Raw genomic sequence first — 57,376 nt, 5'->3', positions numbered from 1 at the left:
GCTCGCCTCCTGATTGTGCCACGCATGACGCCAGAACCAGTTATTCAGCGCCTCCCGACCGCAATCGAAGGTCGTTCGATCATCTTCGGCAGTAAGCGGCCGGGGCGGAGTTAGTCTTGCCATGCAGGGCGGGTTGCCGAAAGTTTGCGTAGTGCCGGAATGTCTTTGGCGGGCGCCTCAACCCAAGCCTCGACTTTTTCCCATTCCTCAGCGGGAATGGTTACGATCCTGCGCTCCAGCAAATCCGCTTCGGCGGCCTCGATCGCCTTGCGCCGGATGAAGTCGCTCAGATTGGTGCGGGCATGTTGGGCCGCTGCCTCCAGCAAGACGCGCTCGTTGGGGCTGACGCGCACGCTCAGCACGGCGGGGGTAGCATTGGCCATTTCAACAATCCTTTCTCGGTATGACAATAGCATACAAAGCATTGATGGAGAACCCGCCTTCCAGAGTAGTTTCGGCGATTCCCGCGTTCAGTGCGGCCCGTCCGGCGACTCGAGGGGCTCAATATCTATGACGCGACGACGGATTTTCCGCTGAACACGCGCGAGAAGTCCCTTCAGCCGTAAAAATCGTCCTCCATTCCCAGACCACAGGGACGATTGAGGACATCGCGGGACAACTGGGGGTATCACGCCCGAACACTGACGTGAGCCAGCCTTGGCTTCGTTCGCGCCGCCTGTCGCGGCCCGCGAGTCGGAGCCAGCATCATGACCCCCACCAAACTGCTCGTTGGGCAAATATTCGTCGTTTTCGCCATCGTTGTGTTCGGTGTCTGGGCCGCCACGCAATGGGCGGCGCACATGCTCGACTATCAGGCGCAGCTTGGGCAGCCCTGGGCCATTGCGTTTGGGGTGCCGGTCTATAGGCCGTGGCAGCTCTTCGGCTGGTGGTATCATTACGATGCCTATGCGCCGGAGGTGTTCGACGAGGCCGGGATGCTGGCAGGCGCGAGCGGCTTTCTCGGCTGCGCGTCGGCGATCATCGGTTCGCTTTGGCGGGCGCGGCAGAACCGCAACGTCACCACCTACGGTTCCTCGCGCTGGGCAACGCGCGGCGAGATCGCCAAGGCCGGGCTGTTCGATCCGGCGGGTTTGTTCCTCGGCCGGATGGGCGGCGACTATCTGCGCCATGACGGGCCGGAGCATGTCATGGCCTTCGCGCCCACCCGTTCGGGCAAGGGCGTCGGGCTTGTCGTGCCCTCGCTGCTGTCGTGGACCGGCAGCGTCGTCGTCCACGACATCAAGGGCGAGAACTGGACGCTGACCGCAGGCTGGCGCTCGCGCTTTTCGCATTGCCTGCTGTTCAACCCCACCGATCCGCGTTCGGCGCGCTACAATCCGCTGCTCGAAGTCCGCAAGGGACCGGACGAAGTCCGCGATGTGCAGAACATCGCGGACATATTGGTGGACCCGGAAGGCGCACTCGAACGGCGTTCGCACTGGGAGAAAACCTCCCATTCGCTTCTGGTCGGCGCGATCCTGCATGTCCTCTACGCGGAGGAAGAAAAGACCCTCGCGCGGGTAGCGACGTTCCTCTCCGATCCCCAGCGGTCGTTCGCGCACACGCTGCGCCGGATGATGGCGACCAACCATCTCGGCACCAGGGAGCATCCGCAAGTCCATCCCGTTGTCGCCAGCGCAGCGCGTGAGGTGCTGAATAAATCGGAGAACGAGCGCAGCGGCGTCCTCTCCACGGCCATGTCGTTTCTCGGTCTCTACCGTGACCTGACCGTGGCGCAGACCACGGCGGCCTGCGACTGGCGCATTGCCGATCTTGTCGATGCCAAGGCCCCGGTATCGCTCTATCTGGTCATTCCGCCTTCGGACATTTCGCGCACCAAGCCGCTGGTCCGCCTGATCCTCAACCAGATCGGCCGCCGTCTCACCGAACGGCTCGAAGGCGATCCGAAGAAAAGCCGCAAGCATCAATTGCTGATGATGCTGGACGAGTTCCCGGCATTGGGGCGGCTGGATTTCTTCGAGACGGCGCTGGCCTTCATGGCGGGCTACGGCATCCGCGCCTATCTGATCGCCCAATCGCTCAACCAGATCAGCAAAGCCTATGGCGAGAACAACGCCATATTGGACAACTGCCATGTCCGCATCGCGTTTTCGTCCAACGACGAACGCACGGCCAAGCGGATCAGCGATGCTCTGGGCACCGCCACCGAATTGCGCGCGCAGCGCAACTATGCGGGCCATCGTCTCGCGCCCTGGCTCAGCCATGTCATGGTGTCGCGTCAGGAGACGGCCCGCCCGCTGCTGACGCCCGGCGAGGTGATGCAGTTGCCGCCCGCCGACGAGTTGGTGCTTGTCTCCGGCCTTGCCCCGATCCGGGCGAAGAAGCTGCGCTACTATCAGGACCGCAACTTCATAGCGCGGATATTGCCGGCGCCCGATCTTGGCGGCGGCCACAGCGGCGGCGGTGTCGCCGGTGGTGACGATGGCGGGAACGGCGGCGCTGGCGGTGCGGCCTATGCCGATCGTCCCGACCCGCGCCCCGACGACTGGGGCGGCGAGGTGCGCGGCCCTCATGAAAAGCTGGCCTTCGCCGCCGAAGCCGAAGGCGCGGATTTTGATGAAGCCGAAGGCGGCTTGCAACAGCAACGCCATCCCGGCCTGCCCGAAGAACAGGCGGCCAGGCCCATTGAGCGCGAGCAGGACGCGACGCCCGGCGACGATGACGACAGCGACCCCGCCGCCGACCGGCGCGCGATGACCAGCCTCAGCAATGTCGCCCGCGCCGTCGCCATGAATGAGGGCAAGCAGCGCGGCGACGATCTCCTGCCCAGCTTCGGAGGGGATGACTGATGCGGAACCGCGACAAGGTGCGCTATCAGCTTTTCCTCGAACCGCGGCTGGCCGAGCGGCTGGAGGAAATCGCCGCCAAGCCCGGCGTCGCGCGCTCCGATATATTGGTGGCCGCGCTTGACGCCTGGCTGACCCGGCAGGGCAGTCACGAACTGGACGACCGTTTCGGCGGGCGGCTCGACCGGATGAGCCTCCAGCTTGGCCGCCTCAGCCGTGACGTGCAGGTGCTTCTGGAAAGCCTCTCGCATTTCGTCCACCAGCAATATTGCCTCACCGCCCAGCTTCCCGAACCCGACGCCGCAGCCCGCGCGATCGGCCGCGACCGCTTCGACAGGTTCATTGAGCAGATCGGCCGCCAGATGGCCGCAGGCCCGAAGCCGCTTTCGCAGCGGAGCGAGGCGGTCCAATGAGCGGCCCCACGACCAGCGGCGTCAGCATGACCGCGCAGGGCCGCCGCCGTGCGATGCTCAGGACCGCGATGGGGCCGCAGATCGCCGCCGCGCTGGCCGATCCTCTTGTCATAGAGATCATGGTGAACCCGGACGGGGCGCTACGGCTCGACCGGCTGGGGCAAGGCCGCGTCGATACCGGCGAGCGGCTGGAACCGGCCGAAGCCGAGCGCATCATCCGGCTTGTCGCCTCGCACGTCCGCGCCGAAGTCCATGCCGCCGCGCCGATCGTCAGCGCCGAACTTCCCGAAGGCGGCGAACGGTTCGAGGGGCTATTGCCGCCCGTATCGGCCGCACCCTGCTTCTCCATCCGCAAGCCCGCCGCCCGCATCCACCGCCTCATTGATTACGTCTCGGACGGGATCATGCGCGCGGAGGTCGCGCTGGTGCTGTCGATGGCCGTTGTCGAGCGCCGCAACATCCTTGTCGCGGGCGGCACGTCGTCGGGCAAAACGACACTCGCCAATGCGCTGCTGGCCGAGATGGCAAGTCTGGATGAGCGGGTCATCATCATCGAGGACACGCGCGAGTTGCAATGCGCCGCGCCCGATACCGTGGCGCTGCGCACCCGGCCCGGCATCGTCAGCATGGCCGACCTCGTGCGCTCCACGCTGCGCCTTCGCCCGGACCGCATCATCGTGGGCGAGGTCCGGGGCGGCGAGGCGCTGGACATGCTCAAGGCATGGAACACCGGCCACCCCGGCGGCATCGCCACCGTCCACGCCAACAGCGCGCGTTCGGCGCTCTACCGGATCGAGCAGCTTGTCGCCGAAAGCGTCATCACCGTCCCGCGCCGCCTGATCGCCGAAGCGATCGACATGGTGGTGTTCATCTCCGGCCGGGGCACCGGCCGCAGGATCGAGGTCGTTTCGGAGGTCAGCGGTCTCGATGCCGACGGCGATTACGCCGTCACCGATCTCACCATCCCCCACAACCCGACTTCTTCAGGAGAATGACCATGCACGTCACGCACCCCGCCATCCTCAACGCACGGGCGCGCGTCCCCCAGCTTCGCAAGCTGGCGGCCGCAAGCCTCGGTCTTGGCCTCGTTTTCGGCCTCGCCGCCACGGCCCACGCATCCGGTTCCGGTATGCCGTGGGAGGAACCCTTGCAGCAAATCCTGGAGTCCGTTCAGGGGCCGGTCGCCAAGATCGTCGCCGTCATCATCATTATCACCACCGGCCTCGCGCTGGCCTTCGGCGAGACGAGCGGAGGCTTTCGCAAGCTGATCCAGATCGTGTTCGGCCTGTCGATCGCGTTCGCGGCATCGAGCTTCTTCCTGTCCTTCTTCTCCTTCGGCGGCGGGGCGCTGGTCTGATGGCGCTAGCAGGCTCCATCGCGGCAAGCGGGCATATCGCCAATGGTCATATTGATGGCTTCGAGGTGCCGCTGCACCGCGCGCTTACGGAGCCGATCCTGCTCGGCGGTGCGCCGCGCGGGATCGCCATCCTCAACGGCACACTCGCCGCCGCGATGGGGCTTGGCCTCCAGCAATGGATCGCCGGGCTGCTGCTCTGGCTCGCGGGTCACAGCCTCGCCGTGTTCGCGGCCAAGCGCGACCCGGATTTCGCGGGCGTGGTCGCCCGTCACCTTCGCCAGCGGGGATACCTCACATGCTGAACCTTCGCGAATATCGCAATGCCGCCGACCGGCTGGCCGATCATCTGCCCTGGGCCGCATTGGTAGCCCCCGGCGTGGTGCTGAACAAGGACGGGAGCTTTCAGCGCACGTTCCGCTTTCGCGGCCCCGACCTTGAATCCGCGACGGAGGCGGAACTGATTTCCGTCTGCGCCCGCGCCAACAATGCGCTGCGCCGGTTGGGATCGGGCTGGGCACTGTTCTTCGACGCCAAGCGCATCGAGGCGCTGGGCTATCCCGACAGCGCGTTCCCCGATCCCGCGTCGTGGCTGGTGGACGAGGAACGCCGCGCGCATTTCGATGGGCGCAGGGGCCAGCATTTCGAGAGCCGCTATCATCTCACCCTCTGCTATCTGCCACCCGCCGATCAGGTATCACGCGCCGAGCGGGCGCTGTTGGAGCGCGACACGCCGCAGCAGGATCGCGACTGGCGGCAGGAACTGCGCGTCTTTGTGGCCGAAACGGAACGGCTATCGGATCTTCTGACCGGCATCATGTCCGAAGTGCGCGCGCTGGACGATGCCGAGACACTGACCTTCCTCCACGGCTGCATATCGCCCAAACGCCATCCCGTCGCCGCGCCCGACACGCCGATGTATCTCGACGGGCTGCTGGTCGATACGCCGCTGTCGGGCGGCATCGAGCCGATGTTGGGCGACAATCACCTTCGCACCGTGACGGTGATGGGGTTCCCCAACGCCACACGCCCCGGAATCCTCGACGCGCTCAATCATCAGGACTTCGCTTATCGCTGGGCGACCCGCTTCATCGCGCTCGACAAGACCGCCGCCAACAAGGCGCTGACCCGCATCCGCCGCCAGTGGTTCAACAAGCGCAAGTCAATCGCGCAGCTCATGCGCGAGGTGATGATTAACGAGCCGGTGCCGCTGACCGACAGCGACGCCGACAACAAGGTAGCCGATAGCGATCTCGCCTTGCAGGCCCTTGGCGGCGATCATGTGGCGTTCGGTTACTACACGGCGACGATCACCGTGTCCGACGAGGACCGGGCGGCGGCCGAAGAGAAGGTCCGCATTGTCGAGCGGATCGTCAACGGTCTCGGCTTCACCTGCATCCGCGAGAGCGTCAACGCGGTCGAAGCCTGGCTGGGTTCGCTCCCCGGCCATGTCTATGCCAACGTCCGGCAACCGCTGGTCCACACCCTGAACCTTGCCCACCTGATGCCGCTGTCATCGGTATGGGCGGGACCGGCACGCAACGATCATTTGGACGGTCCGCCGCTGCTCTATGCCGAGACGAGCGGATCGACGCCGTTCCGCCTCAGCACGCATGTCGGCGATGTAGGGCACAAGCTGATTGTCGGCCCGACCGGCGCGGGCAAGTCGGTCCTGCTGGCGCTGCTGGCCTTGCAGTTCCGCCGCTATCCTGGCGCACAGGTCTATATCTTCGACAAGGGGCTGTCCGCCCGCGCCGCCGTCCTCGCGATGGGCGGCGAGCATCATGCGCTGGGCGAAAGCGATGCGCTCGCCTTCCAGCCCTTGCGGAACATCGACGACGACAGCGAGCGGGCATGGGCGGCGGAATGGATCGCTTCATTGCTCGCCCATGAGCGGGTCGATGTAACCCCGGAGGTCAAGGAGGCGCTATGGTCCGCGCTCACCAGCCTTGCGAGCGCGCCGCCAGAGGAACGCACGCTGACCGGGCTGTCCGTGCTGCTCCAGTCCAACGCGCTCAAGGCCGCGCTGATGCCCTATACGCTCGACGGGCCGTTCGGGCGGCTGCTCGACGCGGCAGAAAACCGCCTCGCGCTCAGCGACGTGCAATGCTTCGAGACCGAGACACTGATGCACTCGGCCGGCGTCGTGCTGCCCGTGCTGACCTATCTGTTCCATCGGCTCGAAGAGCGGTTCGACGGACGGCCCAGCTTGCTCATTCTCGATGAGGCATGGGTGTTCCTCGACAATCCGCTGTTCGCCCAGCGCATCCGCGAATGGCTGAAAGTCCTGCGCAAGAAGAATGTCGCGGTCATCTTCGCCACGCAGAGCTTGGCCGACATTGCCGACAGCAGCATTGCGCCCGCGATCCTCGAATCCTGCCCGCAACGCATTTTCCTCGCCAATGACCGGGCGATCGAGCCGCAGGCGCGCGGGACGTATGAACGCTTCGGCCTCAACTACGCCCAAATCGAACTGATCGCCCGCGCCACGCCGAAACGGCATTATTATCTGCAATCGCGGCGCGGCAATCGCCTGTTCGAGCTGGCGCTTGGCCCGGTCGCGCTGGCGCTATGCGGCGCGTCCGATCCCGACACGCAAGGGCTGATCGACGGCCTGCTCTCCGAACAGGGCGAAGCCGCGTTCGCCGCCGCCTTTCTCGAAGCGCGCGGCCTCGATTGGGCCACCGATCTTCTCCGAGACTTCCCCGGCGTGAGCAGCGCCGGGGAAGACCGTCCCAATCCCCAGCAGAAGGAGTTGCCTTTATGAAATCGCGTATCCTTGCCGCCTGCCTCGCGGCCACCGCCCTAGCCGGAACGGCCATGCTGCCCATCGCCCCGGCCCATGCGATCGTGGTGTTCGATCCCAGCAACTATGCCCAGAACGTGCTGACCGCCGCCCGGACGTTGCAACAGATCAACAACCAGATTCAGGCGCTCCAGAACCAGGCGACGATGCTCACCAACATGGCGAAGCATCTCCAGCGGCTCGACTTCTCTTCGCTCTCGCAGATCACCCGTTCGATGCAGCGCATCGGCACGCTGATGAATCAGGCCGATGGCATCGCCTTCGACCTTGCCTCCACCGACGATGCGCTGCGCCGCCAGTTCCCGGCGGTCTTCGACAGCGCGCTCAGCAATGACGAGATGATCGCGCAGGCACGCGCCCGGTTGCAGGCGTCGATGCAGGGCTATCGCCAGACCATGCGCGTGCAGGCGCAGGTGGTCGAGAATGTGCAGGCCGATTCCAACCTGCTTGCCGAACTGGTCAGCCAGAGCCAGAGCGCGACCGGCAGCTTGCAGGCACAACAGGCCACCAACCAGCTTATCGCGCTCTCCACCCGGCAGCAGCTTCAAATCCAGCAGATGATGGCGGCGCAATATCGCGCCGAAGCCATCGAGCGCGCGCGCCAGCAACAGGCGCTCGAAGCCGCCCGCGAGCGCACGAGCCGGTTCATCGGAACCGCCGACATCTACACCCGCAACTAGGGGAGCAAGGCGATGGCCGCCGACAGCACGCTCGATCTCAATATCATCGATAAGTTCCTCAACACCTTTGTCACCTATATCGACAGCGGGTTCGGGCTGCTCTCCGGTGATGTGGCGTTCCTCACCACGGCGCTGATCGGGATCGACGTCACGCTGGCGGCGCTCTGGTGGGCGATGGACGCCGATCAGGACTTGCTTGGCCGGCTTATCAAGAAGGTGCTGTATGTCGGGGCCTTCGCCTTCATCCTCGGCAATTTCTCGCATCTCGCCGACATCATCTATCGCAGTTTTTCCAATCTCGGCATTACGGCGGGCGGGGGTGGACTGTCCGCCGACGACCTGATGCACCCCGGCAAGATCGCGGGAACCGGCTTCAAGGCGGCATGGCCGCTGCTGTCGGCGGTTGGCGACATGCTGGGGTTCCCGGAGTTCTTCGGGCATTTCCTCGACATCGCCGTGCTGCTCATCTGCTGGCTGCTGGTGGTGCTGGCCTTCTTCATCCTCGCCATCCAGCTTTTCGTCACCATCATCGAGTTCAAGCTGACCGCGCTCGCAGGCTTCGTCCTGGTGCCCTTCGCGCTCTGGAACAAGACCAGCTTCCTGGCCGAACGCGTGCTGGGCAACGTCGTGTCGTCAGGCATCAAGGTCATGGTGCTGGCGGTCATCATCGCCATCGGCACCAATCTCTTCGACCAGATGACCGGCATTGTCGGGACCAACCCCGGCATCAGCCAGGCGCTGACCCTGCTCATGGGCGCGCTGACCCTGTTCGGTCTCGGCATATTCAGTCCCGGCATCGCGGCAGGCCTTGTCTCCGGCGCGCCCCAGCTTGGTGCGGGTGCGGCCGTGGGCACGGTCGCGGGCGCGGCCATCGCGTCGGGCGGCGCAGCCATGCTCGGCGCGAAGGCGGCGATGGGCGGCATGGGCGCGATCCGTGCCGGGACCGCGATGGGATCGGCTGCACAGACCGCCTATCAGATCGGGCAGGCCGGAGGCGGGGGCGTCAAGGCTGGGCTTGGCGGCGTCGCCAAGGCGGCGGGCAATGCAGCCGGTCAGAAGATGCAGGCCGCTTCCGCTGGCATCACGTCAGGACTTCGCGCCGATGCGGCGCGCGGCCGCAATGCCGCATGGTCCGCGATGAACATGGACACGCTGATGCCGGGCGCACGGCCGCACGGCTCAGGTGCAGGCGGCACGGGCGCAACCGGGCAGGCCGCGTCACAGGCTGCATCGTCCGCCGCCGCTCCGGCATGGGCGCAGAAACTCCGCTCCGAACAGACCGGGCGTCATCATCGGCACATGGCGATGCAGGCGATCAAGGACGGCGACCGTCCGGGCGGCGCGGCCAATCCCGATCTCAGTCAGAAGGAGTGATAGCCGATGCTCTTCAAACGATCCATCCAGCGTTACGGGCGGACCCCGCAGCCCGAAACACCTTACCAGCGAGCCGGCCAGCTATGGGATGAGCGCATCGGCGGCGCTCGTGTTCAGGCGAAGAACTGGCGGCTTGCCGCCTTCGGATGCCTCGGCCTGACCAGCGTGCTGGTCTGCTCGAACGTCTGGCAGTCGATGCAGAGCCGCGTCGCGCCCTATGTGGTCGAGGTGGACAGGCTGGGCGAAGCCCGCGGCGTCGCCCCCGCGATCCAGAACTACCAGCCCACGGACGGCCAGATCGCATGGCATCTCGGCCGGTTCATATCGAACGTGCGGTCCGTTTCCACGGACCCGGTGCTTGTGAAGCGCAACTGGCTCGACGCCTACGACTTCGCCACCGAGCGAGCCACGCTGTTCCTCAACGAATATGCCCGCGCCAACGACCCGTTCGCAGCCATTGGCCAGCGCAGTGTATCGGTGCAGGTGACGAGCGTGGTCCGCGCATCGGACAGCAGCTTTCAGGTCAAATGGTCCGAAAGCATCTACGAGCGCGGCAGTCTGGCGAAAACCGAGCGCTGGACCGCCATGCTGACCGTGGTGATGAATCCGCCTAAAACGGCCGACGCGCTTCGCAAGAATCCGCTTGGCCTCTACGTCAACGCGATCGACTGGGCGCGCGAACTGGACGGCCAGCCCGCACAATCCGGGCCGCAAGGCCAACGGTCGCAGTCCGAACCACCGCAGACTCCGGCCGCGCCCGTCGCGCCCGTCGCGCCCGTGTCTGTCCCGGCTGCACCCACCGACACGCAGGCTCCGGCAACGCCCGCCGATCCCGCCAATGAAGGAGAACCCGGACAATGACCCGGCCAAAAACCGATAGCGCTATCGTGTGTGCGTCCGCGCTGGCGCTCGCCGCCTGCGCGGGCAAGACCCCGCCGCCCGCCATCGCGCTCGACGCCGCCGACTTCCGGCCCGCCATGCAGGAAGCCGAGCCGCCCCGGCCCGTCGAGATCGTGGAGCGGCCGGTGCCGCTGCCGCTCCCCGGCCAGCTCCTGCCGCTGCCATCGGTCAGGAAGGACAGCGAGCCGCCCACTAGCCGGATCGAGGCGGCGAACCGCGCCGCGACGCGCGAGCCGTCGAGCGCGGGCTATCTCAATGCGGTTCAGGTCTATCCCTGGAGCGACGGGGCGCTTTACCGGCTTTATACCGCCCCCGAGCGCGTCAGCGACATCGCCTTGCAGCCCGGCGAGAAGCTGGTCGCCGTCTCGGCCGGCGACACGGTGCGCTGGATCATAGGCGACACGACCAGCGGCGCGGGCGAGGCATCGCAGGTGCATGTCCTGGTGAAGCCCTTCGCGCCGGGGCTGGCAACGAACATGCTCATCACGACCGACCGGCGCGCCTATCGGCTGGCGCTCGAAAGCACCGACCGCACGGCGATGGCGGCAATCTCATGGACCTATCCGCAAGACCGGCTTGTCGCCTTGCAGCGCCAGAATGTCCGCGCGGAAGCGGCAAGGCCGGTCGCGGAGAATGTCGCGCTGACCAATCTGCGCTTCCGCTACGAGATTACCGGCGACAGCCCGCCGTGGCGGCCCGTCCGCGCATGGGATGACGGCAGCAAGGTCTATATCGAATTTCCCGCGCGTCTGGATCAGGGCGAGGCCCCGCCGCTGTTCGTCGTCGGGCCGCTGGGCGACAGCCAGCTTGTGAACTACCGGGTCAGCGGCAATCATTATATTGTCGATCGCCTGTTCGCGGCGGCCGAACTGCGCCTTGGCGAGAAGCCGCAGCAGGTCGTGCGGATCAGCCGCACCGATGGCCGCAGCGGAAGGGCGCGCAAATGACCGCGCCGCTCGATCCGATCCCGCCCGCCGATCCCGACGCACCGGAGACGCCGCCCGATGCCGGGGAGGCCGCGCCCGCAGCGCCCCGCAAACTCGCGCCGGACACTCTCACTCTTCGCGCCGCGCCCCGCCGCGTGGTCCGCTTCAAGCGCGGCGTCATCGTCGGCGGCGCGGCGGCCGGATCGCTCGCCATCGCTGGCGTCGCATGGATGGCCTTGGGACCGAAGGCGCTGCATATCGTCGCGAGCGAGGACAAGGCGATCACCGGCAGGAACACGCCCGCCGATGGCGTGACGAACCTGCCCAGCACCTATGGCGAGGTTAAACCCGGAACTCCGATCCTGGGTCAACCGCTGCCCGGCGACCTGGGGCGGCCGATCCTCGAACGCCAGCGCCAGTTGGAAGCGGGCGGCGGCATCATGACGGGCGACAGCAACGCCATGACCCCCGAAGAGCAGGCCGCCGAAGCCGAGCGCCAGCGCATCGCCGAGCAGGCCGCGCAAGCGCGCGAGGCGGGCGTCATGGTGCAGTCGTCGGGACGCGCGGCCGCCGCGACCGTCGCGGGCGGCGAGAACGCGGGGGCCGGCGGCGCCACACCGGCGCCCGACACCGCAAGGGCGGACCGCCTCGCGCTCGATCCCGACCGCGACCAGAACAACCAGCAGCGCAAGCTGGATTTTGTCGGCGGGCAGGCATCGGGCGGGATCTACAACCCGCATAGCCTCGAAATCCCGGCGTCGCCCTGGCAGGTGATGGCGGGCAGCGTGATCGCGGCGAGCCTGATTACCGGCCTCAATTCCGACCTTCCCGGCATGGTCGTCGCGCAGGTGACGGAACCCGTGTTCGATACGGTGACGGGCCGGACCATGCTCATTCCCCAAGGCTCCCGGCTTATCGGTAGCTATGACAGCGTGGTGGCCTTCGGGCAACGCCGCGCGCTTCTCGTATGGCAACGGATCATCCTGCCCGATGGATCGTCCATCCAGATCGACAATCTCCCCGCCACCGACGCGGCAGGCTATGCCGGGCTTGCCGACAAGGTGGACTTCCACACCTGGCAGCTTTTGAAAGGCGTGGCGCTCTCGACCTTGCTGGGCGTCGGCACCGAGCTATCGCTTGGCGACGACGAAAGCGATCTTGTCCGCGCGCTGCGCCAGTCAACGCAGCAGTCCGCCAGTCAGGCGGGCCAGCAGATCGTCACCAAGAATCTCAACATCCAGCCCACCATCACCGTCCGCCCCGGACGGCCGCTCAGGATCATTGTCCATAAGGACATACTATTGCGGCCGTGGGCGGGCGCTCGCTGACAGGAGACGCCCTATGCTCAAACTCGCGAAACTGCCCGACCGCACGCCGGTCAAGATCGGGATCAGCGTCACCCCGGACCTCGACGCCGACCTGCGCGCCTATCTGGACCTTTACCGCACCACCTATGAGGACAAGGGCGCGACGGTCGCGGACCTGATACCCGCCATGCTGGAAACCTTCCTCGCCAGCGACCGGGCGTTCGTCAGGGCACGCAGGAGCGCGGGGGCGGGAACATGAGGCGGCGCATCATCGGCCGGTTCACGCGCTCGAAGCAGGGTGGTTGGGAAGGCGAGATCAATACGCTCACCATCAACAAGCGCCGGATCAGGCTGGTGCCCAACGACAATCGGATTAGCGACAATTCGCCCGCGTTCCGCGTCATGCTCGGTTGGGAGGACATTGGCGAGGCATGGGAGAGGCAGTCCCGTGGCGAGCCGCCGCGCGACTATCTGCGCGTGCGAATGGACGACCCGTTTTGTCCGAACAGCCCGATCAATGCGGTTCTCTGGCCCGCTGACGAGGGACTGTCCGCAAAGATGGTTGTGAATGCCGGTGCGGATAGTCGGACGGATAGGGTGCGAGGGGATTACCAAGCGGAACAGCCCGGCGATGGAGGACGATAGACTCTGGACGCCACGAGAGCTGTCAAAGTTCCTTGGCTACTCTGAAAGCACCATCTGCCGGATGGTATCGCAATGTCCCGAAAAGTTGCCGCCGCGCGTTGCTGCGCTAGCACGACCGCGATGGCTGCCGGAGGTTGCCCGCGAATGGGCGCGTGTCAGCAGCGATCCTCCCGGCCCACGGGGCGGGCGTCCCCGCCACATCCGGTAGCGATCGACAGAGCCGACCGCCTCCATTCATCGCAATTACGGCACGGCTCAAAGGGCTTGGCAGGGGTGCCAGTGTGCCAATTTGCGCCAAACCCCCGAAAAAATCCTTGTTTTTCAAGGGGATATGGTGCCCAGAAGAGGACTCGAACCTCCACGACCTTGCGATCGCCAGCACCTGAAGCTGGTGCGTCTACCAATTCCGCCATCTGGGCACGGGGTAGGGCCGCGCCTTTAGGGTAGCTTTCGAATCCTTGTCAACGACTTTTTTGCAGGGCAAAGGGGCGCGACACGATTTTTCTCGGGAATAGGGACGGTCATGACGAACAAGCTGGTGACGCTGATCGGCGGCGGGGGCTTTCTGGGCCGCTATGTCGCACGTGAGTTGATGCGGATGGGCGCGCGGGTGCGGGTGGCGCAGCGCGATCCCCGTCAGGCCTATTTCCTGCGCACCCAGGGCGGGCTGGGCCAGACCCAGTTCGTCGCCGCCGATATCGCCCGCCCCGACACGGTGGCGCGCGCGGTCGAAGGTGCGGATGCGGTCGTCAATCTGGTCGGCGTGATGGGCGGCGACATGCGGCGCATCCATGTCGACGGCGCGCGCGCCGTGGCGGAGGCCGCGCAGGCGGCCGGTGTCGGTGCGCTGGTGCATGTCTCCGCGATCGGTGCCGATGTCGCTGGCCAGGCCAGCTATGCCCGGTCCAAGGGCGAGGGCGAAGCGGCGGTCCGCCAGGCCTTCCCGAACGCCACCATCCTGCGCCCCTCGATCGTGTTCGGGCGCGAAGACCAGTTCGTGAATCGCTTTGCCGGCATGGTGTCGGGGCCGATCGTGCCGATCCTTCGGGCGGGGGTGAAATTCCAGCCGGTCTTTGCGGGCGATGTCGGTGAGGCGGTCGCGGCGGCGCTGCACGATGCGGAGACGCATGGCGGCCGCACCTATGAGCTGGGCGGCCCCGACATCCTGTCGATGGGCGAACTGGTCCGCTGGGTCGCGCGCACGCTGGGCCGCAAGCCCAGCTTCGTCGAACTGCCCGATTTCGCGGGCGCGTTGCTCGCGCGGCTGCCGGGATCGCCGATCGGCTGGGACCAGTGGCTGATGCTGCAGCAGGACAATGTCGTGGCGGCGGGGGCGCCGGGTCTGGCCGATCTGGGTGTCACGCCCGAGCCGCTCGCCGCCGTCGCGCCCGAATATCTGGTGCGCTTCCGCAAGGCGGGCCGCTTCGGGCGGCGGACCGAGACGCTGGCGGCCTGAACCGCTTCGGCGGACGAGTCTTTCTCGTTTCGCTGGCAGCCCCGTCGCCTTATGGCGGCGGGGCTTTATTTTTGGGGAAGTCCGTGAACGATCTGCTCGCCGCCATCATCCTGGGCATTGTCGAGGGTGTCACCGAATTTCTGCCGGTGTCCTCCACCGGGCATCTCATCCTGGCGGGCGCGCTGCTGGGCTATGACGATGCGCGGTGGCAGATGTTCAATATCGTCATCCAGCTGGGGGCGATCCTGGCCGTGGTGGTCCTGTACTGGCGGACCTTCTGGACCGTGCTGACCGGCCTGGCCAAGGGTGATCCGGGGTCGATCCGCTTCGTGCGCAACCTGCTGATCGCTTTCCTCCCCGCCGCCGTGATCGGCGTGCTGGCGAAGAAGCATATCGAGGCGCTGCTGCTCCAGCCCAAGGTGGTCGCCGTCGCGTTGATGGTCGGCGGCGTCGCGATCCTGGTGATCGAGCGGCTGGTCAAGCCCGGCATCACGCGCGGCATCGCCGCCGTTCCGCCGCGCACCTCGCTGGGCATCGGCTTCATCCAGTGTCTGGCGATGATCCCGGGCGTCAGCCGTTCGGGTGCGACGATCCTGGGCGCGCTGAGCCTGGGGGTCGAGCGGCGGACCGCGGCGGAGTTCAGCTTCTTCCTCGCCATCCCGACCATGCTGGGGGCGAGCGTCGTCGAGACGGCGGGGCATCTGGACGCGATGCGCGCGGGCAATGCCGTCGGCCCGCTGGAGATCGGGGTCGGTTTCCTCGTGTCGTTCGTCGTCGCGCTGCTGGTCGTCCGCTGGTTCGTCGGCATCGTCGGCAAGCACGGCTTCGGGCCGTTCGCCTGGTACCGGATCGTGGCGGGCGCGGTGGCGCTGACCTTGCTTTCGCTCCATTGATCCCGAATCGGCCTCATTTTATTGCGGATTGCTCGCAATAGGGAGGTAGTGGGTGTGTTTATCCGGCATATTGTGGCAGTAACCATGTCCTATATGTCGTTTTTGAGGTGACACAGGATCGTTCGCGCAATATCCGGCTCTTCGGAGGCGCATATGGCGAACGATTCTATGCTGAAATTTGTCGGCCGCGAGCAGGCCTATCCTGCCAAGCGGGCCGCATCGATTCGCGCCGAGGATTTCCGCGAGATCGCCGAGCGTTATGCGCCGCCGGCGGCGGAGGATCAGGCGGGGCGCTGTTCGCAATGCGGCGTGCCCTATTGCTCGGTCCATTGCCCGCTGCACAACCATATCCCCGACTGGCTGCGCCTGACCGCCGAGGGGCGGCTGCGCGAGGCCTATGAGCTGTCCAACAGCACTTCCACCATGCCCGAGATCTGCGGCCGCATCTGCCCGCAGGACCGGCTGTGCGAGGGCAATTGCGTCATCGAGTTTTCGGGCCACGGCGCGGTCACGATCGGATCGGTCGAGAAGTTCATCACCGACACCGCCTGGGAAGAAGGCTGGGTCGAGCCGCTGGTGCCGGGACGGGATCGTGGTCAGTCGGTCGCGGTGATCGGCGCGGGGCCTGCGGGCCTGACCGCCGCCGAATATCTGCGAGTCTCGGGCTATGAGGTCCATGTCTATGACCGGCACGACCGCGCGGGCGGGTTGCTGACCTATGGCATCCCGGGCTTCAAGCTGGAAAAGCCCGTTGTCATGCGCCGGGTCGAGCGGTTGAAGGCGGGCGGCATCGTCTTCCACGAAGGCTTTGCGGTCGGCGAGGACGCTTCGCTCGACGATCTGCGCCGCCGCCATGACGCGGTGTTGATCGCGACCGGCGTGTACAAGGCGCGCAATGTCGATGTGGACGGATCGGGGGCGAATGGCGTGATCGCCGCGCTCGACTATCTGACCGCGTCGAACCGCAAGAGCTTTGGCGACACGGTGGAGGCGTTCGAGAATGGCGCGCTGAATGCCGAGGGCAAGAATGTCGTCGTGATCGGCGGCGGCGACACCGCGATGGACTGCGTCCGCACCGCGATCCGCCAGGGCGCCAAGTCGGTGAAGTGCCTCTATCGCCGCGACCGCGCCAACATGCCGGGGTCGCAGCGCGAGGTGGCGAACGCCGAGGAAGAGGGCGCCGAGTTCGTCTGGCTGTCCGCACCACTCGGCTTCGAGGGTGGCGAGACGGTGACGGGCGTGCGCGCTGCCAAAATGCGGCTGGGCGCGCCCGACGCGAGCGGCCGCCGTGCGCCGGAGGTCGAGCCGGGGGCCGACCATCTGCTGGCGGCGGACATGGTCATCAAGGCGCTGGGCTTCGACGCCGAGGATCTGCCGACGCTGTTCGGCACGGCCGAGCTGGGCGTCAGCCGTTGGGGCACGGTGCTGGTCGATGGCCGCACGCTGATGACCAGCCTGGACGGGGTGTTCGCGGCGGGGGACATCGTGCGCGGTGCCAGCCTGGTGGTCTGGGCGATCCGCGACGGGCGCGATGTCGCCAAGGCGATGCACCAGTGGCTGAAGGCGCGAACCAGCACGGCGGCGCGGGAGAGGCAAGCCGCATGATGCGGTCCCTTCCGCTTATCGCGCTTGCTGCGACACTTACGTCCGGCATGGCATTGGCGCAGGCCACCGCGCCAGTGGTCGCCATCGCCGAACCCGATGCGGCGCGTCTCGCTTCCGCCCGGCAGTTGCTCGACCAGATCATGCCACCCGCAACGCGGGAAGGCATGATTCAGTCGATGTTGACCCCGATGCAGGCCAATATGCGTCACGGGCTGGAGCAATCCGAGGGTCTGCAAAAGGCGCTTCGTCGCGATCCGAAAGCCAAGGCGGCGTTCGACCGCTTCCTGGACAAGCAGGAAGCGCGGACCAGTGCGGTGCTGCGCGAATCGCTGCCCGGGATGATTGAGGCGATGGCGCGGGCTTATGCCCGCCGCTTCGACGTCGCGCAGCTCGACGACATCAAGCGCTTCTTCGCGACCCCGACCGGGCAGGCCTATATGAAGACCTCCTTCTCGATCATGGCCGACCCCGACATCGCCGCGTGGCAGCGTAAGCTGATGAGCCGGGCGATGACCCAGATGCAGGACGATATCGCCGCGATGGCCAAGGACATCGAAGCGACCCAGCAGGACAAGAAGTGATGACCGACCAGCGCCAATATCTCGCCGAGCATGGCATGTACCGCCCCGAGTTCGAGGGCGATGCGTGCGGCGTCGGCATGGTCGCGGCCACCGATGGCCAGCCCTCGCGCCGGGTTGTCCAGTCGGCGATCGACGCGCTGAAGGCCGTGTGGCACCGCGGTGCGGTCGATGCCGATGGCAAGACCGGCGATGGCGCGGGGATCCATGTCGACCTGCCGCACCGCTTCTTCGACGATGCGATCGCCGCGTCTGGGCACAAGGTGCTGCCCAATCGCCTCGCGGTGGGCATGGTCTTCATGCCGCGCACCGATCTGGGCGCGCAGGAGACGTGCCGCACCATCGTCGAGAGCGCGATCATCGAGGCGGGCTATACCATCTATGGCTGGCGCCAGGTGCCGGTCGATGTCTCGGTCATCGGGTTGAAGGCGCAGGCGACCCGTCCCGAGATCGAGCAGATCATGATCGCCGGGCCGATGCCGAACGAGGTCGATGCGGCCGAGTTCGAGAAGAATCTGTACCTGGTCCGCAGGCGGATCGAAAAGCGGGTGATCGCGGCGCAGATCAGCGGCTTCTATATCTGTTCGCTGTCCTGCCGCTCGATCATCTACAAGGGCCTGTTCCTCGCCGAAAGCCTGTCGGTCTTCTATCCCGATCTTCAGGACCATCGGTTCGAGAGCCGCGTGGCGATCTTTCACCAGCGTTATTCGACCAACACCTTCCCGCAATGGTGGCTGGCGCAGCCGTTCCGCTGCCTCGCGCATAACGGCGAGATCAACACGATCCGCGGCAACAAGAACTGGATGCTCAGCCACGAGATCCGGATGGCGTCGATCGCGTTCGGCGACAATTCGGAGGATATCAAGCCGGTGATCCCGGCGGGCGCATCCGACACCGCCGCGCTGGACGCGGTGTTCGAGGCGATCTGCCGCTCGGGCCGCGATGCGCCGACCGCCAAGCTGATGCTGGTGCCCGAGGCATGGCAGAAGGATTCGGACGTGCCGCAGGCGCATTCGGACATGTATCAGTATCTCGCCAGCGTCATGGAGCCGTGGGACGGCCCCGCCGCGCTCGCCATGACCGATGGCCGCTGGGCGGTGGCGGGGATGGACCGCAATGCGCTGCGCCCGCTGCGCTACACGCTGACCGTCGACGGGTTGCTGATCGTCGGGTCGGAGAGCGGCATGGTGGTGGTGCCGGAGGCGAGCGTGACCGCCAAGGGCCGTCTGGGGCCGGGGCAGATGATCGCGGTCGATCTGGCCGAGGGCAAGCTGTACGAGGACCGTGCGGTCAAGGACCGGATCGCGGGCGAGCAGGACTATGCCGCGATGATCGGCGAGTTCCTGACCATGGACCAGCTGCCCGCGCCGACCGACGACGAGGCGTTGTTCACGATGCCGCGCGCCGAATTGCTGCGCCGCCAGGTCGCCGCCGGCCAGACGATGGAGGATATGGAGCTGATCCTGTCCCCCATGGCCGAGGGCGGCAAGGAAGCGATCGGATCGATGGGCGACGATACGCCGCTCGCCGTCATTTCCGACAAGCCGCGCCTTGTCAGCCAGTTCTTCCGCCAGAATTTCTCGCAGGTGACGAACCCGCCGATCGACAGCTTGCGCGAACGCTATGTGATGTCGCTCAAGACCCGGTTCGGCAATCTCGCCAACATCCTGGACACCGAGGATCGGCGCGAGCGGGTGCTGGTGCTGCCGTCCCCCGTGCTGACCTGTGCGGACTGGCGCCGGCTGAAGACGCATTTCGGCCGTTCGGCGGCGGAAATCGACTGCACCTTCGAGGCGGAGGGCGGCCCGGACCGGCTGCGCGCCGCGATCCAGCGGATCCGCAACCAGGCCGAACAGGCGGTGCGCGAAGGCCGCTCCGAACTGTTCCTGACCGACGAGCATGTGTCCGAGGGCCGGGTCGCGATCGCGGGCGTGCTGGCGGCGGCGGCGGTGCACACGCATCTCGTGCGCCGGGGCCTGCGCTCCTATGCATCGATCAATATCCGCTCGGCCGAATGCCTCGACACCCATTATTATGCGGTGCTGATCGGCGTCGGCGCGACGACGGTGAACGCCTATCTGGCCGAGGCGGCGATCGTCGATCGCCATGGCCGTGGCCTGTTCGGCGACCTGACCATCGACCGGTGCCTGGCCAACCATCGCACCGCGATCGAGGATGGGCTGCTCAAGATCATGGCGAAGATGGGGATCGCGGTGATCTCCAGCTATCGCGGCGGCTATAATTTCGAGGCGGTCGGCCTGTCCCGTGCGCTGGTCAACGATCTGTTCCCCGGCATGCCCGCCAAGATTTCGGGCGAGGGGTATAACTCGCTGCACTACTCGGCGATGCTCCGCCATGACGCGGCGTGGGACCAGCAGGTCGCGACTTTGCCGATCGGCGGCTTCTATCGCCAGCGCGACGGCGGCGAGACCCATGCCTATTCGGCGCAGCTCATGCACCTGTTGCAGACGGCGGTCGCGACCGACAGCTATTCGACCTATCTGCAATTCTCGCGCGGGGTCGGCGACCTTCCGCCGGTCTATCTGCGCGATCTGCTCCAGTTCAACTTCCCCGCCGAGGGCGTGGCGGTCGACCAGGTCGAGGCGATCACCGAAATCCGCAAGCGCTTCGTGACGCCGGGCATGTCGCTGGGCGCGCTGTCGCCCGAGGCGCATGAGACGCTGGCGATCGCGATGAACCGGATCGGCGCGCGCGCCGTGTCGGGCGAGGGCGGCGAGGACAAGGCGCGCTACACCCCCTATGACAATGGCGACAACGCCAATTCGTCGATCAAGCAGATCGCGAGCGGCCGTTTCGGCGTCACGGCGGAATATCTGAACGCCTGCGACGAGATCGAGATCAAGGTCGCACAGGGCGCCAAGCCCGGCGAGGGCGGGCAGTTGCCCGGCTTCAAGGTGACCGAGTTCATCGCCCGCCTGCGCCATGCGACGCCGGGCGTGACCCTGATCTCGCCGCCGCCGCACCACGACATCTATTCGATCGAGGATCTCGCGCAGCTCATCTACGACTGCAAGCAGATCAACCCGCGCGCGCGCGTCTGCGTCAAGCTCGTCTCCTCGGCGGGGATCGGCACGGTCGCGGCGGGCGTGGCCAAGGCGCATGCCGACGTCATCCTGGTATCGGGCCATGTCGGCGGCACCGGCGCAAGCCCTCAGACCTCGATCAAATATGCGGGTACGCCGTGGGAAATGGGGCTGTCGGAGGTCAACCAGACGCTGACCCTCAACGGCCTGCGCGGTCGCATCCGCCTGCGGGCGGACGGCGGCCTGAAGACCGGACGTGACATCGTGATCGCGGCGATCCTGGGTGCGGAGGAGTTCGGCATCGGTACGCTGTCGCTGGTGGCGATGGGCTGCATCATGGTGCGCCAGTGCCATAGCAACACCTGCCCGGTCGGCGTCTGCGTGCAGGACGAACGCTTGCGCGCGAAATTCACCGGCACGCCCGAAAAGGTCATCAACCTGATGACCTTCATCGCCGAGGAGGTCCGCGACATCCTGGCGCGCCTCGGCGTGCGGTCGCTGGACGAGGTGATCGGGCGGACCGAGCTGCTGCGGCAGGTCAGCCGGGGTGCCGAGCATCTCGACGATCTCGACCTCAACCCGGTGCTGGCCAAGGTCGATGCGACCGATGCCGAGCGGCGGTTCAGCCTGTCGACCTTCCGCAACGAGGTGCCCGACAGCCTGGATGCGCAGATCATCAAGGATGCGAGCGCCGTCTTCTCGCGCGGCGAGAAGATGCAGCTGACCTATTCGGTGCGGAACACCCACCGCGCGGTCGGCACCCGCCTGTCGAGCGAGATCACCCGCAAGTTCGGGATGAGCAAGCTGGCCGATGGGCACGTCACCGTGCGGCTGCGCGGGAGCGCGGGCCAGTCGCTGGGGGCGTTCCTGTGCAAGGGCGTCACGCTCGAGGTGTTCGGCGATGCCAACGACTATGTCGGCAAGGGCCTGTCGGGCGGCACCATCATCGTGCGCCCGGCGGTCAGCTCGCCGCTGGCCAGCCAGAACAACACGATCATCGGCAACACCGTCCTGTACGGCGCGACCTCCGGCCGGCTGTTCGCGGCGGGGCAGGCGGGCGAGCGCTTTGCGGTGCGCAACTCGGGCGCGACCGTGGTGGTCGAGGGCTGTGGCGCGAATGGCTGTGAGTATATGACCGGCGGCGTCGCGGTGGTTCTGGGGCAGGTCGGCGCGAATTTCGGCGCGGGCATGACCGGCGGCATGGCGTTCATCTATGACGCCGAGGACCGTTTCGCCCGCCGCGCCAACCCCGAGAATATCGTGTGGCAGCGCCTGGCCTCGGCCCATTGGGAGGGCGTGCTGCGCGACCTGGTCGCCGAACATGCCGCGCGGACCGACAGCAAATGGTCGAAGGGGCTGATCGAGGATTGGGAGCAGGTCGCCGGGCGTTTCTGGCAGGTGGTGCCGAGGGAAATGCTGACCCGCCTGTCGCACCCGCTGGACGACAGCGTCGAGGCGGTTGCCGCGGAGTAAGGGGGGCTTTTCTCCGACCGGGCCTCGGCGGATCGTCGACCGGGGCCCGGTCCTTGCCTTGCGCGCGTGCGGGCCGGGCTTTGTCCCGCTGATGGGGATGACATGGCTGTCATCCTCGTGTCCCGGATCAGGGAACCGTGGCGTCGCCGTGACGGTTGGGGCCCGATGCAGATGAGAACGAACATATGACCATCGACCGCCAGCGGATCGAACGGGGCGGTTTCCTCCTCTTCCTCGGGCTTATCACCCTGGCGTTGATCGTGGTGACGTCCAGCTTCCTCTTGGCGCTGCTCTGGGCCGCGCTGGCAGCGATCCTGTTCCGCTCCTTGTTCCAGCGGTTGCTCGACCAGATGGGCGGGCGACGCAATCTGGCCGCCGGGTTGACGATGCTCATCATCACCTTCGCGGTGGTGGTGCCGACGCTGCTGATCGGCAGCATGGTCGTGGACCAGGCGAGCGGCGTCTATATGAAGATGCGCAGCGGACAGATCGATTTCGCCCAGTATTTTCAACAGGTGCGCGACGCCTTGCCCCTGCGCCTGCGACAGGTGCTCGACAATTCGGGGATCAACAGTTTCGAGCGGCTGCAATCGCGGCTCTCCTATGCGCTGACCAGCAGCATGAGCCAGATCGCCAGCCAGGCGCTGTCGATCGGGCGCAACGCCTTCGCCTTCGCGCTGACCTTTGGCGTGGGCCTTTATATCGCCTTCTTCCTGATCCGCGACGGCGACCGGCTGGGCCCCGCCTTTGCCCGCTCGCTGCCCCTGGAGCGGGATGTCGCGACGCGGCTGGTCGATACCTTCACCGCGGTGGTGCGCGCGACGATCAAGGGTTCGGTCATCGTCGGACTGGCACAGGGCGCGCTGGGCGCGATCACCTTCTGGATCGTCGGGGTGCCCGCCGCGCTGCTCTGGGGCGTGCTGATGGCGATCGCGGCGCTGTTGCCCGCGATCGGCCCCGCGATCATCTGGGTTCCGGTCGCCATCTATCTGCTGGCGACGGGCGCGATCTGGCAGGGGGCGGTGGTCGTCTTTTCGGGCATGCTGGTGATCGGGCTGGCGGACAATATCCTGCGCCCGATCCTGGTCGGCCGGGACACCGGCCTGCCCGACTGGATCGTGCTGCTGACCACGCTGGGCGGGATCGAGACGCTGGGGCTGAGCGGCATCGTCGTCGGGCCGGTCGTCGGCGCATTGTTCCTGGCGGGCTGGCGCATCCTGAACGAGGAGCGGGGCGTGTTTATCGCGCCGATCGAGGAATAGGCGGTTTGCGCGGTCGTCCGCGCCTCCCTATGGTCGCGCCCGTTCTGCCGGGGGCGGCAGGCGCATAGGGGGTGGGAAATGACGATGCGAAGGGTCGTCGCCACGACACTGGCGATGGCGATCATGGCACCGGGCCTGGCCGGATGCGGCGATGGCGGGGCCGCCAAGGCCCCGGCCGCCCGTTCCAAGGGAACCAGCAGCATCGAAGTGCCGGTGCCCGACGCCACCCCCCATGCCCGGACCGCGTCGGGCGCCACGACGCTGCGCGATGCGCCGCGCGTGACGGTCGGCTTTCCGCAGGGCGGTGCGGCGCTCGACTGGGACGCCCGGCGCGCGCTCGACACGCTGGCGGCGGACCCGGCGGCGCGGCGGGGCAAGCTGATCCTGCGCGGCCATTCGGACAGCGAGGGCGATGACGACGCCAATCGCCGCATGTCGCGCAAACGCGCCGAAGCCGTCCGCGCCTATCTGGCCGACAGGGGGCTGGCGCGCGACCGGATGCAGGTGATCGCGCTGGGCGAGACGCGCCCCATCGCGCCCAATGCCCGCCCCGACGGCAGCGACGACAGCGCGGGCCGGGCGCGCAACCGGCGGGTTGAGATCACGCTCCTGCCCTCCGCCTGAGCGGTTCGACCGCCCGCCCGCCGCCTTTCCTCACGCCGCCTGCAACACCGCCCCCGCGACCGCCGCGATATCGTCGCCCAACTGGTCCACCCGCGCCGGATCGGCGTCCCAGGCGAACATGAACCGCGCACCGCCGCCGATGAAGGTGTAGAAACGCCATCCGCGCGCGCGCAACGCCTCCAGCACCTCGGCGGGCGCGCTGAGGAAGACCGCATTCGCCTCGACCGGGAACATCGGCGCGATGCCGGGCAATCCGGCGACCCGCGCGGCCAGCCGCTGGGCACAGCCATTGGCGTGGGCGGCGTTGCGCAGCCAGGCGCCGCTGTCGAGCATCCCGATCCAGGGGGCGGCCAGAAAGCGCATCTTGGACGCCAGCTGCCCCGCCTGTTTGCAGCGATAATCGAAATCCTCGGCCAGGGCATGATCAAAGAACAGGATCGCCTCGCCGACCGCCATGCCGTTCTTGGTCCCGCCAAAGCATAGGACATCGACCCCGGCGCGCCACGTCATGTCGGCGGGCGCGCAGCCCAGCGCGGCGCAGGCATTGGCGAAGCGCGCGCCGTCCATGTGCAGCCGCAAGCCAAGCTCGCGGCAGACCGCCGACAGCGCGCGAATTTCGGCCAGCGTATAGACCTGGCCCGTCTCGGTCGGCTGGGTGATGGTCACGGCGCGCGGTTTCGGGAAATGGATGTCCGAGCGGCCGGTGGCCAGCGCGCGCACGGCTTCGGGGGTCAGCTTGCCGTCCTCGGTCTGCGCAACCAGCAGCTTCGATCCGTTGGAGAAGAATTCGGGCGCGCCGCATTCGTCGGTCTCGACATGGGCGGAGGCGGAGCAGATCACGCTGTGATAGCTCTGGCAGAGCGCGGCCAGCGCCAGCGAATTGGCCGCCGTCCCGTTGAAGGCGAAGAAGACCTCGCACTTGGTCTGGAACAGGGTGCGAAAGGCGTCGGCGGCGCGGTCGGTGAAGGGATCTTCGCCATAGGCCGGGACATAGCCGCAATTCGCCTCGGCCATGGCGGCCCAGGCCTCGGGACAGATCCCGGCGTAATTGTCACTCGCGAATTGCTGCGGGGCGATTTGCTGGGGAATGACCGCGTCCATCACATTTCCTTTCGACCGTTTGCGAGTCGGAGGAAGGAATGTGGCGGTTCGTCCCGTTGTTGCCGGTCTGGCCACATCCCTCCCCATGGTCCGGGGAGGCACCACCTTGCCGGGAGGGCAGGTTGGTGCCGGGCAATGGCCCGACTCTTGATGCTGGCGCGCGCTTTAGCGGGCTGGAACCGGATCGGCAAGCATCCATCGCGGGCCGCTAAGCATTGCGTATCGCACCGGAAAGGTAGAAGCGTGGGCCCATGACCATCAGACCTTCGCGCCGCGGCAGCAGCGCTCCGACGATCAGTGATGTCGCGCGCGTGGCGGGCGTCTCGCTGATGACGGTATCGCGCGTCATCAACAACGAGGCCAATGTCCGCCCCGCCACCCGGGAAAAGGTGGAAGCCGCGATCGCCCAGCTCAACTATTCCCCCAATCCCGCCGCGCGCAGCCTGGCGGGCGCGGCGCAGATCCGTATCGGCATGCTCTATAGCAATCCCAGTCAGGGGTTCCTGAGCGAGTTCCTGCTCGGCACGCTGGACCAGGCGTCGCGGCTCGATGTGCAGATGGTGGTCGAGAAATGCGATATCGGCGACCATGAGGTCGAGGTGGCGCGTCATCTGATCGCCGGAGGCATTGACGGCGTGATCCTGCCGCCCCCGTTGTGCGAGGCGGATGCGGTGCTGTCGCTGCTGCGCGAGGCGGGGGTGCCCGCCGTCGTCGTGGCGACCGGCCGCCCGCCCGAGGCGATGCCCGATGCGGTGATGTCGGTGCGGATCGACGACCGCGCGGCGGCCGAGGAGATGACCCGGCATGTCATGACGCTGGGCCATCGGCGGATCGGCTTCATCTGCGGCAATCCCAATCTGACCGCCAGCGACCGGCGTTACGAAGGGTTCCGCGCCGCGCTGGAGGGCGCGGGCATCGCGTTTGACGAAGCGCTGGTCGCGCCGGGCCTCTATACCTATCGCTCGGGGCTGGATGCGGCGGAGCGGCTGCTGGACCTGTCCGTGCCGCCCACCGCGATCATCGCGTCGAATGACGACATGGCGGCGGCGACGGTGGCCGTGGCGCATCGGCGCGGGCTGGACGTGCCCAGCGACCTGACCGTGTGCGGGTTCGACGACACCACCCTGTCGACGACCATCTGGCCCGAGTTGACGACCATTCACCAGCCGATCGCCGACATGGCGCGCGCGGCGGTCGAGATGATGGCGACCGCGATTCGCCAGAAGAGCGCCGAGCCGGCGGGGCATCGCCTGCTCGACTACAGCCTGATCCGGCGCCAGTCGGATGCGGCGTCGCGCCGGCGGCCGCGTGAAATCTGATCGCGGCGATGCTCGACGGGGGCCGTGACCTCATGCGCCCGCTTGACGGCGCGGCGTTTTAAGATAGCGTTAACAACAAGGCCGGACGCATGTCGCGCCGGTGACAGGACGAGGGCGCGCGGATAGGCGAAGACGCCACGCGCGGACGAGGAGAGGGCCCGAGTGACCGATAATGTGAGAGGATTGGACGCAGCCCGCGTCAATCATGGTTTCATCGCCGCGATCGTGGTCGTCGCGACCATCGGCGGTTTCATGTTCGGGTATGACTCGGGCGTCATCAACGGCACGCAAAAAGGGCTGGAGGCCGCGTTCGACCTCGGTCGGCTGGGCGTCGGCATCAATGTCGGCGCGATCCTCGTCGGATCGGCGATCGGCGCGTTTGGCGCCGGGAGGCTGGCCGACGCGATCGGCCGCCGTAACGTCATGATGCTGGCCGCCGGACTGTTCCTCGTCAGCGCGCTGCTGGCGGGCGCGGCGAGCAGCTCGGCGATCTTCATCCTGGCGCGGATCATCGGCGGCCTGGGCGTCGGCGCGGCCAGCGTCATCTCGCCCGTCTATATCTCCGAAGTGACCCCGGCCTCGATCCGGGGCCGCCTGTCGAGCGTGCAGCAGGTGATGATCATCACCGGCCTGACCGGCGCGTTCGTCGCCAACTTCGCGCTGGCCCGCTATGCCGGTGGCTCGACCGCCGAATTCTGGCTGGGCTTCCCGGCCTGGCGCTGGATGTTCTGGCTGCAGGCGATCCCGGCGGCGGTCTATTTCGCGGCGCTGTCGATCATCCCGGAAAGCCCGCGCTTCCTGGTCGCCAAGGGCCGCGATGCCGAGGCGCACACCGTCCTGACCAAGTTGTTCGGCGAGGCCGAGGCGACGCGCAAGGTGGCCGAGATCCGCGCCTCGCTGGCCGCCGATCACCACAAGCCCAAGCTCTCCGACCTGATCGACAAGACCACGGGCAAGATCCGCCCGATCCTGTGGGCGGGCATCGGCCTGGCGGTGTTCCAGCAGCTCGTCGGCATCAATGTCGTCTTTTATTACGGCGCGACGCTGTGGGAAGCGGTCGGCTTTTCGGAAGACTATGCGCTCCAGACCAACATCCTGTCGGGTGTGCTGTCGATTGCGGCCTGCCTGTTCACCATTGCGACGGTCGACCGGATCGGCCGCAAGCCGCTGCTGCTGATCGGTTCGGCGGGCATGGCGGTGACGCTGGCGATCGTTGCCTATGCTTTTTCGACCGCCGTCACTGGCGCGAACGGTGCGGTGTCGCTGCCCGGCAATAACGGCCTGATCGCGCTGGTCGCGGCGAACCTCTACGTCATTTTCTTCAACGCCAGCTGGGGCCCGGTCATGTGGGTGATGCTGGGCGAGATGTTCCCGAACCAGATTCGCGGGTCGGGCCTGGCGGTGTCGGGCTTTGCCCAGTGGATCGCCAACGCCGCCATCTCGGTCAGCTTCCCGGCGCTGGCGGTGTCGCCGGGCCTGAGCGTGACCTATTTCGGCTATGCCTTCTTTGCGGCGCTGTCGTTCTTCTTCGTCCGCGCGATGGTCAACGAAACGCGTGGTCGCGAGCTGGAGGACATGGCGGGCTGATCGCCGACCCGGATCGAAAGGGCCGGATCGAAAGGACTGAATGGGCCCGCTGCCCCGGGAGGGCGGCGGGCCTTTTCCTTATCCCCGCCCCGCCTGGATCAGAATCGCGTCGCAGGGGAGCAGCCGGTCGAGAAAGGGCAGGGTCGCCGCGCCGATGGCGGGGGCGTCCTCGGCGGCATGGGCCGGGCGAATCGCCGGATGGGTCGGCAGGTCGATGGCCGCCATCGCCCCGGCCAGCGCGGACGACAGGCGGCGGATGAGCGGCAGCGGCAGGCGGCCGCCGATCAGGATTGCATCGGGATCGAACAGGTTGGCGATCGCGACGAAGGGCGGGAGCAGCGCGCGCACCGAGTCGGCGATCCACTGGTCGATCGTCGCGATCGCCGCGGGATCGTCGGTTCCGGCCAGCCCCCGGGGGGAGTCGATCGGGCACCCCGCCTCGGCCAGGCGCAGGCGCAGTGCCGAGAGCGATACCGTATCCTGCACCCGCGCACCGGGGCGGGCCGCGCCGGGATCGGGCATCAGGCCGATCTCACCCGACCGGCCATGCGCGCCGCGATGATAGGTGCGGTCGATCACCAGCCCGCCGCCCAGTCCCGCCGAGATCAGCAGGTAGAAGAAGCTGGGGCAGGCGAAGGTCTCGTCATATTGCGCCTCGCCGAGCGCGGCGGCGGCGGCGTCATTGTCGCGGTGGATCGGCCATGGCAGCACCGGGCCGAACAGCGCGTCGAGATCGACCGTCTCCCACCGCGCATAGCCCGGTGGCTGTCCGGCGAGCATCGTGCGGCCGGGATCGTCGGGCATGGCGACGCCGACGCCCAGCACCCGTGCGCGGTCGACCCGCCCCGCCGCCAGCGCGGGCTCCAGCTCGGCCGCCAGAAAGGCCAGCACGTCGTCGGGATCGGGAAAGGCGATCTCGCGGCTGGCCCGCGCACGAACCTTCCCGCCCAGATCGACGATCGCGAGCGCCAGGTGATCGCGGTCGATGGTCAGGCCGATGCCGAATGCGCCATCGGGTTCGAGCTGGAGCTTGAGCGCGGGCTGGCCCCGCGCGCCGTGCAGCCGCCCCGCGGTGCGCACCAGCCCCATCTCGGTTAGCCGGGCGGTAATGTTGGCGATGGTCGGCGGCGTCAGCCCGGTCGCCTGCGCCACCGCGATCCGCGTGGTTTCGCGACGAAAGCGGATGACCTGAAGAACCGTGCGCAGATTATAATCGCCTGCCCGCTCCAGATTGGTGCCGGACAGACCACGCGACAACCGGGAATCGCGTTGCGACGTATAGGGCCGGGCCGGATGCTGCGATGTCATGCTCGTTTTCCCCACGACGGACCGAGCCGTGGCGCGGCCCTTCGTTCTGATCCCGGGGTGCAGCCTCACCAAGACCCGGGAGCGCCGTCAAGTCGTCCTGTCCCGATATGGAGCAGGCGTGGCTGATGGCTCCGACCGATGCGCCGAACGCCAATGGGCCGGGCGCCGATCCGCCGGACGGGCGGTCGCGGGGGTGATGGATCAGGATGCCGGGGTCAGGCGGATCAGGCGGCCCTGCGATTCGCCCCCGTCCTCCAGCACATAGATCGCGCCGTCCGGCCCTTGTTCGACCTCGCGGATGCGCGCGCCCATGGCCCATTGATCGCCCTTGGTCGCGCGGGTGCCGTCCAGGTGGACGCGGACCAGCGACTGGCTCGACAGCCCGCCTATGAACGCGTCGCCGCGCCATTGCGGGAACATCGTGCCCGAATAGATCATGAGGCCACCCGGCGAGATGACGGGATTCCACCAGACCCTGGGCGGCTCATAGCCGTCCCCCGCGCGGTGGTCGGGAATGTCGCGCCCGTCATAATGCGAGCCGTTCGAGGCGTTGGGCCAGCCATAATTGCGTCCCGGCAGGATCAGGTTCAGCTCGTCGCCGCCCTTAGGGCCCATTTCCTGCTCCCATAGATTGCCGCTCGCGTCGAAGGCGAGGCCGAGCAGGTTGCGATGGCCATAGGACCAGATCGCCGGGTCGAAGCCTTTGGCCGCCAGCGGATTGCCGGGCGCGGGCTTCCCGTCCGGGGTCAGGCGCAGCACCTTGCCCAGCGTCGCCTTCGGGTCTTGCGCGGGGGTGAATTTCTGGCGCTCGCCCGCCGTGAAGAAGAGGTGGCGACCATCGGGGGAGAAGGCGATGCGGCCCGAATAATGGCCGTCCCCGGTCACCGCCGGGGTGGCGTGCCACAGCGTCTCGATCCCGGTCAGCCGCGCGGTGCCGTTCGCTTCCTGCAGGCGCCCTCGTGCCAGCACCACCCGCTTGCCGCCATCGGCGGCGGCCGAATAGCTGAAATAGACGCGGCCGCTCCGGGGAAAGTCTGGCGCGAGGACGACGTCCATCAGGCCGCCCTGGCCGGCCGAATCGACGGGCAGGGTGGCGATCGTCTGCCGCTGCCGCCCATCGGCGCTGACCAGCAGCATCCGACCGTCCTTTTCAGTCACGAGCATCCGCCGGTCGGGCAGGAAGGTCATCGCCCAGGGCGCATCGAAATCGGCGATGACGGTGCGGCCAAAGGGCTGGCCATCGACCACGGTGGCGCGCGATGACGCGTCCGTCTCGTTCGCGGTCGCTCCGTTCGGGGATGGTCCGTTCGGCGCCGGTTCCGTCGGGGATGGACCATTGCCCGAACAGGCGAGAAGCGCCACCGGCAGGATGGCGAGCAGCGGCAATTTCATGATGATCCTCCCCGTCCGGGGCCGCTCTGGCCCCGATTGCCCGAGCCAACGCTTCGACCGGGCTGTTTGTTTTGCAGCTTGTTTCCCGGGAGCGATGCGCGTATAGACTCCGACATTCTCTTACATCGTCGGGTGAAAGAGGCTGCGGGACGGGTTCCGCGGCAGCGCACCGGCACATCTGGAGCTTTCATGGCGGACATCGCCCTTCTGACGCAACTCATCGAACCCGAGGCCAAGGCGCTCGGCTTCGAACTCGTGCGCGTGAAGATGTATGGCGGCACGTCGGACCCGACGCTGCAGGTGATGGCCGAGCGTCCCGATACGCGCCAGCTCAACATCGACGATTGTGCCGACCTGTCCCGCCGCATCTCCGACGTGATGGACGCGCTGGAGGAACAGGGCCGCGACCCGATCGACCATGCGTACCGGCTGGAGGTGTCCTCGCCCGGTATCGACCGCCCGCTGACCCGGCTGAAGGACTTTGCCGACTGGGCGGGGCATGAGGCGCGGATCACGCTGGCCGAGAAGCTGAACGGTCGGAAGCAGTTCAAGGGCGATCTGAACGGGGTCGAGGGCGAGACGGTGTTCATCACCGATGGCGAGGAGGTTCGCCACGCACTGCCCTTCTCGGGAATCGAGGATGCCAAGCTCGTCATGACCGACCGGCTGATCGCCGCGACGGTGCCGCTGTCCGTCGAGGGCGCGGAAGAGGTTTATTATCAGGACGCGCCCGAACAGGACGGCGCCACCACGGAAGGACGGCACTGATGGCTACCGCCATTTCCGCCAACAAGGCGGAACTGATCGCGATCGCGAATGCGGTCGCCTCGGAAAAGATGATCGACAAGGGCATCGTCATTGAGGCGATGGAGGATGCGATCCAGCGCGCGGCCCGTGCGCGCTATGGTGCCGAGAACGACATCCGCGCCAAGCTCGATCCGAACTCGGGCGATCTGCGTCTGTGGCGCGTCGTCGAGGTGGTCGAGCAGGTCGACGACTATTACAAGCAGATCGACCTCAAGGGGGCTGAGAAGCTGCAAAAGGGTGCCGCGATCGGCGACTTCATCGTCGACCCGCTGCCCCCGATCGAATTCGGCCGCATCGCTGCGCAGGCGGCCAAGCAGGTCATCTTCCAGAAGGTCCGCGACGCCGAGCGCGACCGCCAGTTCGATGAGTTCAAGGATCGCCAGGGCGAGATCATCACCGGCGTCGTCAAGCGCGTCGAGTTCGGCCACATCGTCGTCGATCTGGGCCGCGCCGAGGGCGTGATCCGTCGCGACCAGCAGATTCCGCGCGAAGTCGTCCGCGTCAACGACCGCATCCGCTCGCTGATCCTGAACGTCCGTCGCGAGAATCGCGGGCCGCAGATCTTCCTGAGCCGCGCGCACCCCGACTTCATGAAGAAGCTGTTCGCGCAGGAAGTGCCCGAAATCTATGACGGCATCATCGAGATCAAGGCCGCCGCGCGCGATCCGGGCAGCCGCGCCAAGATCGGCGTGATTTCGCACGACTCGAGCATCGATCCCGTCGGCGCCTGCGTCGGCATGAAGGGCAGCCGCGTGCAGGCCGTCGTGCAGGAGATGCAGGGCGAGAAGATCGACATCATCCCCTGGTCGCCCGACACCGCCACCTTCGTGGTCAACGCGCTCCAGCCCGCCAATGTCAGCCGCGTCGTGATCGACGAGGAAGAGGACCGGATCGAAGTCGTCGTTCCCGACGATCAGCTCAGCCTCGCCATCGGTCGTCGCGGCCAGAATGTCCGCCTCGCCAGCCAGCTGACCGCCAAGGCGATCGATATCCTGACCGAGGCCGACGCCAGCGAGAAGCGTCAGAAGGAGTTCGTCGCGAATTCCGAGATGTTCCAGAACGAGCTGGACGTGGACGAGACGCTGGCGCAGCTTCTGGTCGCCGAGGGCTTCGGCGCGCTGGAAGAAGTGGCCTATGTCGAGCTGGACGAGCTGGCCGCGATCGAGGGCTTCGACGAAGACCTCGCGCAGGAGTTGCAGAGCCGCGCGCAGGAAGCGCTGGACCGTCGCGAACAGGCCGCGCGCGAAGAGCGTCAGGGTCTGGGCGTCGAGGACGCGCTGGCCGAGATGCCCTATCTGACCGAGGCGATGCTGGTCACGCTGGGCAAGGCGGGCATCAAGACGCTCGACGATCTCGCCGACCTCGCGACCGACGAACTGGTCGAGAAGAAGCGCGCCGAGCCGCGTCGTCGTGGCGACGATACCCCGCGCGCCGCGCCGAAGGGCGGTATCCTCGCCGAATATGGCCTGAGCGACGAGCAGGGTAACGAGATCATCATGGCCGCCCGTGCGCACTGGTTCGCCGACGAGGACGAACCCGCCGCGGCCGCGGCTGCCGAAGCGGACGCGGAGGGCGACGAAGCCTGATGCCGTTCGTGTCGATCCGTCTGGCGGGCACCGCCTCCAAGCAGCAAAAGGCCGAGATCGTCGCCGACGTGACTCGTTCGCTGGTGGAGCGGCTGGGCAAGAACCCGGCCGCCGTCCAGATCGTGATCGAGGAAATCTCCACCGAGAATTACGGTGCGGGCGGCCAGTTGATCGCCGACCGCGATGCTCCTTCCAACACCCGGGGAGACGCGCATGCGGAACCGGGACAATGAGCGTGGTGGCGTAAAAGCCGCTCCGGCCGGGAAGGGCCGGAGCCCCAGAGCATCGGCGAAGGCAGCCCGCGACTCGATCGACGGGCCGGTCCGCCGCTGCATCCTGTCGGGCGAGCATGACGCGCGGCCGCACCTGATCCGCCTGGCGCTCGCGCCCGACGGCCGGGTGTTGCCCGATGTCCGGGCGAAAGCGCCGGGGCGGGGCGGCTGGATCGGCGTGACCCGCGCCGAGCTTGACCTCGCGATCGCCAAGGGGCGGTTGAAGGGGGCGCTGGCGCGCGCGTTCAAGACGGCTGAGTTCACCATCCCCGACGACTTGCCCGCGCTGATTGCCGCCGCGCTGGAGCGCAACGCGCTCGACCGGCTGGGGCTCGAGTCGCGCTCGGGCATGCTGCTGACCGGATCGGACAAGATTGCGACGGCGGCGCGCTCGGGACAGCTTCATGCCTTGTACCATGCGGCGGACGCTGGCGAGGACGGTTGTCGCAAGCTGGCGCAGGCGTGGCGCGTGGGAACGGACCGTGAAGGTTCGGACCTCAAGGGGTTGGCGTTGCCCGCCACACGCCCCATATTGTCAATGGCGTTGGGCCGCGAAAATGTGGTACATATCGGCCTGACAGATCGTAACGCGGCAAAGCGGGTGAGCGAAGCGCTCGACCGCTGGCTGCATTTTATCGGACCCGACCCTGTGGCAACGCCTTGCGAAACGGCCTCGCAAGGCGCATCGGCGTCCGATCTTTCCGGTGACCGAACGGCCGTGACCGTACACGAGGATTTTGAGTGAGCGAGACCGACAACGACAAGCCGAAACTCGGAATGCGCCAGCCCCTGGGGCTGAAGCGCACGGTCGAGACCGGCAAGGTGAAGCAGAGCTTCAGCCACGGCCGCTCGAACACCGTGATCGTGGAGACCAAGCGTCGTCGTGTGCTGGGTCCGCAGGGCGGTGCCGCGCCCGAGGCGGTCGCGCCGGCTCCCGCCGCTGCGCCGGCGTCCGCGCCCGTGACGGCCGCGCCAGCCGCGCCGCGCCGTCCGGTGCCGTCGAACGAAAGCGCCCAGGAGCGCCAGGCCCGCCTGCTGCGCGAGGCGGAGGAACAGCGCCTCTCCATGCAGGAGGAAATGCGTCGTCGGGAAGACGCCGAGCGCCAGCAGCGCGCCGAGGAAGAGCGCCAGCGCGCCGAAGAGCGTGCGCGGGCCGCCGCCGAGGCCACCGCTGCGCCCGAGCCCGTGGCCGAACCGTCGCCCGCGCCGGAACCCGAACCTGCCCCGGCTCCCGAGCCCGTGGCCGAGCAGCCCGCACCCGCATCGGCTGAGCCGGCGGCCCCGACCATCCAGGTCCAGGCGCGCCCCTTCCGTCCGGTCGAGCGTCCGGTGATCCCGACGCCGGAGCCCCAGGCGGAAGAGCCCAAGGTCGAGACCCCGGCACCCGCTCCGGCTCCGGTCCCTGCGCCGGCTCCCACGCCCGCCCCCGCGCCGGTGGCGGCGAAGCCGGCGCCGAAACCGGCTGCGGCTCCCGCGCCGCTGGTTCTGGGCCACGATCCGTCGATGCCCGCGCCGCGCCGCTTCTCGCCGGTGCAGCGTCCCGAAATCCCCAAGCCCGCGCCCAAGCCTGCGCCCGCTCCGACGCCGGCACCGGCGGCGGCAAGCGCACCCAGCGCGCCCAGCGGCAATGCCGTGTCGGCCCCGTCGGGTGGCGCGCCGCGCGCCATGCCCTCGGGCCAGCCGACGCCGCGCAACGCGCTTCCCGGCCGTCCGCAGCAGCGCGACCGCAAGGGTGACGAGCGTCGCGGCGGCAAGCTGACCGTCAACCGCGCGCTGAACGAGGATGGCGCGCGCGCGCGCTCGCTCGCCGCGCTCAAGCGTGCCCGTGAAAAGGAAAAGCGTGGCTTTGGCGGCCCGCGCGAGCCGCAGGTCAAGCAGGTCCGCGACGTGCAGGTGCCGGAGGCGATCACCGTCCAGGAACTCGCTAACCGCATGGCGGAAAAGGGCGCGGACCTGGTCAAGGCGCTGTTCAAGATGGGCATGCCCGTCACCATGACGCAGACGATCGACCAGGATACGGCCGAACTGCTCGTCACCGAGTTCGGGCACAATATCGTCCGCGTCTCGGACAGCGACATCGATCTGGCGCTCGACACCAGCGAGGATGCGGCGGAATCGCTGAAGCCGCGCCCGCCGGTGGTGACGATCATGGGCCATGTCGACCATGGCAAGACCTCGCTGCTCGACGCGCTGCGCGGCACCGATGTGGTGCGCGGCGAGGCGGGTGGCATCACCCAGCATATCGGTGCCTATCAGGTCACGCTGAAGGACAAGTCGAAGATCACCTTCCTCGACACGCCGGGCCACGAGGCCTTTACCCAGATGCGCGCCCGCGGTGCCGACATCACGGATATCGTGGTGCTGGTGGTCGCGGCCGATGACGGGCTGATGCCGCAGACGATCGAGGCGATCAATCACACCAAGGCGGCCGGCGTGCCGATGATCGTGGCGATCAACAAGATCGACAAGCACGAGGCCAATGCCCAGCGCGTCCGCGAGCGCCTGCTCGAACATAATGTGCAGGTCGAGATGATGGGCGGCGAGACGCAGGACGTCGAGGTGTCCGCGCTCAAGAAGATCGGCCTCGACGACCTGATCGAGAAGATCCAGCTCCAGGCCGAACTGCTCGACCTGAAGGCGAACCCCGACCGTGATGCCGAGGGCAGCGTGATCGAGGCCAAGCTGGACAAGGGCCGTGGTCCGGTCGCGACCGTGCTGGTCACGCGCGGCACGCTGAAGGTCGGCGACGTGTTCGTCGTCGGCGCGGAAAGCGGCAAGGTCCGTGCGCTGGTCGACGACAAGGGTCGTCAGGTGAAGGAAGCCGGCCCTGCCATGCCAGTCGAGGTGCTCGGCCTGTCGGGCGTGCCGCAGGCGGGCGACCTCTTGCAGGTCGTCGAGAACGAGGCCCGCGCCCGCGAGGTCGCCGAGTATCGCCAGAGCGTGGTGCTGCAGAAGCGCACGACCTCGGCCCCGGCCAGCCTGGAGTCGATGTTCTCGGCGTTGAAGGCGAACCAGGCCAAGGAATATCCGCTGGTCGTCAAGGCGGATACCCAAGGCACGGTCGAGGCGATCGTGGCGTCGATCAACAAGATCCAGTCGGATCTGATCAAGGCCCGCATCCTGCACTCGGGCGTCGGTGGCATCACCGAGTCGGACGTGACGCTGGCGGCGGCTTCGGGCGCGCCGATCATCGGCTTCAACGTCCGTGCCAACGCCAAGGCGCGCGAGATCGCCGAGCGGAACAAGGTGGCGTTGAAATATTACGACGTCATCTACGACCTGATCGACGAGATCCGCGCAGGGATGGCCGGTGAGCTTGGCCCAGAGGCGTTCGAAACGGTCGTCGGCCGCGCCGAAATCCGCGAGGTCTTCTCGGCGGGCAAGATCGGCAAGGCCGCCGGTCTGCTGGTCACCGAGGGTGTCATCCGCAAGGCGCTCAAGGCGCGCATCACGCGCAACGACGTCATCATCTACCAGGGCGAGATCAACTCGCTCCGCCGGTTCAAGGACGATGTCGCCGAGGTTCGCGCCGGTCTGGAATGCGGTGTGACGTTCACGCAGAACTTCACCGACATCAAGCCGGGCGATTATCTCGAAACCTTCGAGGTCGAGATGCGCGAGCGGACGCTCTAAGGCGACGGAACGGATAAGGGATGGGGGCCATGACCCGTCGGTACGACGCCCCCATCCCGATCCTGCGCAGTTTCGACGCGGACCATGCGCGGTCCTTCTATCTGGATTTTCTGGGCTTCGAGCTTGTGTTCGAGCATCGCTTCGAACCCGGAATGCCGCTCTATATGGGTATCGCGCGCGGGCCTTGCGTGCTGCACCTGTCCGAACATGATGGCGATGCGACGCCGGGCTCGGCGGTGCGGATCGCGGTGGACGATGTCCATGCGTTCGTCGCCGAATGCCGTGCCAGCGGGCATGGCCATGCCTGTCCGGGGGCACCCTGGCCCGCGCCCTGGGGCATGGACGAGATCGCGCTGACCGACCCGGCGGGCAACCGCCTGATTTTCTATACCGAACGAGATCATGAAGCAGAATAATGAACCCCGGGGCGAGCCCTCGGTCCGCACTTTGCGGGTCGGCGAGCAGGTGCGCCACGTCCTGTCTGAAATCCTGGCGCGCGGCGACGTGCATGACGAGACGCTGGCCAGGCATATGGTCAGCATCACCGAAGTGCGCATGTCGCCCGATCTGCGCCACGCGACCGTCTTCGTAAAGCCGCTGCTGGGCAAGGACGAGGAGGTGGTGATCAAGGCGCTGCGCACCAACACCGCCTATCTCCAGCGCGAGGTCGCGACTCGGGTGAAGATGAAATATGCCGCCAAGCTGAAATTCCTGGCGGACGAGAGCTTCGACGAGGGCAGCCATATCGACTCGATCCTGCGCTCGCCCCAGGTGGCGCGCGACCTGGACGAGGGCGAGGAGGGCTGACGGCGGGGCTGCCCGCGACGGGGGTTTCCCCGGGCCTGCCCCGCTATTCCGCCGGAAAGGTCAACGCGACAATCAGCCCGGGCCGTGCATCCTCCAGGACCAGCCGCCCGCGATGCAGCCGCACGATCGCCTCGACCAGCGGCAGGCCCAGCCCATGACCGGCGCGGCTTCGCGCCTTGTCCAGTCGCCCGAATCGGCGCAACGCGGTCGCGCGGTCCTCTGCGGGGATACCGGGACCGTTATCGGCCACGCTGAGCGTCACGCCCCCCGTCGGTGCCCGCGCCAACGCCACGGCGATCGTCCCGCCCGGCGCGCCATGCTTGATCGCGTTGCCGATCAGGTTGACCATCGCCTGGATCAGCAATTGCCGATCCCCGACCAGACCGGGTGTCGTCGCCGCGACCGTGACGGTCAGGCGATGGCCCGCCTCTTCCGCCACCGGGATCATCATCGTCGCGGTGTCGCCGACCAGCGCCGCCAGATCGAGCGGGGCGAAACCCGCCTGGCGGTGCCCTGCCTCGATCTCGGCGATGCGCAGCAGCGCGGCGAACATGGCGAGCAGGGCGTCGCATTGCGCCAGGGCGTCACGGGCGCGCTGGCCTTGCGCCTCGTCTTGCGTTTCCTCGACCATCAGCGCCAATTGCCCGCGCAACCGTGACAGCGGCGTGCGCAGATCATGCGCGATGTCGTTGGATACGTCGCGCATCGCCTCCATCAACTCGCCGATCCGGTCGAGCATCCGGTTGAACGCCGCCGCCTGACGGTCGAATTCGTCGGCCGATCCGGTGACGGGCACCCGGTGGCGGATGTCGCCGGCGATGATCGCGTCGACGGTCCGGCGCTGGTCGGCGATGCGCCGTCCGACCAGCCGCGAAATGGCGAGGACGCCGCCCAGGCCGATCAGGATGATCGAACCAAAGCCGATCAGATAGATGCGGGTGCGGGTCGTGCGATAATGGTCGAACGGTTCGGTCTCCGCCACCACCGCCAGCCGCCGTCCGGCCCCGGCCTCGCGCACCATCGCGCGGCCGTGCGACAGGCCGGCGATGCCGTCCCGCTGGCGCAGGTCCGACCGCCCCATGGGCAGCGCGTGCCGGAGCGTGATGTTGCCGCCCAGCGGCCGTCCGGCGGGGTCGAGCAGCAACAGGCCGATATCGCCCGTGTCGCGCTGTTGCGACAGCATCGCGATGCGCGCCAGCAGGGTGGCGGTCGGAATCACACCTTCGCCCGTATCGCGCTCCAGCACGAGGTCGCCGGCCATGTCGATGCGGCGATCGACCAACTGCACGACCGCCACGCGCGTCGCGGCATGGATGGACAATCCCGTCGCCACCGTGGCGACGAGGAACAGGATGAGCAGCCCCGCCGTCAGCCGACGCAGGCTGATCCGGCCGAGCAGGCGGACGATCATGGCTTCAGCGAATAGCCGATGCCGCGCATCGTCTGGATCGGATCGTCGCCGCCATGTTCGGTCAGCTTGATGCGCAACCGGCGGATATAGACGTCGACGACGTTGGTCTCCGGCTCGAAATCATAGCCCCAGACGCGTTCGATCAGCATGGCGCGGGTCAGCACCTCGCCCGCATGGCGCGCCAGTTCGGCCAGCAGCTTGAGTTCCAGATTGGCCAGCGTGATCGGCTCTCCGCCGCGCCAGGCGCGAAAGCTGGTCGGGCTGACCACGATATCGCCCGCGCGGATCGTGTCGCTTTCCCCCATGGTCCAGCGGCGTCCGCGCAGCACGGCGTTGATCCGGGCGTTCAGCTCCTCGGCGGCGACCGGCTTGACGACATAATCGTCCGCCCCCGCCTCCAGCCCGTCGACCTTGTCCGACGCCATGGACAGCGCCGTCAGCATGATGACGGGGATGGTGATGCCGCGTTCGCGCAGCGTCTCGACCACCGACAGGCCATCGAGTCGCGGCATCATCCGGTCGAGAATCACCGCATCGAACTGCTCGCGGTCGAGCGCGGCCAGCGCCTGGCGGCCATCGGGCGCATGGGTGACCCGGTGGCCCAGCGCGCGCATCGCCGTGGCCAGGCCCTGCGCATATTCGATATCATCCTCGACGAGGATCAGGTGCAGACTCATCACGCCCTTCCGCTGCTGTCGCGGCCAGCCCTATCCGGCAAAAGTTCCGTGGCAAGACCGGCCTGGCCGTATCGTGCTGGAACAGTCGGGACGGCGCGGACAGATTCCACAGTTTCGCCAATCGCGCCAGCCACGTAGCGCTAGGGCTCACAAGGGGATGGCGTTTTCCGGCTCGCGATGGTGCTGGCCCGATCCCGCAACCGGCCCGACGGCGAGAGGTGTGATATGGCGACCACGACATCGATCATCCTGGACGGCGACCTGTCCGATTGGCGCGCGACCGATCGCATCGATAGCGGGCTGGGCGACGGCTATTCCATCTATGCCAAGAGCGACGGGGCGGACTTCGTCTTCGCGATGACCGCGCCGATCGAGATCGGGGCGAACACCACCGCCTGGCTCAACACCGATCGCAACGGTGCCACCGGCTATCAGGTGTTCGGCTTCGCGGGCGGCGCGGAATATAACGTCAATTTCAACGCCGACGGCACCGTCTCGCTCTATTCGGGCGGGGCGGGCGAGAAGCTGGTGCTGGCGGGGCTGCAGGCGGCGTGGTCGGCCGATCGCAAGACGGTCGAATTCCGCGTGCCCAAATCGATGATCGGCAATCCGCAGGCGATCGACACGCTGTACGACGTGAACGATCAGGTGTTCCTGCCGGGCAGCTATGCGGCCAAGCCCTTCACCGTCTTCAACGACACGGGCGTCACCGCCGACCCGTCGCACCGCGTCGCGATCGTCTGGTCGGAAACGACGGCCAACGCCTATTTCAGCAAGACCGCCTATTCGCAGCTGTTCATGGCGGCGCAGAGCCAGGCGATGCAGGCGGGCACGCCGTTCGACATCATCACCGAGGACGACCTGACCAGCCTCTCGACACTGGCCAAGTATGACTCGATCATCTTCCCCTCGTTCCGCAACGTGCAGGCGGACAAGGCGGATGCGATCGCCCACACGCTGGAACAGGCGACGAAGCAGTTCGGCATCGGTCTGATCGCGGCGGGCGAGTTCATGACCAACGCCGCCGACGGCTCGGCGCTGCCGGGCGACAGCTATGCGCGGATGAAGCTGCTGTTCGACGCCACGCGCGTGACCGGTGGCTGGCCCGCCGATGTGACGATCAAGGCGGTGGACGCGAATCACAGCGTGCTGGACGGCTATGCCAATGGCGAGACCATCCGCGACTATAAGGGCGTCGGTTGGAACGCGTTCACCAGCGTCAGCGGCACCGGCGAGACGATCGCGACCCAGACGGTGAACGGCGAGACCTATGCCGCCGCCATCGCGACCCATACCGGCGGCCGCAACGTCATCTTCTCGACCGAAGCGGCGATGGCGGACGACAATCTCCTGCAAAAGGCGATCGACTATTCGGTCCATGGCTCGGCCAGCACCGGCGGCCTGCGCGTCGGATTGCAGATGACCCGCGATGCCGGGCTGTTCGCGAGCCGCGTCGACATGGACCAGAGCCAATATTCGGACGAGGTGAAGCCGGATGACGGCACGCCGGGCATCTATGACAAGCTGATGCCGATCCTCGACCAGTGGAAGTCGCTCTATAATTTCGTCGGCAGCTATTACGTCAATATCGGTAACGACCCGTCGCAGCAGCGCGCGACCGACTGGTCGGTGTCGGCGCCGGTCTATGCCAAGATGATGGCGGCGGGCAACGAGATCGGGCTGCACAGCTACACGCATCCCGAGGACACCAATGTCCTGACCGCGGACCAGATCGCCTATGAGTTCGGGGCCGAGCGCGCCGAGCTGGAAAAGCAGATGAGCGCCTATCTGGGCCATCAGGTCTCGCTGGGCGGCGCGGCGGTGCCCGGCGCGCCCGAGACGATCGCGACCAGCCAGGAGATCCTGAAATACGTCTCCTATCTGTCGGGCGGCTATACCGGCGTCGGCGCGGGCTATCCCAACGCCTTCGGCTATATGACGCCGGGCAATGCGGCGGACGGCAAGGTGTATCTGGCGCCGAACACCATGTTCGACTTCTCGCTGATCGAATTCCAGAAGAAGACGGTGGCCGAGGCGGAGGCCGAATGGGCCAGGGAATTGTCGACGCTGACCTCGCATGCCGATGCGCCGGTGATCGTGTGGCCGTGGCATGACTATGGTCCCGCCACGTGGACCGGCGACTCGGCGCAGAGCCTGTACGTCACGTCGATGTTCACCAATTTCATCGCCAAGGCGGCGGCGGCCGGTGTCGAGTTCGTGACGCTCGCCGATCTGGCCAGCCGCGTCTCGGCCTTTCACCAGGCGTCGATCACGACGAGCGTGTCGGGCGACACCATCACCGCGCAGGTCTCGTCGTCGCAAGGACTGGGCACGTTCGCGCTGGATGTGGACGGGCAGAAGGCCGGGCAGGTCATCCAGAGCGTCGCGGGCTGGTACGCCTATGACGCGAACAAGGTGTTCCTGCCAAAGTCGGGCGGCACCTATGCCATCACCATGGGGCAGGCGGCGGACGATGTGACGCACATCACCGACCTGCCGATGCGCGCCTCGCTGATCTCGCTCAGCGGCGACGGCCGCGACCTGAGCTTCTCGGTCGAGGGCGAGGGCAAGGTCGTGATCGACCTGAAGGCATCGGCCAGCGACTGGGCGACCGTCAAGGGCGCGACCATGGCCAGCCTGGTCGGCGAGATCCTGACCATCGATATCGGCGCGATCGGCCGGCATGAGGTGACGATCGGCCATGTCGCCAATAGCGGCCCGACCATCACCTCGTTCGGCGGGGCGGATACGGGCAGGATGTCGATCGCGGAGAACGGCACGGCGGTGACCACGATCACCGCGACCGATCCGAATATCGCGCAGGGCGACAGCATCCATTATGCGATCGCCAAGACGGGGGACGGCGCGGCCTTCACCATCGACGCCACGACGGGTGTGCTGAAGTTCGTCGCCGCGCCGGATTATGAGAAGCCGACCGACGCCAATCACGACAATGTCTATGACGTCACCGTCATCGCCACCGATGCGAAGGGCGCGACCGACAGCCAGACGCTGTCGATCGGCGTCACCGACATACAGGGCGTGACCAGGACGGGCACGATCTTCTCCGACACGATCAACGGCACCGCGGAGCAGGACGTGCTGGACGGCGGCTGGGGCAATGACGTGCTCAACGGGCTGGGCGGCAATGACAAGCTGATCGGCGGCTGGGGTAACGATACGCTGGACGGCGGCGACGGCGACGACATCCTGATCGGCGGCTGGGGCAAGGACAGGTTGACCGGCGGGGCGGGCAAGGACGTGTTCCGTTTCGAATCGGCGACGGACAGCCCGGCTTCGTCGTCGCGCGATATCATCACCGATTTCCATTCGGGCGAGGACAAGATCGACCTGTCGGCGATCGACGCCAATACCTCGCTCTTCGCCTGGGGCGACCAGGCCTTCACCCTGTTGACCACGCCGGGCGCGAAGTTCACCGGGGCAGGGCAGCTGCGTTTCAGCTATCAGATGATGGGCGGCAAGGAATATACGATCGTCGAGGGTAATACCGACGCGTTCGGCATGGCCGACTTCTCGGTCGCGTTGCTGGGCCATCACAATCTTACGGCGCATGATTTTTATTTATAATTAGCCGCTAGACACCTGCGTCATGGCAGGAATCGGTTTTCAACTGGTGCGGATGGCGCGCGACGGAGGTGTCGGCGGTGCGGCCGGGGCCGCGCTGCACGGCGCGGTCATTAGTGCCGGGCCCTGGCTGACCACCGCGGTCGCGATGATCGCCTTTCAGCATTGGGCGGCCGACGCGATCGGAGTCCGGGATGCGCAGATGGTGCGGACCGTGCTGATCTATGCGTTCAGCGTGTCGGCGCTGATCGCCGGGCCGATCGCGATCCTGGCGACCCGGCTGGCGGCGGACCGGCTGTTCGCGCGCGACCCCGGCGGCGTGCCGGGCATCATGCTGGTCGCGCTGGCGCTGGGCGGCGGCGGCGCGATGCTCGTCGGGGCGTGGCTGTTCGGCGTGATGGCGCAATTGCCGCTGGGCCGTGCCGGCCTGGCCAGCCTGCTGCTCGGCCTGTTGACCCAGCTCTGGATCGCCTCGCCGATGTTGACCGCGTTGCGCCGCTATCGTGCGGTGCCGGTGGCCTATCTGGTCGGGATCGCGCTCGCGGCGCTGCTGTTCCTTATCTGGCCGCAGCCCGGCGGGACGCTGGCGCTGGCCGGGGTGACCGGCGGGACCGGGGCGGCGCTGGCCGTGCTTCTGGTCCTGCTGCGCCGGGCCTTTGCCGCGCCGACGATATTGCCCGATCGCACGCTGATCGGCGCGCGGCTGGCGCTGATCGTCGCGGCGGCGGGGCTGGCGGGGGCGGTCGCGATCTGGATCGACAAATGGCTGCTATGGTTCGGACCCGACAGCATCGTGGCGCTGGGCCGGTTGCGGTTGAACCCGATCAACGACACGGGCAGCTTTCTGGGCCTGTTGACGATGGTGCCCGGACTGACCCTGGTGCTGATCGTCGGCGAAACGCGGTTCGATCGCGCCTTTGACGACCTGATGGCGCGTTGTACCGGCACTTCCACCCTGGCCCGGATCGAGGAGGCGCGGGGCGAGCTGATCGCCGTGCTGCTCGACGGCCTGCGCCTGCTGGTCCTGGCGCAGATGCTGGTCGCCGGGCTCGCCTGGGTGCTGGCGGTGCCGTTGTTCGAACTGATCGGGGCGGATGCGCGCGGCATCTTCGCCTTTCGCCACACCTCGGCGGGGGCGATCTTCCATCTGGTGGCGATCGGCGCGACGCTGGTGCTGTCCTATTATGACCTGTTCGCGCGGATCGTCCTGATCTGGGCGAGCTTCGCGATCGCCTCCGCGCTGGCCACCTGGGTTCAGATGGATGCGGGATTCGCCGCCTTTGGCTGGGGCTATATGGTCGGAGCGCTGGTCGCCGCCTCGGTCGGGCTGGCGCTGGTCGCCGAGGCGACCGTCAAGCTCGTTTATCTGCTGTTCGTTGGAAACAATCCCGCCGTGGTCGGGCGACAGGGTCGATGGACATGATGGAGCGAAACATGGGGCGACGGACGATGTTCGGCCTGACCCTTGGGTTGGGCGTGTTCGGCACGGCGGCGGCGCGCGGGCCGGCGGCGGAGGCACCGGGTACGGTTCGCCGCTGGGGCGTGGATTACGGCCCGGCCACCGATCCCACGCTGGCGCGGACGATGGACCTGCTGGTGCTGGAGCCGCACCATCCGCGCCCCATTGCACCCCTGCGCGGCCCGGACAGCCGGCTGCTCGGCTATGTCAGCCTGGGCGAGGTGGAGCGCAGCCGCCCCTATCTGTCCATGCTGGACAAGGCCGGTGCGTTGCGCGCGCCCAATCCGCACTGGCCCGATGCGCGGCATGTCGATCTGCGCCACCCAGCCTGGCGGACCGTGCTGCTCGACCGGGTGGTGCCGGAGATCCTGGCCCTCGGGTTTGACGGTATTTTCATGGATACGCTCGACAATGCCGAGGCGATGGAGCGGGACGATCCCCAATCGGCCAAGGGCATGGTGGCGGCGGGCGGTGCGTTGGTCGCGGCGCTGCGCGCGCGATTCCCGACCATCGCGCTGATGCTCAACCGCGGCTATGCGGCCTTGCCCGACGCCGCGCCGCATATCGACTATCTGCTGGGCGAATCGATGGCGTCGCGTTGGAGCTTCGCCGATCGCCGCTATGAGATGCTGTCCGACAGCGATTGGACGTGGCAGGCGGAGCGGTTGCGCGCCGCGAAGCGGCGCAACCCCGCGCTGGGGCTGATGACGCTCGATTATTGGGATCCCACCGATCGCACGAAGGTCGCCGCGCTCTATGCCCGCGAACGCGCGGCGGGGTTCCAGCCCTATGTCGCGACGCTGGCGCTCGACCGCCTGATCCCGGAGCCGAGGGGGTGACGCGGTCCCCGGCGCAGCGCTGGCTGGCGATCGGCCTGCCCATGGCGGCGGGCGTCGGATTGCTGGCGCTCGGCCTCGTGCTGATGCCCGGCGCGCGCGAGGTGGAACAGGCCGCCCGCCGCGCGCTGCCCCGGCCGATCGCGCCGCCGCCTCCCGCGGCCGTCGCCGTACCGCCGCCCTCCACCCCGCTTCCTCCCGATCTGGCGGCGAGTGTACGCACCGCCGATGCCGCGACGCTGGCGATGATGACCCGGACCATGATCGCGGACGGGCGGCCGGTCTCGACGCGGCAGGTCGCCTATGATCTGGTCGCATCGGGCCGTCCGGCAGTGGCGCTGGCCTATATGGCGGCGCGGCCCGATGGACAGGATCCGGCGCTCTGGCCGCTGAAGGTGGAGACGCTGCGCAAAATCGGCCGCCAGGCCGAGGCGGAGGCCTTGCTTGCCGCGGCGGCGCAGCGGGCGGGCGGGATCGCGCCGTCGGCGATCGTGCAGGCGGGCTATGCGCTGAACCGTCCCGACCTCCTGATCGTGGCGGCGCGCCATGGCGCGATTCCGCCGCCCGATGCGCGGCTGGCACAGGATCTGGCGCAGCGGGCGGAAGCGCGCGGGCGAATGGACTGGATCGCCGAACTCGATCGGTTGGGCACCGACTGGCGGTCACGGGACCCCTGGCTGGCCCTGCGCGTGGCGCTGCGACAGGGCGATAGCGCGGCGGCGCAGCGGGCGATCGCCGGGCTGCCCGCCAAGGACCAGGATGCGGCGCGCGGCGCGCTGATGACGCGGACCGGCGACCGGGCGGGGATGCGGGGCCTGCTGATGGCCGAAGCGGCCCGGCCCGATGCGCCGATCCCCGATATCGCCGAGCGGTTGCTGGCCCTGGACGCGCGCGACGATGCGCTGGCGCTGCTGCGCCGCGCGGCGGCGGGCGATCCGCCGACGACGCCGGTGGCGCAACGCCTGCTCTATCTGATGGGACCGCGCCCCGCCGCCGCCGATCGCGACTGGTTGCGCCAGCGCGCGCTGACCGGACCGGCCACCGAACAGGCGCGCTGGCTGGCGCTCTATGCGGAGCGGGACAGGCCGGCCGCCGCGCTGGCCTTTGTCCAGCGGCATCCGCTGGCCGCGCGGACCGATGTCGCGATCACCCGGCTGCAACTCGCGCAGGCGGCGGGCGATCCGGTGGCGGCGCGTGGCGCGATGGCGGCCCTGCTCGACGGGCGGTCGCTCGACGCGGCGACGCTTCGGCGAATCTCGGGGCTGGCCGATGGGCTCGACCCGGCCCAGTCGCGGCTGTTGGCCGAGCGGCGGATCGCGGCGGGCGTGGCGGGACCGCGCGATCGGCTCGATCTGGCCTGGGCCGCGTGGAATGCCGGGGATGCGGCGGGCACGCGCGACTGGTTGCGCGACTATCTCGCGGAGGCGCCAGCGGACCTGCCCGCGTTGCGGCTGATGGCGGATGCGCAGGCGCGGCTCGGCGGCGCGGCGGCGGCGCGTCCCTGGCTGGAGCGCGCCCTGCTTCAGGCGCCCCCGCAGGGCCGGACCCGCGCCGAATTGCTCGATCGGCTGGGCCGTCATGCCGAGGCGCTGGACCTGGTCACGGCGCTGCGCCGCGAATCGCCGCGCGATACCGGGCTGGCGACATTGCAGGCCCGATTGCTGATCGCGGCCGGGCAGCCGACGCGCGCGCGCGCAGTGCTGACGCCGTGATCGTCGCCGACGCCCCCGCCACGGCTGGTCTCGCGCCTCCGCAACTGGTGGTGCCCGACACAGTGTTCGTCGACAACCGGATCGCCGTGCCCGAGGATCCGCGCCTGGTCTGGCCGAGGGATACCGCACTGACGCTGGAACCGGCCGATGGCGAACTGGTGGTCCGGTTCGGTCAGCCGCCCGAGCCGGCTGCGATCGAGCGGTTCCGCCGGGCGGCGGGGCCGGCGATCGGCGACCTGCGCTGGAACGATGTCAGCCTGGTGCTGCGCGCCGCCGCGGGCTGGACGATGGACGCGCATGTCGTCGGGGCCATGCTGGTCGTCGCCTTCCGCCCCGATACGCCACCCGTTCGCGACCGGCCGGTGGCGGATGCGACCGGCGCGCGGGACATGGCGCTGGCGGCGGTCGAGGCCGATCTCGCGGCGGGTTATCCGGGTCGGGGGCGGCGCGAGGCGGCGGCGCTGCTGGCGCGCGATCCCGGCGACCGGCGGGCGGCGCGGTTTCTCGCCGATGCGCGTGCGATGGACGGCGATACCGCCGGGGCCGGACGGGAGTATCGCGCGATCGGGGCCAGCGATCCGGCCGCCGCGCGGATCATCGCCGCCGCCGGCGGACGCGCCGCGATCGGCGTCACCGCGCGCGAGGGCGGCGATCTGGCGCAGGTGGAGGCGGCGGCGCGGGTCGATGCGCCGGTAAGCGGGACGGTCGGCCTGGGGGCCGGACTGCGCCATCTGACCAGCCGGGTCGATCTGGCCGGGGGACGGCGGACCCGCGGCACGACGATGGCGGACGCCGCACTGGCGGTCGCGCTCGGCGATGCGGCCCGGTTGCAGCTCCTCGCGTCCGCCGCGCTGGACGACGGGGTGACGGGGGGCGGCGCGAAGATGACCTATGGCCCGGCCGAGGCGCAGTGGCGGGTCACGCTGACCCGGCACATGCCCGAATATTGGACTCCGGCGCAGGTGCTGGCGGGCGGCTATCTCTCGCGCGCGGCGCTGGGGGGGGCACCTATCGCCTGAACTCCGGGCTGGTCGTGCAGGGGGATCTGGGCGTCAATCGCTATGGCCTGGCGGGGGAGCGGGGGGCGAGCGACACGGTGACACTGGCGGGCGGCATCGAATATCTGATCCGCCGCCGCTATCCGTTGCTGGGGCTCAGCTACCGGGTCGAGGCCGAATATGTGCAGCGCATGGTGGCGGGCGGCGACGGACAGCTGCTGATCCCGCTGGCGGACCGCGAGAATCACACGGTGCAGGCGATGCTGGGCGAGGCGATCGGCCCGGTCCAGTTGACCGGGCTGGCCGGATGGACGGTCGATCGCTTCGGTGGCGAAGGGCCCAATGCCAGCCTGGCCGCCGTCGCGCCGGCCGGATTGCAGTGGCGGATCGAGGCGTCGGGCGGCGTGACGTCGATCAGCCGTCCGGGCTTTTCGGGACAGCAGCTGTTCGCCCGGGCCCAACTGACCCGCAGCCTGGGGAGTCCGCGATGAGCGTGCGTGACAGTCACGAGGGACGGGTCGTCATCCGGTGGCGGCAGGGCGTGCGGATCGTCCTGGAACTGCTGGTGGTCTTTGGCGTGCTGGTCGCGCTCGACCATGCGCTGACCGGTGGGGTCGGTTTCGCGGGGGTGCAGCCCAGTCCCTATTGGATACCCGTGCTGGTGATGGCGCTGGCCTATGGCACCGGGCCGGGGGTGGCGGCGGCGATGATCGCCTCCGCCCTGTGGCTGGCCGGCGCGCATGACGATATGGGCGGGCGCGATTATCTCGACTGGCTGCTCCATGTCTCGATCCCGCCGCTGCTCTGGTGCGTGGTCGCGGTGTCGGTCGGCGAGGTGACGCTGGTGCGTCGGCGACGCCTGGCCAAAACGGAGCGGCGCGCGGTGCTGGCCGTGCGCGATATCGCGCGGCTGACCGACGCGCATGAGCGGCTGACGCGGACCAATGGCGTGTTGCAGCGCCGGATCGCGACCGATCCGCACGCGCTGGGCCGGATCGTCGCCATCGCGACCGGGCTGGCCGCGCTTGACCCGGCGGCGCGACGCGGCACCATCGCGCAGTTGATCGCGCTGGCCGGACATAGCGAGGATTTCACCTGCTACCGGATCGGCCCCGATGGCGCGCGCGCCTGGCTGCGCGGCGGCGCGGTGCAGGGGGTGACGCTGGGCCGCCCCGACCAGTTGCCGACGGCGATGATCGCGGCGGCGGGCGGCGACCGGCGCGTGCGCCATGTCGCGCGCGCGGCCGATCGCGAATGGCTGGCGGGGCTGGGGGTGGCCGCGGTCCTGCTGGAGGATGGCGAGGGCGCATTGGCCGGCCTGTTGCTGTTCCATGACCTGCCGTTCGAGGATTTCACCGCGCATCGCATCGCCCATCTGGTCGAGATCGCGGCGTGGCTGGGGCCGATGCTGTGCGATGCGACGGCCGGTCGGGCGGTACGCGCCGCCGGGCTGGTCGCATGACCGCGCGCTACGGCGCGATCGCCATTCTCGATCTCGCCTGGATCGTGCTGGCGATGACGGTCGGGCTGGGCGCGGGCGCGGCCCTGCTCGGCCATGCGGTGGCCGTGATCGGCACCTATGCGCTGTGGTTGCGCCAGGACCCGCATGGCGGCTTTGCCGCCGCGTTGCTCGGGCTGATGGGGCCGCCGGGATTGATGCTGGGGCAATGGCTGGGCGCGGGGGCCGAGCGGTGGCGGATCGTTCCGCCGGCGAGCGACGACGATATCCCGATGCTGGGCCGCAGGCCCGGCATCCGGCGGCGCGGCGCCGCGCGGGAGGTCGCGCGACTGCTCGACGGGCGGATTCAGTATCCGCAGTCGTCGGGACTCGATTCGCTGGTTACGATCCTGCGCCACGGCGCCGTGGCGGAGCGTCGCCGTGCGCTGGAAACGGTGGTGCGGTCGTTCGAGCCGGGCCTGTCGCCGCTGATCGCGCAGGTGCTGAACGATCCCGACCAGACGATCCGTGCGCTGGCCGCCGCCGCCTCGGCCCGGATCGTTCAGAACCTGGCCGAGCAGCGTGCGGGTCTGGAGGCGAAGGTCGTGGCGGGCGATGACGAGGCGCGCGAGGCGCTGGCCCGTTTGCTCGCCGATCATGGTCGCGCGAACCTTCTCCTGTCGGATACGCAGCGCGGCCATATGCGCACCGAGGCGGCGGCGCTGTTCGCCTGCGGTAATCAGGCGGACGAGGCCGAGCGGCTGGCGCTGGAGGCCGCCTGGACCGCGCGCGATTATGCCGCGATCGACCGGATGCGCGCGACCCGCGACGACGACGATTCGCGCTGGTGGCGGGCCGAGGTGGCGCGATGAGCGCGTGGGATGCCGATGTCTGCCTGATCGTCGAGGGTGCCTATCCCTATGTCATCGGCGGGGTGTCCGGCTGGCTTCAGGACCTGATCTCCAATTTGCCCGAGATTCGCTTCGCGGTCGTCGCGATCAAGCCGGGGCCCGCGCCGCTGCCCTTTCGCATTGCGCCGCCGCCCAATGTCGTGCTGGTGCAGGAGATCGGCCTCGCCCCCGCCGCCGGAGCGCCCCAGCCCATCCCCGACAGGACCGCGCGGGCCATCGCCGATGCGCTGATGCTGTTCGTCGCGACCGGGCGGCGAGAGGCGATCGCGACGCTGCTCGATCTGTTCGCGGGGATGCGGCGGGTGCCCGATCCCGGCGATATCCTGGCGCATCCCGCGACCTTTCAGCGGTTGCAGCGCCATTACCGCGCCATCCTGCCGCGCGCGTCCTTCCATCATTATTTCTGGGCGATGCGGGTGTTGCTGGGCGGCCTGCTCGCGGTGCTGACCGCGCCCCTGCCGCGCGCGCGGGTCTATCACACCATCTCGACGGGCTTTGCCGGCCTGTTGGCGGCACGGGCGCGGCACCAGACGGGGCGGCCCGCCTTCATCACCGAACATGGCATCTATCTGCTCGAACGGCAGATCGAGGTGATGATGGCCGACTGGATCGGTGACCAGATCGACACCGGGCTGGCGCTGGAGCGCGGGGTGCGCGACCTGCGCGACCTGTGGGTGCGCGCCTTCACCAGCTATGCCGAGGCCTGTTACGCCGCGTGCGATCCGATCGTGGCGCTCTATGGCGAGAACAACCGGGTGCAGCACCGGCTGGGCGCGGCGGCGGAGCGGCTGCGGGCGATTCCCAATGGCGTCGATGTCGGCCGCTTCGCGCATCTGGCCGATGCCCGCGACCTCGCGCGCCCGGTCGTCGCGCTGCTGGGCCGGGTGGTGCCGATCAAGGACGTCAAGACCTTCATCCGCGCCGCCGCCATCGTGCACGAGGCGCGGCCCGATATCCGCTTCGCGGTATTGGGGCCCGAGGACGAAGACCCCGAATATGCCGCCGAATGCACGATGCTGGTCGCCGAACTGGGGCTGGGCGAGGTGCTGTCGTTCGAGGGGCGGGTGCGGATCGAGGACTGGATGGCGCGCATCGACCTGCTGGTGCTGACCAGTCTGTCCGAGGCGCAGCCGCTGGTCATCCTGGAGGGCGGGGCGTGCGGCATCCCCGTGGTCGCGCCCGATGTCGGCAGTTGCCGCGAGATGATCGAGGGGCGCGGCGGTGCGGATGGCGGGCATGGCGGGATCGTGACGCCGTTGGTGAATCCCGCCGCCACCGCCGCCGCCATCCGCCGTATCCTGGACGACCCGGAACTGCGCCGGTCGATGGGCGAGACGATGCGCGAGCGGGTGAAGCGCGATTACGACCACCCCACGATCATCGGCGCCTATCGACGGCTCTATGGGGAATTGGCCGCGCGGGACGACTGACGCGGGCGGCCTGTCCGGGCGCGCCGCCCGGGATCTAGCGGGGAGCCGCCGGGCTTCCCCCGGTCACCACCGCATCGCTCAGTTCGGTGAATGACGGCGCGGGCAGGGCGGGGGCCGGCGTGACCGGCACTGCCTGGCCCAATGTCCCGGGCGGTTCTGCGATGGCGGCGGGCCGGATCGCGGGTGCGGTTGCGACCGGCAGCATCGCGGGTGGTTTCGCCGTGGCGTCGGGGCGCGAGGCGCGGTCGATCGGCGCGAGCAGCGGGTCGAACGGGCCGAACACCTGTTTCTTCACCGCGCGGGCATTGGCGGCGGGATCATAGACCGCCACCCCGGTTTCCAGCAGCCCCGCCTGCAACCGCCCCAGCGTCGCCAGCAATCGCGCCTGCGCGACATAGCCCGCATAGCGCGCATTGGTCGCGACGATCTGCGCGTTGAGCAGCCGCTGTTCGGAATCCAGCACCTCGAAATTGGAACGGAATCCTTCCTGGAACCCGCGCTTCACACCGGTCAGCGCGGCCTCGGCCGCCTCGGTCGCGATCCGGCCCGATATCTGTTGCTCGCCCGCCGCGACCGCCTGGTTCCACGCGTCCTGCACCTCGGTCAGCGCCTGGCGGCGGGTCGTTTCGGCCTCGAACCCCAGTTGCTGGCGCTCGGCGACGGCGGCGCGGATCCGCGATCCGATCAGCCCGCCCGCCAGCAGCGGCATCGTCACGCTGATCCCGCCCGTCGCCTGCGCGCCCGCGTCGCGCAGTTGATAGGAATAGGGGCTGGCATAGCCATAGCCGCCGGTCAGCGCGACGATCGGCGCGCGCTCGGCCCGCTGCGCCGCGATCCGCGCGTCGCCCGCGCGCGCCGCCAGCGTCGCCTGCCACAGCGCGGGGCTTTCCTTCTCGGCGACCTGGAACGCGGTCTCCAGCGTATTGGGGAGTCCCGGCAGCGGCGGCGGCGGGGCCAGCCGCCCGGGGTTGCGGCCGACCAGCGCGGCGAAGCGCGCGCGGCTGGATTGCAGATTGGCCTGTGCCTGCGCCAGTTGCGCGCGGATGATCTCGCGCTGCGCCTGGGCCTGGGCGATATCGGTGCGGGTCAGGTCGCCGCCCCGCTCGCGCGCGACCGCCTGGTCGACCTGCCGGCCATAGCTGTCGAGCGAGCGCGTCTGGATCGCAACCAGCGCCTGGTCGCGCAGGACCGAGGCATAGGCGTCGACCACGCCGTACAGGATCATATTCTCGGTCTCGCGCAGCCGCTCGCGCCCCGCCAGCACGGTCGCTTCGGCGGCGGAGACCTGCGCGGCGGTCCGGCCGCCGTTGAGCAGGATCTGCGAGGCGGAGATGGTCGCGCCCATCGTCCGGCTGCGCACCGTGCCGAACTGGTCGAGCATGGTGCGCTGGTCCTGCTGGCGATATTGCATGTTCAGGTTGAGGCCGACGGTCAGGCGATAGGGCGATCCCGCCTGGACGATCTGTTCGTCCAGCGCGCGCAACTGCGCCCGTCCGGCCTCCAGCGTGGGATTGGCGCGGTATGCATCGGCGATCGCCCGGTCGAGCGTTTCGGGATCATGCATCTCCTGCGCCAGCACGGGCGTGGCGGCCAGCAGCAGCGGCAGGGTCCAGAGGCGGGGATCAGCGTTCATGGAAGGACCGTGAAAAGGCCTCGGTCAGCGGATCGAGCAGATATTGCAGCGCGCTTCGCTTGCGCAGCGGCACGGTGACTGCCACCGGCACGCCCGCGCGAATCCCGGTGTCGCCGCCGCGCACCGCCGCGATGCGCGCGATCTGGTCGCGCGGCACCGCGATCTCGGCGCTGAAATAGCTGTGGCCCGAGGCTTCGTCGCGCAGCGCGTCGGCGGAGACCGAATGGACGGTGCCGGTCAGGATCGGCAGGCCGCGATCGTGCAGCGACAGGAACTTCACCTCGGCCGGGCGGCCGGCCACCACGCCGTCGATATCGCCGGGCGCGAAACTGGCGCGGACGATCAGCGGCGCGGCGTCGGGCACGATGTCGAGGATCGGCTGCCCCGCCTGAATCACCCCGCCCACCGTAAAGACGCGCAGCCCGACCACCCGGCCGGAGACGGGGGCGCGGATTTCGGTGCGGGCGAGCTGGTCGCGCGCGGCGGCCCATTTGGGCTGCATCTCGTTCAACTGGAACTGGGTGTCGCGCAGCGCGGTGGCGGCATCCTCTACCTGACGGCGGCGACTTTGCACCATCTGGGCGCGGGTCTGGCCGATCTGTTCGCGCGCGGCGGCCGAGCGCGAACTGTAATCGGCATCGGCCCCGTCGAGCTGCTGTATCGAGCGTTCGATCGCGCGGACCGTATTGCGCGAGACATAGCCCTCATCCGCGAGTTTGCGGGTGCTTTCCAGTTGCTGCATCAGGCTGGCGCGCTGGCGGGCGGTCGCCTGCGCCTGTGCGTTATAGCCGGTCGTCTGCTGCCCGACCTCGGCCGCCTGCTGGCGGAGCACCTGGTCCCCGGCGGCCAGGGCGGCGTTGCGGCTGTCCAGCTGCGCGCGTTGCAGCGCCTGTGCGCGGGCGACCAGCCGGCGGTCGTCGCCCGTGGCGGCGGCGAACTCGGCGGGCCAGGCGATCGGGCGGCCGGCAATCTCCGCCTCCAGCCGCGCGCGCTGTGCCTGAAGATCGATGACGCTGGCGGCGAGCGCGCGTTCGCTGGCCGCGACCTCGGCCCCCTCCAGCCGGAACAGGATGTCGCCCGCGCGCACATGCTGCCCGTCACGGACCAGCATCGCCTTTACGATACCGCCGTCGCGATGCTGCACGGTGCGGCGATTGCCCGAGACGGTGACCTGGCCCTCGCCGGCCGCCGCCGCGTCGAGCCGCGCGATCGCGGCCCAGCCAAAGCCGACGACGAAGAACAGGATGGCGATGATCGCGCCCACCCGGATCGCCATGCGCGGCGAATCGTCCAGCGCCAGCCGGTCGGCGATCTGCGCGCGGGCGGTCATCGTGGCATCCCCGTGGTGACGAACCCGGCGTCGCCGCCGTTGCGTGGCGGAGCCTGGGTCGGGTTTTCTGCCGAAGCTTGCGGGCGGATCACCTTGGCCCGCTCGTCGAACAGCTGCACCTTGCCATCGCGCAGCAACAGCACCTTGTCGACGATCTGGAGCAGGCCGGTGCGGTGGGTCGACACGATCACTGTCGCCTGGCGCGCGCGGAGCGCCTGGATGCACTGGGCCAGCCGCGCCTCGCCCTCGCTGTCGAGATGGGCATTGGGTTCGTCGAGCAGCAACAGGGTCGGTCGCCCGAACATCGCGCGGGCGAGCGCCACCGCCTGGCCCTGTCCCGCCGACAGCCCGGCCTCGCCCCGATCGAGCATCGTCGAATAGCCCTGCGGCAATTGCAGGATCACCTCATGCGCGCCCGCATCCTGCGCCGCGGTGACGACGGCGGCGTCCAGCGCCTCGCTCTCTCCGTCGAGCAATCCGCGGAACCGCGCGATATTGGTGTGGACGGTGGCGGGAAGCAGCGTCGGCGCCTGCGGCATGAAGCCCAGATGGCGGCCGAGCTGTTCGCGATTCCAGTCGGACAGCGACGCACCGTCGATCCGCACCTCGCCCGCATCGGGAGCCTGGGCGCCGGCCAGCACGCGCAACAGCGTCGACTTGCCCGCGCCGCTGGGGCCGACCAGCGCGATGACCTCGCCCGGATTCACGGTGAAGGCGATGTCGGACAGGATCGTCCGGTCGCTGCCGGGCGCCTTGACCGCCAGCGCGCGGACCTCGATCCGCCCGGTCGGCGCCGGGAGGGTGGTCGGGGCGCGGTCCGGCCCCGCGTGGCGGCAGAAGCCGTCGAGCGATCGCCATGCCTCGCGCGCGGCGGTCAGCGGCTTGATCGCGCCCAATATCTGCTCGACGGGTTGCAGCGCGCGGCCCAGCAGCAGCGAGGCGGCGAAGATCGCGCCGCCCGAAATCTCCTGCCGCACCGCCAGCCATGCGCCCAGCGCGAGCGCCAGCGATTGCAGCAACTGGCGCAGGAATTTGGTCACCGCGAGGAACTGGCCCGACGTGGCCGCCAGCGCCGCCTGACGCCGCGCCAGGTCGGCGCGCTCCAGCAGATGGCGGGTGACCAGCGCGTCGCGCATCCCCAGCACCTGCATCACGTCGGACGCGATGATCGACGCGTCCTGTTCGCGTTGCGCCAGCGCGGTCCGGCCGCGCAGCGCGACGACGCTGGGTTCGGTGATGCGCTCGCTGGCGATGGCAATCGCGCCGAGCAGCAGGGCGCTGACCAGGGTCAGCACGCCGATCCAGGGATGCAGCAGGAAGGCGATGAGGATGTAGATCGGGGCCCATGGCGCGTCGAACAGCGCGACGACCGGGGTGCCGGTCAGCGTGCCGCGCACCGTGTCGAAATCGCGCATCGCCTGCGCGCGCTCGGCGACCGAGCCGCCGGGCGTGCCGAGGATGCGCAACAGGATGGCCGGGGCCAGCCGCCGTTCCAGCCGGATGCTCGCGCGCAGCAGCAGCCGCATGCGCACCGCGTCCAGGATCGCATAGACGCCCAGCGCAACGACCAGGATCAGCGTCAGCAGCGCCAGCGTGGGAACGCCGCGTGTCGGCACCACCCGGTCATAGACCTGGAGCATGAAGATCGAGGGCGCGAGGTTCAGCAGGTTGATGAGACCCGAGAACAGCGCGGCGGCGATCAGGTGCGGGCGACAGCCACGCACCACCGGCATCAGGCCGGCGGCGCGTGAATCGGGGGACAGGCCGGAGTCGGGCGGCGACATGCCCTGACTCCTACAGCGCAAGAGTAAGCGAAGCGTTCACAGGCGGGGGGCTTCGTCGGCGCCCGCCTGACGGGTCTCTAGGGTGCGTCTGCATTTGCAGGATTTCCATGAGGCGAGAGTTCTGATTCAAGGTTGGTGAAGGAGCCAGGCCTTGAGCAGACGGACGCTGACGGACGAGCAATGGGAGCGGATCGCGGGTTATCTCCCAGGCCG

Annotated in this window: 48 protein-coding genes, 1 tRNA gene and 1 riboswitch (1 of these 50 cut by a window edge); of the genes, 38 read left to right on the top strand and 11 right to left on the bottom strand. The window is 68.2% G+C overall.

What is annotated here, in order from left to right:
• Positions 1 to 123, bottom strand: the beginning of a protein-coding gene (locus RN629_RS12250) for a GNAT family N-acetyltransferase (RefSeq protein ID WP_407035482.1). The gene continues 411 nt to the left of window position 1, outside the view; only the first 123 of its 534 coding nucleotides appear in the window; its start codon is at positions 121 to 123; its stop codon lies beyond the left edge, outside the window.
• Complete coding sequence (locus RN629_RS12245; RefSeq protein ID WP_407035481.1) at positions 111 to 383, bottom strand: type II toxin-antitoxin system TacA family antitoxin; 273 nt, start codon at positions 381 to 383, stop codon at positions 111 to 113. Before RN629_RS12245 ends, RN629_RS12250 begins: the two co-directional genes overlap by 13 nt.
• 324 nt (positions 384 to 707) lie before the next feature.
• Between RN629_RS12245 and RN629_RS12240 the strand changes: the two genes are divergently transcribed.
• The 13 genes from RN629_RS12240 to RN629_RS12180 are packed head-to-tail and all read left to right on the top strand — an operon-like array spanning position 708 to position 13,212.
• Complete coding sequence (locus tag RN629_RS12240; RefSeq protein WP_407035480.1) at positions 708 to 2,810, top strand: conjugal transfer protein TraG; 2,103 nt, start codon at positions 708 to 710, stop codon at positions 2,808 to 2,810.
• A complete protein-coding gene (locus RN629_RS12235; protein ID WP_407035479.1) occupies positions 2,810 to 3,220 on the top strand; it encodes a CopG family transcriptional regulator in 411 nt (136 codons plus the stop codon). The genes RN629_RS12240 and RN629_RS12235 overlap by 1 nt, the downstream gene beginning before the upstream one ends.
• Positions 3,217 to 4,215 (top strand): P-type conjugative transfer ATPase TrbB, encoded by a 999-nt coding sequence (gene trbB / locus RN629_RS12230; RefSeq protein ID WP_407035478.1) that lies wholly within the window; start codon positions 3,217 to 3,219, stop codon positions 4,213 to 4,215. The genes RN629_RS12235 and trbB overlap by 4 nt, the downstream gene beginning before the upstream one ends.
• A gap of 2 nt (positions 4,216 to 4,217) precedes the next feature.
• Positions 4,218 to 4,577, top strand: a complete 360-nt coding sequence (locus RN629_RS12225) for a TrbC/VirB2 family protein (RefSeq protein WP_407035477.1) — start codon at positions 4,218 to 4,220, stop codon at positions 4,575 to 4,577.
• Positions 4,577 to 4,879 (top strand): VirB3 family type IV secretion system protein, encoded by a 303-nt coding sequence (locus tag RN629_RS12220; protein ID WP_407035476.1) that lies wholly within the window; start codon positions 4,577 to 4,579, stop codon positions 4,877 to 4,879. The genes RN629_RS12225 and RN629_RS12220 overlap by 1 nt, the downstream gene beginning before the upstream one ends.
• Complete coding sequence (trbE, locus tag RN629_RS12215; RefSeq protein ID WP_407035475.1) at positions 4,873 to 7,341, top strand: conjugal transfer protein TrbE; 2,469 nt, start codon at positions 4,873 to 4,875, stop codon at positions 7,339 to 7,341. Before RN629_RS12220 ends, trbE begins: the two co-directional genes overlap by 7 nt.
• Positions 7,338 to 8,060 (top strand): P-type conjugative transfer protein TrbJ, encoded by a 723-nt coding sequence (gene trbJ, locus RN629_RS12210; RefSeq protein WP_407035474.1) that lies wholly within the window; start codon positions 7,338 to 7,340, stop codon positions 8,058 to 8,060. Before trbE ends, trbJ begins: the two co-directional genes overlap by 4 nt.
• Positions 8,061 to 8,072: 12 nt before the next feature.
• Positions 8,073 to 9,434, top strand: a complete 1,362-nt coding sequence (trbL, locus tag RN629_RS12205) for a P-type conjugative transfer protein TrbL (RefSeq protein ID WP_407035473.1) — start codon at positions 8,073 to 8,075, stop codon at positions 9,432 to 9,434.
• A 6-nt stretch (positions 9,435 to 9,440) separates the two neighbouring features.
• Positions 9,441 to 10,295 carry a conjugal transfer protein TrbF gene (gene trbF / locus RN629_RS12200; RefSeq protein WP_407035472.1) on the top strand — a complete coding sequence of 285 codons (855 nt, stop codon included), beginning with the start codon at positions 9,441 to 9,443 and terminating at the stop codon, positions 10,293 to 10,295.
• On the top strand, positions 10,292 to 11,281 hold the full coding sequence (gene trbG / locus RN629_RS12195) for a P-type conjugative transfer protein TrbG (RefSeq protein ID WP_407035471.1): 990 nt from the start codon (positions 10,292 to 10,294) through the stop codon (positions 11,279 to 11,281). The genes trbF and trbG overlap by 4 nt, the downstream gene beginning before the upstream one ends.
• On the top strand, positions 11,278 to 12,588 hold the full coding sequence (locus RN629_RS12190; protein ID WP_407035470.1) for a TrbI/VirB10 family protein: 1,311 nt from the start codon (positions 11,278 to 11,280) through the stop codon (positions 12,586 to 12,588). The genes trbG and RN629_RS12190 overlap by 4 nt, the downstream gene beginning before the upstream one ends.
• A gap of 13 nt (positions 12,589 to 12,601) precedes the next feature.
• Positions 12,602 to 12,826 carry a DUF2274 domain-containing protein gene (locus RN629_RS12185; RefSeq protein WP_407035469.1) on the top strand — a complete coding sequence of 75 codons (225 nt, stop codon included), beginning with the start codon at positions 12,602 to 12,604 and terminating at the stop codon, positions 12,824 to 12,826.
• On the top strand, positions 12,823 to 13,212 hold the full coding sequence (locus RN629_RS12180) for a DUF736 domain-containing protein (protein ID WP_407035468.1): 390 nt from the start codon (positions 12,823 to 12,825) through the stop codon (positions 13,210 to 13,212). The genes RN629_RS12185 and RN629_RS12180 overlap by 4 nt, the downstream gene beginning before the upstream one ends.
• Positions 13,213 to 13,544: 332 nt before the next feature.
• On the opposite strand, the gene RN629_RS12175 is transcribed toward RN629_RS12180, so the two are convergent.
• Positions 13,545 to 13,631: transfer RNA gene (locus RN629_RS12175), tRNA-Leu, on the bottom strand.
• Between the two features lie 104 nt (positions 13,632 to 13,735).
• Here RN629_RS12175 and RN629_RS12170 point away from each other — a divergent pair.
• The 7 genes from RN629_RS12170 (at position 13,736) to RN629_RS12140 (ending at position 24,147) form a co-directional block, all read left to right on the top strand.
• Positions 13,736 to 14,668 (top strand): complex I NDUFA9 subunit family protein, encoded by a 933-nt coding sequence (locus RN629_RS12170; protein ID WP_407035467.1) that lies wholly within the window; start codon positions 13,736 to 13,738, stop codon positions 14,666 to 14,668.
• 83 nt (positions 14,669 to 14,751) lie between these two features.
• Complete coding sequence (locus tag RN629_RS12165; protein ID WP_407035466.1) at positions 14,752 to 15,561, top strand: undecaprenyl-diphosphate phosphatase; 810 nt, start codon at positions 14,752 to 14,754, stop codon at positions 15,559 to 15,561.
• Positions 15,562 to 15,714: 153 nt separating this feature from the next.
• A complete protein-coding gene (locus RN629_RS12160; protein WP_407035465.1) occupies positions 15,715 to 17,166 on the top strand; it encodes an NAD(P)-dependent oxidoreductase in 1,452 nt (483 codons plus the stop codon).
• Entirely contained in the window at positions 17,163 to 17,747 is a 585-nt protein-coding gene (locus tag RN629_RS12155) for a DUF2059 domain-containing protein (protein ID WP_407035464.1), read from the top strand. Before RN629_RS12160 ends, RN629_RS12155 begins: the two co-directional genes overlap by 4 nt.
• On the top strand, positions 17,747 to 22,261 hold the full coding sequence (gene gltB, locus RN629_RS12150; protein WP_407035463.1) for a glutamate synthase large subunit: 4,515 nt from the start codon (positions 17,747 to 17,749) through the stop codon (positions 22,259 to 22,261). Before RN629_RS12155 ends, gltB begins: the two co-directional genes overlap by 1 nt.
• Positions 22,262 to 22,446: 185 nt before the next feature.
• Positions 22,447 to 23,523 (top strand): AI-2E family transporter, encoded by a 1,077-nt coding sequence (locus RN629_RS12145; RefSeq protein ID WP_407035462.1) that lies wholly within the window; start codon positions 22,447 to 22,449, stop codon positions 23,521 to 23,523.
• A gap of 78 nt (positions 23,524 to 23,601) precedes the next feature.
• Positions 23,602 to 24,147, top strand: coding sequence for an OmpA family protein (locus tag RN629_RS12140; RefSeq protein WP_407035461.1), 546 nt, complete (start codon positions 23,602 to 23,604; stop codon positions 24,145 to 24,147).
• 30 nt (positions 24,148 to 24,177) lie between these two features.
• Here the strand turns inward: RN629_RS12140 and RN629_RS12135 are convergent, their stop codons facing one another.
• A complete protein-coding gene (locus RN629_RS12135) occupies positions 24,178 to 25,248 on the bottom strand; it encodes a threonine aldolase family protein (RefSeq protein WP_407035460.1) in 1,071 nt (356 codons plus the stop codon).
• Positions 25,249 to 25,293: 45 nt separating this feature from the next.
• A riboswitch (SAM-I-IV-variant riboswitch) is annotated at positions 25,294 to 25,407 on the bottom strand.
• Positions 25,408 to 25,499: 92 nt separating this feature from the next.
• On the opposite strand from RN629_RS12135, the gene RN629_RS12130 reads away from it, so the two are divergent.
• Together RN629_RS12130 and RN629_RS12125 are read left to right on the top strand one after the other, a co-directional pair.
• The gene (locus RN629_RS12130; protein ID WP_407035459.1) at positions 25,500 to 26,567 is read left to right on the top strand and encodes a LacI family DNA-binding transcriptional regulator; all 1,068 of its coding nucleotides are present in this window, start codon (positions 25,500 to 25,502) and stop codon (positions 26,565 to 26,567) included.
• A gap of 162 nt (positions 26,568 to 26,729) precedes the next feature.
• On the top strand, positions 26,730 to 28,154 hold the full coding sequence (locus tag RN629_RS12125) for a sugar porter family MFS transporter (protein WP_407035458.1): 1,425 nt from the start codon (positions 26,730 to 26,732) through the stop codon (positions 28,152 to 28,154).
• A 78-nt stretch (positions 28,155 to 28,232) separates the two neighbouring features.
• On the opposite strand, the gene RN629_RS12120 is transcribed toward RN629_RS12125, so the two are convergent.
• Complete coding sequence (locus RN629_RS12120; protein ID WP_407035457.1) at positions 28,233 to 29,462, bottom strand: ROK family protein; 1,230 nt, start codon at positions 29,460 to 29,462, stop codon at positions 28,233 to 28,235.
• Positions 29,463 to 29,663: 201 nt separating this feature from the next.
• On the bottom strand, positions 29,664 to 30,854 hold the full coding sequence (locus tag RN629_RS12115) for a PQQ-dependent sugar dehydrogenase (RefSeq protein ID WP_407035456.1): 1,191 nt from the start codon (positions 30,852 to 30,854) through the stop codon (positions 29,664 to 29,666).
• 189 nt (positions 30,855 to 31,043) lie between these two features.
• On the opposite strand from RN629_RS12115, the gene rimP reads away from it, so the two are divergent.
• The 7 genes from rimP to rbfA are packed head-to-tail and all read left to right on the top strand — an operon-like array spanning position 31,044 to position 37,959.
• A complete protein-coding gene (rimP, locus tag RN629_RS12110) occupies positions 31,044 to 31,622 on the top strand; it encodes a ribosome maturation protein RimP (protein WP_407035455.1) in 579 nt (192 codons plus the stop codon).
• Complete coding sequence (nusA, locus tag RN629_RS12105) at positions 31,622 to 33,247, top strand: transcription termination factor NusA (RefSeq protein ID WP_407035454.1); 1,626 nt, start codon at positions 31,622 to 31,624, stop codon at positions 33,245 to 33,247. Before rimP ends, nusA begins: the two co-directional genes overlap by 1 nt.
• On the top strand, positions 33,247 to 33,480 hold the full coding sequence (locus RN629_RS12100) for a tautomerase family protein (protein WP_407035453.1): 234 nt from the start codon (positions 33,247 to 33,249) through the stop codon (positions 33,478 to 33,480). Before nusA ends, RN629_RS12100 begins: the two co-directional genes overlap by 1 nt.
• Entirely contained in the window at positions 33,461 to 34,264 is an 804-nt protein-coding gene (locus RN629_RS12095; RefSeq protein ID WP_407035452.1) for a DUF448 domain-containing protein, read from the top strand. The genes RN629_RS12100 and RN629_RS12095 overlap by 20 nt, the downstream gene beginning before the upstream one ends.
• Entirely contained in the window at positions 34,261 to 37,152 is a 2,892-nt protein-coding gene (gene infB / locus RN629_RS12090; protein WP_407035451.1) for a translation initiation factor IF-2, read from the top strand. The genes RN629_RS12095 and infB overlap by 4 nt, the downstream gene beginning before the upstream one ends.
• Before the next feature lie 29 nt (positions 37,153 to 37,181).
• A complete protein-coding gene (locus tag RN629_RS12085) occupies positions 37,182 to 37,568 on the top strand; it encodes a glyoxalase superfamily protein (protein WP_407035450.1) in 387 nt (128 codons plus the stop codon).
• Positions 37,555 to 37,959 carry a 30S ribosome-binding factor RbfA gene (rbfA, locus tag RN629_RS12080; protein ID WP_407035449.1) on the top strand — a complete coding sequence of 135 codons (405 nt, stop codon included), beginning with the start codon at positions 37,555 to 37,557 and terminating at the stop codon, positions 37,957 to 37,959. The genes RN629_RS12085 and rbfA overlap by 14 nt, the downstream gene beginning before the upstream one ends.
• A 43-nt stretch (positions 37,960 to 38,002) precedes the next feature.
• On the opposite strand, the gene RN629_RS12075 is transcribed toward rbfA, so the two are convergent.
• Together RN629_RS12075 and RN629_RS12070 are read right to left on the bottom strand one after the other, a co-directional pair.
• The gene (locus tag RN629_RS12075; protein ID WP_407035448.1) at positions 38,003 to 39,370 is read right to left on the bottom strand and encodes a sensor histidine kinase; all 1,368 of its coding nucleotides are present in this window, start codon (positions 39,368 to 39,370) and stop codon (positions 38,003 to 38,005) included.
• Positions 39,367 to 40,047, bottom strand: coding sequence for a response regulator transcription factor (locus RN629_RS12070; RefSeq protein WP_407035447.1), 681 nt, complete (start codon positions 40,045 to 40,047; stop codon positions 39,367 to 39,369). Before RN629_RS12070 ends, RN629_RS12075 begins: the two co-directional genes overlap by 4 nt.
• Before the next feature lie 225 nt (positions 40,048 to 40,272).
• Between RN629_RS12070 and RN629_RS12065 the strand changes: the two genes are divergently transcribed.
• From RN629_RS12065 to pelF, 9 genes are read left to right on the top strand one after another with little or no spacing between them, the layout of a single operon-like run.
• Complete coding sequence (locus RN629_RS12065) at positions 40,273 to 43,635, top strand: M10 family metallopeptidase C-terminal domain-containing protein (RefSeq protein WP_407035446.1); 3,363 nt, start codon at positions 40,273 to 40,275, stop codon at positions 43,633 to 43,635.
• 22 nt (positions 43,636 to 43,657) lie between these two features.
• Positions 43,658 to 45,055, top strand: coding sequence for an exopolysaccharide Pel transporter PelG (gene pelG / locus RN629_RS12060; protein ID WP_407035445.1), 1,398 nt, complete (start codon positions 43,658 to 43,660; stop codon positions 45,053 to 45,055).
• A gap of 11 nt (positions 45,056 to 45,066) precedes the next feature.
• Entirely contained in the window at positions 45,067 to 45,930 is an 864-nt protein-coding gene (locus RN629_RS12055; RefSeq protein ID WP_407035444.1) for an endo alpha-1,4 polygalactosaminidase, read from the top strand.
• Positions 45,927 to 47,639, top strand: coding sequence for a hypothetical protein (locus RN629_RS12050; protein WP_407035443.1), 1,713 nt, complete (start codon positions 45,927 to 45,929; stop codon positions 47,637 to 47,639). The genes RN629_RS12055 and RN629_RS12050 overlap by 4 nt, the downstream gene beginning before the upstream one ends.
• The gene (locus tag RN629_RS12045) at positions 47,636 to 48,658 is read left to right on the top strand and encodes a hypothetical protein (RefSeq protein WP_407035442.1); all 1,023 of its coding nucleotides are present in this window, start codon (positions 47,636 to 47,638) and stop codon (positions 48,656 to 48,658) included. The genes RN629_RS12050 and RN629_RS12045 overlap by 4 nt, the downstream gene beginning before the upstream one ends.
• 14 nt (positions 48,659 to 48,672) lie before the next feature.
• Complete coding sequence (locus RN629_RS12040; protein WP_407035441.1) at positions 48,673 to 49,128, top strand: hypothetical protein; 456 nt, start codon at positions 48,673 to 48,675, stop codon at positions 49,126 to 49,128.
• Positions 49,125 to 50,099 carry a hypothetical protein gene (locus RN629_RS12035; protein ID WP_407035440.1) on the top strand — a complete coding sequence of 325 codons (975 nt, stop codon included), beginning with the start codon at positions 49,125 to 49,127 and terminating at the stop codon, positions 50,097 to 50,099. Before RN629_RS12040 ends, RN629_RS12035 begins: the two co-directional genes overlap by 4 nt.
• Positions 50,096 to 50,947 carry a hypothetical protein gene (locus tag RN629_RS12030; protein WP_407035439.1) on the top strand — a complete coding sequence of 284 codons (852 nt, stop codon included), beginning with the start codon at positions 50,096 to 50,098 and terminating at the stop codon, positions 50,945 to 50,947. Before RN629_RS12035 ends, RN629_RS12030 begins: the two co-directional genes overlap by 4 nt.
• Entirely contained in the window at positions 50,944 to 52,416 is a 1,473-nt protein-coding gene (pelF, locus tag RN629_RS12025; RefSeq protein WP_407035438.1) for a GT4 family glycosyltransferase PelF, read from the top strand. Before RN629_RS12030 ends, pelF begins: the two co-directional genes overlap by 4 nt.
• Before the next feature lie 34 nt (positions 52,417 to 52,450).
• Here the strand turns inward: pelF and RN629_RS12020 are convergent, their stop codons facing one another.
• The 3 genes from RN629_RS12020 to RN629_RS12010 are packed head-to-tail and all read right to left on the bottom strand — an operon-like array spanning position 52,451 to position 57,163.
• Complete coding sequence (locus RN629_RS12020; RefSeq protein WP_407035437.1) at positions 52,451 to 54,049, bottom strand: TolC family outer membrane protein; 1,599 nt, start codon at positions 54,047 to 54,049, stop codon at positions 52,451 to 52,453.
• Positions 54,039 to 55,379, bottom strand: coding sequence for an HlyD family type I secretion periplasmic adaptor subunit (locus RN629_RS12015; RefSeq protein WP_407035436.1), 1,341 nt, complete (start codon positions 55,377 to 55,379; stop codon positions 54,039 to 54,041). The genes RN629_RS12020 and RN629_RS12015 overlap by 11 nt, the downstream gene beginning before the upstream one ends.
• A complete protein-coding gene (locus RN629_RS12010; RefSeq protein WP_407035435.1) occupies positions 55,376 to 57,163 on the bottom strand; it encodes a type I secretion system permease/ATPase in 1,788 nt (595 codons plus the stop codon). Before RN629_RS12010 ends, RN629_RS12015 begins: the two co-directional genes overlap by 4 nt.
• Positions 57,164 to 57,376 lie beyond the last annotated feature (213 nt).

The organism is Facivitalis istanbulensis (assembly GCF_040560405.1).
Lineage (GTDB): Bacteria > Pseudomonadota > Alphaproteobacteria > Sphingomonadales > Sphingomonadaceae > Sphingomonas > Sphingomonas istanbulensis.
This window is presented reverse-complemented; position numbering and strand designations above follow the sequence as displayed.

What these genes read in the sequence shown, in the direction of transcription:
- RN629_RS12245 (WP_407035481.1), bottom strand. Translation starts at nt 383, where the DNA reads ATGGCCAATGCTACCCCCGCCGTGCTGAGCGTGCGCGTCAGCCCCAAC.
- RN629_RS12240 (WP_407035480.1), top strand. Translation starts at nt 708, where the DNA reads ATGACCCCCACCAAACTGCTCGTTGGGCAAATATTCGTCGTTTTCGCC.
- RN629_RS12235 (WP_407035479.1), top strand. Translation starts at nt 2,810, where the DNA reads ATGCGGAACCGCGACAAGGTGCGCTATCAGCTTTTCCTCGAACCGCGG.
- trbB (WP_407035478.1), top strand. Translation starts at nt 3,217, where the DNA reads ATGAGCGGCCCCACGACCAGCGGCGTCAGCATGACCGCGCAGGGCCGC.
- RN629_RS12225 (WP_407035477.1), top strand. Translation starts at nt 4,218, where the DNA reads ATGCACGTCACGCACCCCGCCATCCTCAACGCACGGGCGCGCGTCCCC.
- RN629_RS12220 (WP_407035476.1), top strand. Translation starts at nt 4,577, where the DNA reads ATGGCGCTAGCAGGCTCCATCGCGGCAAGCGGGCATATCGCCAATGGT.
- trbE (WP_407035475.1), top strand. Translation starts at nt 4,873, where the DNA reads ATGCTGAACCTTCGCGAATATCGCAATGCCGCCGACCGGCTGGCCGAT.
- trbJ (WP_407035474.1), top strand. Translation starts at nt 7,338, where the DNA reads ATGAAATCGCGTATCCTTGCCGCCTGCCTCGCGGCCACCGCCCTAGCC.
- trbL (WP_407035473.1), top strand. Translation starts at nt 8,073, where the DNA reads ATGGCCGCCGACAGCACGCTCGATCTCAATATCATCGATAAGTTCCTC.
- trbF (WP_407035472.1), top strand. Translation starts at nt 9,441, where the DNA reads ATGCTCTTCAAACGATCCATCCAGCGTTACGGGCGGACCCCGCAGCCC.
- trbG (WP_407035471.1), top strand. Translation starts at nt 10,292, where the DNA reads ATGACCCGGCCAAAAACCGATAGCGCTATCGTGTGTGCGTCCGCGCTG.
- RN629_RS12190 (WP_407035470.1), top strand. Translation starts at nt 11,278, where the DNA reads ATGACCGCGCCGCTCGATCCGATCCCGCCCGCCGATCCCGACGCACCG.
- RN629_RS12185 (WP_407035469.1), top strand. Translation starts at nt 12,602, where the DNA reads ATGCTCAAACTCGCGAAACTGCCCGACCGCACGCCGGTCAAGATCGGG.
- RN629_RS12180 (WP_407035468.1), top strand. Translation starts at nt 12,823, where the DNA reads ATGAGGCGGCGCATCATCGGCCGGTTCACGCGCTCGAAGCAGGGTGGT.
- RN629_RS12170 (WP_407035467.1), top strand. Translation starts at nt 13,736, where the DNA reads ATGACGAACAAGCTGGTGACGCTGATCGGCGGCGGGGGCTTTCTGGGC.
- RN629_RS12160 (WP_407035465.1), top strand. Translation starts at nt 15,715, where the DNA reads ATGGCGAACGATTCTATGCTGAAATTTGTCGGCCGCGAGCAGGCCTAT.
- RN629_RS12155 (WP_407035464.1), top strand. Translation starts at nt 17,163, where the DNA reads ATGATGCGGTCCCTTCCGCTTATCGCGCTTGCTGCGACACTTACGTCC.
- gltB (WP_407035463.1), top strand. Translation starts at nt 17,747, where the DNA reads ATGACCGACCAGCGCCAATATCTCGCCGAGCATGGCATGTACCGCCCC.
- RN629_RS12145 (WP_407035462.1), top strand. Translation starts at nt 22,447, where the DNA reads ATGACCATCGACCGCCAGCGGATCGAACGGGGCGGTTTCCTCCTCTTC.
- RN629_RS12140 (WP_407035461.1), top strand. Translation starts at nt 23,602, where the DNA reads ATGACGATGCGAAGGGTCGTCGCCACGACACTGGCGATGGCGATCATG.
- RN629_RS12135 (WP_407035460.1), bottom strand. Translation starts at nt 25,248, where the DNA reads ATGGACGCGGTCATTCCCCAGCAAATCGCCCCGCAGCAATTCGCGAGT.
- RN629_RS12130 (WP_407035459.1), top strand. Translation starts at nt 25,500, where the DNA reads ATGACCATCAGACCTTCGCGCCGCGGCAGCAGCGCTCCGACGATCAGT.
- RN629_RS12120 (WP_407035457.1), bottom strand. Translation starts at nt 29,462, where the DNA reads ATGACATCGCAGCATCCGGCCCGGCCCTATACGTCGCAACGCGATTCC.
- RN629_RS12115 (WP_407035456.1), bottom strand. Translation starts at nt 30,854, where the DNA reads ATGAAATTGCCGCTGCTCGCCATCCTGCCGGTGGCGCTTCTCGCCTGT.
- rimP (WP_407035455.1), top strand. Translation starts at nt 31,044, where the DNA reads ATGGCGGACATCGCCCTTCTGACGCAACTCATCGAACCCGAGGCCAAG.
- nusA (WP_407035454.1), top strand. Translation starts at nt 31,622, where the DNA reads ATGGCTACCGCCATTTCCGCCAACAAGGCGGAACTGATCGCGATCGCG.
- RN629_RS12100 (WP_407035453.1), top strand. Translation starts at nt 33,247, where the DNA reads ATGCCGTTCGTGTCGATCCGTCTGGCGGGCACCGCCTCCAAGCAGCAA.
- RN629_RS12095 (WP_407035452.1), top strand. Translation starts at nt 33,461, where the DNA reads ATGCGGAACCGGGACAATGAGCGTGGTGGCGTAAAAGCCGCTCCGGCC.
- RN629_RS12085 (WP_407035450.1), top strand. Translation starts at nt 37,182, where the DNA reads ATGACCCGTCGGTACGACGCCCCCATCCCGATCCTGCGCAGTTTCGAC.
- rbfA (WP_407035449.1), top strand. Translation starts at nt 37,555, where the DNA reads ATGAAGCAGAATAATGAACCCCGGGGCGAGCCCTCGGTCCGCACTTTG.
- RN629_RS12075 (WP_407035448.1), bottom strand. Translation starts at nt 39,370, where the DNA reads ATGATCGTCCGCCTGCTCGGCCGGATCAGCCTGCGTCGGCTGACGGCG.
- RN629_RS12070 (WP_407035447.1), bottom strand. Translation starts at nt 40,047, where the DNA reads ATGAGTCTGCACCTGATCCTCGTCGAGGATGATATCGAATATGCGCAG.
- RN629_RS12065 (WP_407035446.1), top strand. Translation starts at nt 40,273, where the DNA reads ATGGCGACCACGACATCGATCATCCTGGACGGCGACCTGTCCGATTGG.
- pelG (WP_407035445.1), top strand. Translation starts at nt 43,658, where the DNA reads ATGGCAGGAATCGGTTTTCAACTGGTGCGGATGGCGCGCGACGGAGGT.
- RN629_RS12055 (WP_407035444.1), top strand. Translation starts at nt 45,067, where the DNA reads ATGGGGCGACGGACGATGTTCGGCCTGACCCTTGGGTTGGGCGTGTTC.
- RN629_RS12035 (WP_407035440.1), top strand. Translation starts at nt 49,125, where the DNA reads ATGAGCGTGCGTGACAGTCACGAGGGACGGGTCGTCATCCGGTGGCGG.
- RN629_RS12030 (WP_407035439.1), top strand. Translation starts at nt 50,096, where the DNA reads ATGACCGCGCGCTACGGCGCGATCGCCATTCTCGATCTCGCCTGGATC.
- pelF (WP_407035438.1), top strand. Translation starts at nt 50,944, where the DNA reads ATGAGCGCGTGGGATGCCGATGTCTGCCTGATCGTCGAGGGTGCCTAT.
- RN629_RS12020 (WP_407035437.1), bottom strand. Translation starts at nt 54,049, where the DNA reads ATGAACGCTGATCCCCGCCTCTGGACCCTGCCGCTGCTGCTGGCCGCC.
- RN629_RS12015 (WP_407035436.1), bottom strand. Translation starts at nt 55,379, where the DNA reads ATGACCGCCCGCGCGCAGATCGCCGACCGGCTGGCGCTGGACGATTCG.
- RN629_RS12010 (WP_407035435.1), bottom strand. Translation starts at nt 57,163, where the DNA reads ATGTCGCCGCCCGACTCCGGCCTGTCCCCCGATTCACGCGCCGCCGGC.